The organism is Geothermobacter hydrogeniphilus, from assembly GCF_002898515.1.
Taxonomy (GTDB): domain Bacteria; phylum Desulfobacterota; class Desulfuromonadia; order Desulfuromonadales; family Geothermobacteraceae; genus Geothermobacter_A.
Genome location: NZ_PPFX01000022.1, coordinates 1 through 57,671 on the forward strand (window position 1 = coordinate 1; position 57,671 = coordinate 57,671).

Sequence of the window (57,671 nt, forward strand, 5' to 3'; positions counted from 1 at the left end):
CAATAATGGTAGAAACTTTTTCATGTTCTTTTTCCTTTTTATTAATGGGCTAACGGTCGTGATAAGCGGCGGCGACGGGACGTTACCGTTTACCACCGAGATTATTGATTTTGCTTTTCGGGAAGCACACAGCTATTTCCGTCCGCTTGATTGCATGGTTGTACGGCCATTCTACGGAGACGATCTGACTCAAATCTTACTGGGCCGGTGGCGTTGCTTTTATGCCTTTGACTGCAATTGCTTTTTTCAGTTTTTGACTGATTTGCCTCTTTTGTTTGGCCTGTAAAATTTCAGCTTTCAATCAGGCCTTTTGTGAATTAATTGCCTCAATTTTCTTTATTGATTATCGGAACCGTAGATCGTTTCTTGGTCAGTAAAATCTTCGGCTTTCAAACGCAAATTATTGATTCGTAAATTTCGCTTTTATATTTTCAAGCCGTACAACGGTTAAAGATAACCGGCTGCGACGGGTCGCTGTAATTCGTAGAGACCTTTTCGAGAATCGCACATGTATCAACAGTCCGGTTCATTATTTTGTTATACGTTTTTGATTTCTCACAAGTTATCAATGATTTTTTGTATTTCTTGAATAGATAGGTGCGTGTATTTACAGTAAAAATCTACAGTATTTACGGAGGAATTTGAGTTGTTGTTAATACCTGCAACTGATTTATAGTTGCTAACTTTTGCACTAATATTGCCTGGTTCAAGTCCTGTAATTTTAGACATTTCACGACAATATTCCATTTGTTTTCCACGAGGGAAATTTTCAGTTTCAAGTTTTTTAAATATGATCAAACAGCGAAGCTCATTTTCGTTGTTCCATAGTGAAGTTTCTCTGTAGCTCATATTTTTTCTCCATTATTTATTTTTGCGTATAACGAACTACGATAACCGGATGCGTCAGCATTCCGTGTTGATTGGCTGGTTAGTTTGCGCCGCCGCATAAGAGGGAGGACAACATGGGGAAGAAACCGAGAGTCCGTTTTTGCTGGTTGTGTGGAAGAAAGTTACGCGGAAACCATTATGTTGAGACTGTTATTGACGAGCACCCGCGCATTATGCACAAAGCCTGCGCGAGATACGCAGAACAGGAACAGGCAAAAGATTTAGAAAGGGACCGTGGCTGGATTTAGACATAGCAAACTAACAGGGAATAGGCCGAATCGGTAATTTGTCGATGGGACCGCTTCGGCATTTTCGCGATGGGGCCGAACGACCTATAATTAGGCATAATAAGGCGTTCAAACCGTTGAAAATATGGAGGGATTTCTGGTTTGGTGGGGTCATCATCTCCCCCTCCCCAAAAGATGATGTTCATCTCACCCTAAGGAAAAATATTGGGGTTGTCAATCTTCCATTTAACTGAAATCATGATATTTTATCCACCTGAGGGAACAGGATGTTCCCGGTTTTCCCATGGAGGGTGACAGATGGATTCACGAAAAACGCGCATCAAAAAGTCGTCGGAAGAATTCTGGCGCGGTTACCGAGACCTTCTCTCCCGCAGGGGGGTTGAAAGCACAAGAATCACCCACTACCAACGCTGGGCCGTTGATTTCGCCCGCGCCTTTCCCGGCGTGTCCCTTCGCTCCCGCCAGCCCGAACATGGCAGGGTCTACCTGGAAAATCTCAGGCAACGTGAGAACGTCCATGACTGGCAAGTTGCCCAGGCGCGCGAGGCCGTGGCCATGCTCCTCTATGATTACCTCGGACTCCCTCGACGGCCCGGAGATCATCAGGCAGCGCTCCCGCCCGTCAAACCCTACCGCAGGATGCCCATAGCCGAAGACGCTTCCTGGCTTGTCGCCGTGCGTCAGGAACTGCGCTTGCGACACTACTCGAAAAGAACCGAAGAGGCCTACCTCTCCTGGATGAAGGCCTATCTCGGCCACAGTGGTGATGAAGACCCGGGCAAGCTCGGGGCAGAAGAGGTGCGGGCCTTTCTCACTTACCTTGCCGATAAACGCGAAGTCTCTGCCAATACTCAGAAGCAGGCGCTCAATGCGCTGGTTTTCCTCTATGAGCAGGTCCTCAAGCAGCCCCTTGAGGAGGATCTGGATTTCGCCCGGGCGAAGAGAGCGCGCAAACTGCCGGTGGTGCTCAGCCGCTCCGAGGTTGCGGCCTTGCTGGCGGAGCTGGAAGGGACCACCGGCCTGATCTGTCGCCTCCTCTACGGCGCCGGGCTGCGATTGATGGAGGGGCTGCGACTACGCGTCAAGGATCTCGACTTCGACCAGGGGCAGCTGCATGTGCGTGACGGCAAGGGCGGCAAGGACCGGGTGACAGTGCTGCCGGGGCAGCTGGTCGCTCCCCTGCGCGAGCACCTGGAGCGGGTTCGCAACCTGCACCAGAGGGATCTCGCCGCTGGCCTGGGGGCGGTGTGGATGCCGCCGGCGCTGGCGCGCAAGTACCCGAACGCCTGCCGGGAATGGGGCTGGCAATACGTCTTCCCGGCGCAGGCCCTGTCGGTCGAGCCGCGTAGTCTGGCGACTCGCAGGCACCATGTCCACGAATCGGCGATCCAGAAGGCGCTCAGGCAGGCGGCCCGCCGCGCCGCCATCGCCAAGCCGGTTTCGCCCCACGTGCTGCGCCACTCCTTCGCTACCCACCTGCTCGAGTCCGGCTACGATATCCGCACCGTGCAGGAGCTGCTCGGCCACGCCGACGTCAAGACGACGATGATCTATACCCACGTGCTGAACAAGCCGGGGCTGGCGGTGAAAAGTCCGCTGGATTGAAACGCCGGGCGCTGCGCTGATGGTGGATGGACGCTGGACGATAAAATCCGAGGTTCGAGGTTTGACGATTTAACAGCTCGCGACGCGACCAGGCCATTCCCCGTAACACTGAGTAGCGGCGACCGCGACGCTCTGCCGGAAAAAAGTCCCAACCGCGGTACAGCGGCGAAAGTTTGCAGTGTCCTCATCAGGAGGTACTGACCATGCCCGCCGCCGGCGCCAGCTTTTTTGCTTACTTTTTCAGCACTGGAAAAAGTAAGTCGGCGGCCGGCCGAGACCGGCGAAGTTAGGGTTGTTTCCTGTACAAGGGGGACAGTCCCTTTGACCCAGAGGGACTGTCCCCTTCGGGCCTGAAATCTGAAGACCGTCAACACCGGCGGGGGCGCCCGCCAGCGCCTTACTTTTCTTGCCTGCCCAAGAAAAGTAAGCAAAAGAAGGGCACCCCGACGCAGCCACCCTGGCGGGTCCCTTCACTCCGTTGCGCGCCTGCGGGAGGCAAAAAAACTCGGCTGTTGCCTCAGACAGTTTTTGCCTCTCTTTCCGCAGCCTCTCCACTCCGTTCAGTGGCTTGCTGACGGGGATTAACGTCGCTGGAGGCTGGACGAACGAAGATCGAGGTTCAGACAGGCAAAACCTTCCCGGGGTTTGTGGTCAGGTCTTGAGGGATAAAAGTCACGTGTGCTGCTTTCGCAAGTTTCCATGCCGTGTGCCGGGAGCTGGTAAGAGTTCGCTAAATTGAAAAAGGGCAGGCTCCCGCGGGGCCTGCCCTTGAAATTATTATCGTCTCCCTGCTCCTACCCGCCCAGATACGCCTTCCTCACCTCCGGATTGCCGGCCAGCTCTTCGCTGGTTCCGGACGCGGCGATGGTGCCGGTGTCGAGGACGTAGCCGCGGTGGGCGATGTCGAGGGCGAGCTTGGCGTTCTGCTCGACCAGCAGCAGGGTCATGCCCTCTTTGTTGAGCTTCTTCAGGGTGCGGAACAGTTCGTACTTGAGCACCGGCGCGAGGCCCATGGAGGGTTCGTCGAGCATCAGTGCCCGGCAGCCGGTCATCAGCGCCCGGCCGACGGCGAGCATCTGCTGTTCACCGCCGGAGAGCGATTCGCTGCGCTGTTTGCGGCGCTCGGCGAGGCGCGGGAAGAGGTCGAAGATGCGCTGGTAATCCTTGTCGAGGTCGGCATCCTTGTCGCGCGAGTAGGTCGCCAGTTCAAGGTTCTCCATCACCGTCAGGTTGCCGAAGATGTGGCGCCCCTCGGGAACCAGGGCGAGCTTGAGATTCTTGACCACATCGGAGGGCGCGGTGTCGAGGATCGATTCGCCCATGAAGCGGATGTCACCGCCGACAACTTTGGGAGCTTCGGGCGGCGCCAGGCGGGCGATACTGTAGAGGCTGGTGGTCTTGCCGGCACCGTTGGCGCCGATCAGGGTGACGATTTCCCCTTCCCTGACATCGAAGGAGATGCCGTGAAGCGCCTGGATATTGCCGTACTTGACCTCGAGGTTTTCAACTGAGAGCAGCATCAGATGTTGTCGTCTCCGAGGTAGGCGGTGATGACCGCCGGGTGGTTGCGGACCGTTTCGGGTGTTCCTTCGGCGATGGTCTGGCCGAAGTCGATGACCTTGATCTGTTCGCAGAGTTCCATCATCACGTCCATGTGATGTTCAATCATCCAGATGGTGACGTCGAAGCGGCCGTGAATCCAGCGCACCAGCCGGATCAGGTCCTTGACGTCGGCCGAGTTGAGTCCGGCGGCCGGTTCGTCGAGCAGCAGCAGCTGCGGGTGGCTGGAGAGGGCGCGGGCGATCTCAAGTTTGCGCTGGGTGCCGTAGGGCAGGTTTTTCGGATACTCATCGGCGAAGCGCAACAGGTCGAAGACCTCCAGCAGTTCGCGTGCTTCCCGCTCGACCTCGTCCTCCCGCCGGCGGTAGCGGCCGCTGCGGGCGATGGCGTGGAAGAAACCGTAGCCGAGTCGGCCGTGCTGGGCGACGCGGATATTGTCGAGGACCGACATGTCGTTCCACAGTCGGATGTTCTGAAAGGTGCGGGCGACGCCGAGACCGGTGACCTGGTGCGGCTTCATCCCTTTGGTATTGCTGCCGCAGACCAGGATGTCCCCCTCGCTCGGCTGGTAGAAACCGCTGACCAGGTTGAAGACGGTGGTCTTGCCGGCGCCGTTGGGACCGATCAGGCCGGCCAGCTCACCATGCTTGAGGGTGACGTTGAAGTTGTTGACCGCCGTCAGGCCGCCGAAGCGCTGGGTCAGACCGCGTACTTCGAGTACCGGGGCGGTGTTCGTATGTGTCTGCGTTTGGGTCATAGTGTCTTATTTCACCACAAAGCCACGGAGGGCACATTGCAGGGCAAAGAGAATTTTAACGGAGAGACAGGGCGATGCAGAGGTGGGGAGAACCCTTTGAATTTCAAACGCCCCAAAGCTTTTTTCTTTTCTCCGCGTTTCTTGCCTCTCAGCGACTCTGCGTTAAAAATGGCTTTTTCTTTGTTCTCTGTGCCTTAAGTGGTGAATCCTCTTACTTGAACTTGTAAAACCGCTTCAGCCAGGGGAACATGTCCCCCAGTTCCTTGTTGCCCATGATCCCCTCGGGGCGGAACTGCATGAGAATGATCAGCAGCAGCGGGATGACGACCCACTTGATGATCTGCAGCGGCCGCAGCGCTTCCAGCAGCAGGGTGAACAGCACCGCCGAGAGGATCGAGCCGGAGAGCGAGCCCATGCCGCCGAGATAGACCATCACCAGCGCTTCGGTCGACTTGAGGATGTTGAAGCTGCCGGGGTTGACATAGCCGATGACGTAGGCGAACAGGCCGCCGGCGATGCCGGCGACGCCGGAGGAGACCATGAAGCTGATGGTCTTGATCTTGTTGGTGTTGACGCTCATGATCTCGGCCGCGACCTCGTCCTGGCAGATGGCGGAAACGCCCTTGCCGAAGGTCGAGGAGAGATAGCGGCGCAGCAGCCAGACCGAAAAGACGGTGAAGAGGAAGACCCAGATCGGCATCCACGGCAGGTAGGCGACATCCTCCATGGCGTTGATCACCCGCTTCATGCCCATGAAACCGCGCGAGCCGCCGATCACGCCGAGGTTCTCGATCACGCTGATGATGATGTAGTTGGCGGCGATGGTGATGATCGCCAGGTAGTCGCCGCGGGTCTTGTAGCTCGGGATGGCGACCAGCAGCCCGGCCAGGGCTGCCGCCACGCCGCCGGCAAGGACGATAAACGGAAAGGCGTAGATGGCCAGCGAGGGGTCGAGCAGCGGCGCGCCGAAGACCTTGTCCTTGGCGAACAGCAGCACGCCGAGAATCGAGCTGACGTAGGCGCCGACGCACATGAAGCCGGCGTGGCCGCAGGAGAACTCGCCCATGTAGCCGTTGACCAGGTTGAGGCTGGTCGACATGATGATGTTCACGCCCATGAACATCAGCACCGAGAGGGTGTAGAGGCCGATCATCTCCTCGTAGGCCATCCAGGTGATCAGTCCGCCGGCGAGAATCAGGAGAATATGGAAGGTATAACGGAGCATAAATTCAGATCTTCGTTGTTTTCGCCACCCCGAACAGTCCGGTCGGCTTGAAGGTCAGGATCACCAGCAGCACGGTGAAGCCGATCAGGTCGCGGAAAGTCGAGGGGAAGAAGGCGACCACCATGATTTCCACTGCGCCGAGCAGGAAGCCGCCGATGAAGGCGCCGCGAATATCGCCGATACCGCCGACCACTGCGGCGATAAACGCCTTCCAGCCGATCAGCGCCCCCATGTAGGGCTCCAGTACCGGGTAGCTCATGGCGAACAGGATGCCGGCCAGCCCGGCGAAGGCGGAGCCGAGGACGAAGGTGACGACGATGATGTTGTCCATCGGGATACCCATCAGCGGCACCGCGAACTTGTCATAGGAAATGGCGCGCATCGCCATGCCGACCCTGGTGCGGGTGACCACCCAGTGCAGAAAGGCGAACACCAGGAAGGCGGAGATGATGACGGCGATTTTCAGGTTGGTGAAGCTGACCCCGCCGATGGTGTAGACGGTTTCGTGAATCAGCGGCGGGAAGGCCTTGCGGCTGGCGCCGAGAATCGCCAGGTTGCCGTTTTCGAGGATCAGCCCGGCCATCAGCGCGGTGATGACCACGTACAGGCGGTGAGCGCCCTTGCGTCGCAGCGGTCGGTAGGCGATCCGTTCGAGGGTGACGCCGACCAGCGAGGTCAGCACCATGGTCGCCGGGATGGTCAACGCCAGCGCCGCCCAGCCCGGCAGCCCGAGGGTGGTGAGGGCGAAGCTGGCGACGAAGAAGGCGATGTAGGCGCCGACCATGAAAATATCGCCGTGGGCGAAGTTGATCAGGGTCAGCACCCCGTAGACCAGGGTGTAGCCGAGGGCAATGAGGGCATAGAAGCTGCCCCACTGCAGGGCGTTGATGACGTTTTGGAGTATGGAAGCGAGCATGTTGTCCAGCGGCTGAGGAAAGTGCACCACCTGCTGCGTTACGCTTGCCCGGACCCCTTCGACGTACCCTTGGTAGGCCTCAGGCTTCCGGTTTGCGCAAGCCTTGCATCTGGTACCCTTTACTCAGCCGTTCACCGTTTCGTTGGAAGTCAATACCGATGGCGTCGCAAAAATTCACCAGCAGCTGCGTTGCTGCGTTTATCTCGCTGCTTCAACGTACGCAAGTACGTCTCATTGCTTGGCAAACGCGCGCCTTGTTTTTGCTTAGCCAACATCATTTTTGCTTTCTTGCGAAAGCATCAATGCCACATTTCAAGGAAGCCCGGTGGGTCGGGCAGCCGACCCACCGGGTTGTAACCTCATTTCTGCTGTTTTGTCAAATCAATCGTGGTTTTATTCCGGGCAAACCGATTCCTTGAACTCGAAATCGCCGCTCTGGCTGATCTGCACCACCACGGCGCACTTGACCGGGTCGCCCTGTTCGTCGAATTTCATGTTGCCGGTGATGCCGGCGAAACTCTTGATGGCGGAGATGCCGTCACGCACGGCCTTGCGGTCGCGACGGAGCTTGCCGGTCAGTTTGCCGGCGTTCTGGATGCCCTTGAGGACGACGCGGGTGGCGTCCCAGGTCAGGGCGGCGACGTCATCCGGGGTGTAGCCGTATTTCTTGGTGTAGCGGTCGATGAATTCCTTGGTGGCACCCTTGGCGCCGGCGGCGGCGTAATGGGTCGAGAAGTGCAGGCCCTTGCAGTCGTCGCCGCAGAGGGTCATCAGTTCGGAGGAACCCCAGGCGTCGGAGCCCATGAACTCACCCTTGTAGCCGAGCTTGCGGGCCTGCGGCACGATCAGCGCGACCTGGTTGTAGTTGTCCGGCACGAAGATGAAGTCCGGCTTGGTGGCGATGATCTTGGTCAGCTGGGCGGAGAAATCCTGGTCCTTGGTGCCGTGGGATTCAAAGGCGAGGACGGTGCCCTTGCCCATCTTCTTCTCGAATACGTCGCGGAAGATCTCGGCCAGGCCCTTGGAATAGTCATTGGAGAGATCGTAGAGCACCGCCGCGGTCTTGGCGTGGAAGGTTTTGACGGCGAAGTTCACGGCCACCGGACCCTGGAAGGGATCGAGGAAGGCGGCCCGGAAGACCCAGGGACGATCGTAGGTGGTGTCCGGGTTGGTCGACCAGGGGCTGATCATGACGGTCTGGTTGTCGTCGGCGACCTGGCCGGCGGGAACCGCCTGCTTCGAGGAGTTGGGGCCGATCATCGCCAGCACCTGGTCTTTCTCGATCAGTTTCAGGGCGGTGGTGACGGCCGACTCGGCCTTGGCCTCGTTGTCCTCGTAGATGAATTCGAGCATGTATTTTTTGCCGCCGACGTCGAGGCCGCCGGCGCCATTGATGTCGGCCTTGAGCATTTCAGCGGAGAGTTTCGAGGATTCGCCGACCTTGGGGATGTCTCCGGTCAGCGGAATGTTGAAGCCGATCTTGATGGTGTCGGCGGCCCAGGCCGGAGCGGTCAGCAACAGGGCGAGGGTGGTCAGCAACAGGGCGAAGGTTCCTTTTTTCATCGTCTCCTCCTACAGGTGATGGGGATACAGGCGCCGCGACCATCCGGCCGCGAAACATCTGCGGAAAAAGCACTGAAGCCGTTGCGGCGTTGCCGGTCGAGAAGGGTCCTCTCCCGAGCAACAGTGCATAATGTACACGATTTACCGTGGTTATGGGACACAAAAAAAGGGAATTTTCGTTTTTTAAAAAAATGTTTGATTTCCCGGCCATCGGCAAGGATACCCCCCTCAATCCCCCCTGTTGAACAGGGGGGAAGCAAGCGTAGCGCAGCAGGGGGGTGTGATCCTGTTGTGGGCAATGACTAAATTTTGTTACCCGCTGAGCAGATTCTTGTTGATGAGTTACCGGCTGTGCAAAGCCGGTGGTCGGGACGGATTGATTGCGGTAAGATGACGAACCATGTCCGATTCCCGTCTGATTGCCGAAGTCGCGGTGGCCGCGCCGCTGAAGAAAACCCTGTCCTACCTGGTTCCGCCCGAGCTGGCCGCCGCGGCCCGTATCGGGGTGCGGCTGCGGGTGCCCCTCGGCCGCCGCCGGGCGGTCGGCTTCCTGCTCGAACTGAGCCGCGGCAGCGGCGAAGGTCTCAAGGCGATCGCCGAGGTGCTGGATGACGAGCCGCTTTTCCCGCCCGCGCTGATCCCCCTGTTCCGTCGTGCCGCATGCTATTACCTGCACCCCCTCGGCCAGGTGATCGCCACCGCGCTGCCGGCCGGTCTTTCCGGACGCGGCAGCGCGCCGCCGATTCTGCGCGAGACCCTCTACGCGCCGACCGGGGATGAGAGCGAGCCGCCCGGCCGTCGGCAGCGGCAGATTCTCGACTGCATCCGCCAGGCGAAAGAGGTCAGCCTGACGGAATTGCGCACCCGCTTCGACGCTCCCCACGCGCCGTTGAAACGCCTGCTTGAGTTGGGGCTGATCAGCGCCCGGCAGCAGGAACGGCTGCGTGATCCTTTTCTGTCCTGGCCGCTGCAGCCGGAAACGCCGCCCGAACCGGCTCCGGCCCAGTTGCGGGTGCTGGAACAGTTGCGTCCGCTCCTGGAGCAGGGCGGTTTCCGCTCCGCGCTGCTGCACGGGGTGACCGGCAGCGGCAAGACCGAGGTCTACCTGCGGGCGATCGAAACGGTTCTCGAGCGCGGCCGCCAGGCTCTGGTGCTGGTGCCGGAAATCGCCCTGACCCCGCAGCTGGTGGGTCGTTTCCGCAATCGCTTCGCCGGCCGGGCGAAAATCAGCGTACTGCATTCCGGTCTCTCCGACGGTGAACGCTATGACGCCTGGCGGAACGTGGCCCGCGGTGAGGCCGATATCGTCATCGGCGCGCGCTCGGCGATCTTCGCGCCGCTGCCGGAGCCGGGGCTGATCATCGTCGACGAGGAGCATGAGACGAGTTACAAGCAGTCGGAGGGGTTTCGCTACAACGCCCGCGACCTGGCGCTGCTGCGCGGCCAGCAGCAGGGCGTGCCGGTGCTGCTCGGCAGCGCCACCCCGGCGTTGCCGAGCTATCGCCGCGCTCTCGACGGGGAGGCGTTGCTGCTGCAGCTGCCGGGGCGGGCCGCCGGTCAGCCGCTGCCCGAGGTGGAACTGATCGACATGACCGCCACCCCCTTCAGGACCCTGCTTTCCGATCCCCTGGCCGGTGCCCTGGAAGCCAACCTGCAACGCGGTGAGCAGAGCCTGGTGCTGCTCAACCGGCGCGGCTTCGCTCCCTACCTGCTGTGTGCCGACTGCGGCCGGGATTTCCGTTGTCCGAACTGCGAGATCAGTCTCACCTATCATCGCGGCCGGCTGCTGCTGCGCTGTCATTACTGCGATTACCAGCTGTCGCCGCCGGAATCCTGTCCGCGCTGCGGCGGCAGTCAGCTCGACCCGGAAGGGGCCGGCACCGAGCGCCTCGAACTGGAACTCAAGGAGCGTTTTCCCGAGGCGCGACTGGCGCGCATGGACCGGGATACGACCACCGCCCGGGGGGCGCATCGCCGGTTCATGGAACGGATGCTGGCCGGCGAGATCGATATCCTGGTCGGCACCCAGATGATCGCCAAGGGGCATGATTTCCCCGGGGTGACCCTGGTCGGGGTGGTCAATGCCGACGCGACCCTCAATTTCCCCGATTTCCGCGCCGGAGAGCGGACCTTCGCCCTGCTGTCGCAGGTGGCCGGGCGGGCCGGACGGGGGACGCTGCCCGGGCGGGTGCTGATCCAGACCTACGCGCCGGAACACTATGCCCTGCAGCATGCCGCCAGCCATGATTATGCAGGTTTCTACCGCCAGGAGCTGGCCCTGCGCCGTGAACTCGGCTATCCCCCCTACGGCTTCCTGGTTAACCTGGTGCTCAGCGGCAACGATCCGCAGCGGGTCGAACGGGCGGCACGGGAGCTTGCCGGACGGCTGCTGCCGTTGCCGGCCGGTGCCGAGCTGCTCGGTCCGGTGCCCTGCCTGCTGGCGAAACTGCGCGGCAAGGCGCGGATGCAGATCCTGCTCAAGGCGGCGCAGCGACCCGCGTTGCGCCGCGCCCTCGATCGTTTTGAGCAGCTTGCCCGCCCGGTGCCGAACGGGGTGTCGCTGGCGGTAGATGTCGACCCGGTGGATATGTTTTAAGGCGAGGTTCGAGGCTAAAGGCTAAAGGCTAAAGGCTAAAGGCTGAAAACTGAAAACTGAAAACTGGGACCCGAAGGGGACAGTCCCCCTCCTTTAAGGGGACTGTCCCCTTTGGGATAAGAGATGGTGCGGATGAAAAAAATATCCTGGTTCAGTCTGCTGTTGTCCCTGTTGCTGCCGGCGGCCTGCGTCAAGGCGCCGCCGGAGAAGCCGCCGGTGGCGGCACCGGCGGCGGTGCCGGTCGACTGGTCCGACGTCGAGGGCTGGCTGCGGGACGATCCGCGGCCGGCGCTGGAGGTGTTCAGGCGGGGCTGCGGCGCCCTGCGCTGGCGGAGCGGATGGGAACAGGTCTGTGCCCGCCTGTCCGAGCTGGAGAACCCCACCGAGGTCGATGCCCGGCAGTTCTTCCGGACCTGGTTCCAACCCTGGCGGCTGCAGCAGGAGGACGGCAGCGCGACCGGTCTGCTGACCGGCTATTACGTTCCCGATCTGCGCGGCAGCCGCACGCCGGATGAGCGCTACCGTTATCCCCTCTACGCGGTGCCCGATGACCTGCTGGTGATCGATCTCGGCGATCTCTACCCGGAACTCGGCAGTTACCGTCTGCGCGGCCGGCTCGACGGTCGGCGGGTGGTCCCGTACTGGGACCGGGCGGCGATCGACGCTCATCCCGAGCGGCTGGTCGGCAAGGAACTGTTCTGGGTTGATGACCCGGTTGAACTCTTCTTTCTGCAGATCCAGGGATCGGGTCGGATCCTGCTGCCGGACGGTGAACGGGTGATGGTCAACTATGCCGACCAGAACGGCCATCCCTACCGGTCGATCGGCAAGTTGCTGCTTGAGAAGGGGGCCATGACCCGCGAGCAGATGTCGATGCAGAATATCCGTGCCTGGGCGTGCCGCCATCCCGACCAGGTTGCCGCGCTGCTGGAAGAAAATCCGAGCTATGTTTTTTTCCGGGAACTCGGCCCCGAGTTTCAGAGCCCGCCCGGCGCTCTCGGCATTCCGCTGATGCCCGAACGCAGCCTGGCGGTCGACCCCCGTTTCGTGCCCCTGGGAGCACCGCTGTTTGTCGCCACGACCTGGCCGGTCGGTGATGCCCCGCTGTGGCGGCTGATGGTCGCCCAGGATACCGGCGGCGCCATCAAGGGGCGGGTGCGGGCCGATTTTTTCTGGGGCATGGGGGCCGAAGCCGGCGCCCTGGCCGGCCGCATGAAACAGGATGTCCGCCTCTGGCTGCTGCTGCCGCGAGGCGTGACGCCGCCGTCGGTCAAGGGTGAGATGTGAGATGGGGGAAGTAAGCAAGGGGACAGTCCCCCTCCCTCAAGGGGACTGTCCCCTTTGTCCTGTGAACACCTGTTTTGATATGGACAAAAATCTTTTAAGTTTCTGTTCCGCAGGTCGATATGAGAGATAGACCCTTTTACGAGTGAGGTTTCCACTATGGGTACTGACTTGCAGGCTGTCGTCAATGCCATTGGAGATTTGCCGCCAATGCCGGTGGTTGCGGTCAAGGTTCTTGACTTGCTGCAGAAACCGACCACCACGGCCGACAAACTGGCCGAAACCATATCCAGCGACCAGGCGGTTTCCGCCCGGGTGCTGAAAATCGCCAATTCCTCTTTCTACAGTTTGCGTCGCCAGGTGACGACCCTGGAACACGCGATTGTCATCATGGGGGAAAAAACCCTCAAGAGCCTGGTGCTGGCATCGAGCCTGAAGGGGATCAACAAGTCCTTCGGGCTGATGGAGAAGATGCTCTGGGAGGATTCCCTCGGCTGCGCCATCGGCTCGCGCATGACCGCTCTCTGGTTCAAGTCGGCTGATCCCGAGGAGGCTTTCCTCGCCGGCCTTTTTCGGCATATCGGCAAGATGATGCTGAACAACGTCGATGCTGAAAGTTTCCGTTGCGTTCTCGAGGGGGTCTACAACGGCGAGGGCAGTGAAGACGACCTCGAAGCCCAGTATTTCCCCTTCGGCCACGCGGTGGTCGGCGAGGCGGTGCTGGACAAGTGGAATTTTTCCGCCGACATGACGGAAGTGACCCGTTATCATGACAATATCGAGAAGATTGACGCCGTCGAAGAGCCGGCGCGTTACCGCCTGGCGGCCACCGTCAACCTGGCCGACGCCATGTGCCGCAAGCTCGGCATCGGTCGCCGGGAACCGGAGCCGGACCTGGAACTGGCCCTGACACCGGGGGGCAGGGCCCTGGAGGTCGAGCCGGACCAGGCCGAGCAACTGCTGGAAGAATTCCGCGCCTTCTTCGAAAAGGAACGCGATACCTTTCTTGCCTGACCCGGGATTCCCGGTCGGACAGTCCCTTCTTCGGCACGGTATGGTAAAATCCTGAATCAGTGAATCCCTTGTCGGCGGATAGCACAAGTCATTGATCTGCCTGAGTTTCCCAAAAATCACCAGCGAACCTATGGGTGCGCTTCAGATTTTTGAAAATCTCATTCAGACCAAGCACTTGCACTCTCCATCCAACAGGAACTCACTGATTCAGGAAAGTGAAATCGTTACCTCCGCCCGAGGAGAACCCGCATGTCCGTCCATTACCTGCTCGCCGTGCTGCTGTTGAGTGTCCTGCTCTGTCCAGCCCCGGCGGTTGCCCTCGATCCGGCTCCCGGCCGGTTGCTGGTGGCCCGCCAGGGGCTGAAAGATCCGCGTTTCCAGAAAACCGTTATCCTGCTTCTCAGGCATGATGAGCAGGGCAGCGTCGGCCTGATCCTCAATCGCCCGACCCGCTTCAGCCTGGCCCGGTCCTTCCCCCAGTTCGATAAGGTCTTCAGCGGTCTGCGCGGAGCCCTCTGGCTGGGGGGGCCGGTGTCGTCGCGCTCCGCCCTGGTGTTGCTGGAAAGTGACAGTCCCCCGCCGGGATCGCGGCCGGTTTTCGGTCGGGTCCACGTCACCGGCGTGCGGCAGCTGGTTCTCTGGCTGCAGGCGGACCACCGTCAGGAACGGTTTCGGGTCTATGCCGGTTCGGCCGGATGGGCGCCGGGGCAGTTGGAGGCTGAATTGCGACGGGGAGACTGGGACGTGGCGCCGGCCACCGAGGAGACGATCTTCGGCCGCAATCCGCACCGCCAGTGGCAGCAGGAGCAGGATGTGCGGCCGCTGCTGATCCGCCGGTCGCCGGAACCTGGTTCAGAGGGGAATCCGGCGCTTTTTGGCGTAGGCGCGGACAACCATCGCGGCCTGGTTGAGGCGGGATAGTTTCATGTTCTTCGCCTTGACCGCCGGGACATCCTCCAGGGGAATCTGCTCGGCGCGCAGCTCGCGGGTGACGATGGCGAGATGGGTGAGGATGGTTTTCAGGTCGGCCGGGGTGTATTGTTTGAGGCCGCTCTGGCTCAGGCTGGTGAAGCCGCCGGCGATGTCCTGGGCGAGTTTCTTCGGTGATCCGGAAATAGCCATGTTTCCCCCCTTGAAAAGAAGCGATCGACAGGTGCCGTCAGGCGCCAGGAAAACCTTTTTTAACGGAGAGCCGCTGAGAAGGAGAGAACGCAGAGAAAGTCAAAGCCGGCTTGAGATTTTTAAACCCCAACAGGTTTCTCTCCATCTCTGTCCCTCTCCGCCTCTGCGTTAAATGAATCCATTGAATGAGAAATGAAAATGCAACCGGTCAACTACAAGGTTATCGAGCTTACCACGGTCACCGACGAAAGTCTTGAAGAGGTTCTCAACCAGTGGAGCGGCGAGGGCTGGCAGCTGGAGTCGATCCAGTTCGCCATGCGCGAGTCGAGCCGGCGTCCGGCGATGGCCTTCGTCATCTTTATCCGGAAAGAGGGCTGAAGGGGAAAGACACCAGTTTCCAGTCTTCAGTTTTCAGCCTTGTGCCAACTTCACGGGGACAGTCCCCTTTAAGGAGGGGGACTGTCCCCGTCGGGGATGGGAAGGGGGACGCACCTGCGGAGCCAGTCCCCGGCCAGCCTCGAACCTCGAACCTCGATCCTTGAACCTTGAACCTTGAACCTTGAACCTTGAACCTTGAACCTTGAACCTTGAACCTTGAACCTTGAACCTTGAACCTTGAACCTCTATTAATACACCAGCCCGGTTTTTTTCCGCACCTTGCGCAGGGTCTTCCAGGCGATGGCGCGGGCGCGTTCGGCGCCGGCGGCGAGGATGCTGCGGATCTCGTCCGGGTTGGCGAGCAGCTCTTTGCGCCGCTCCGTATAGGGGGCGAAGGTGTCGCGGATCTTCTCGAACAGTTCCTGCTTAACCTCGCCGAAGCCGAGCCCACCGGCCAGGTAGCGGGCCCGCAAGGCCTCATCCTCCTCTTTGTTCAGGAACAGCCGGTAGACCTTGTAGACGTTGCAGGCGTCCGGGTCTTTCGGCTCCTCCACCGCGATCGGCGCGGTGACGATGCGCATCACCTGCTTGCGCAGCGGCTTGTCGTCGAGGAACAGGTCGATGGTGTTGCCGTAGCTCTTGCTCATCTTGCGCCCGTCGAGGCCGGGGATGGTGGCGACATTGTCGTCGATGTCCGGCTCCGGCACGGTGAAGATATCGCCGTACTCGTTATTGAACTTGATGGCGATGTCGCGGGCGACCTCGAGGTGCTGCTTCTGGTCCTTGCCGACCGGCACCGTCTCGCTCTGGTAGAGCAGGATATCGGCGGTCATCAGCACCGGGTAGGCAAACAGACCGTGATTCGGCTTGATCCCCTGGGCGACCTTGTCCTTGTAGCTGTGGCAGCGCTCCAGCAGCCCCATCGGGGTGAAGTTGGAGAGCAGCCAGGTCAGCTCCTGCACTTCGGGCACATCCGACTGCACCCAGAAAACCGACGTTTCCGGGTCGAGGCCGAGAGCGAGGAAATTGGCCGCCGCCTCCAGGGTGCCGCGGGCCAGAACCTTGCCGTCACTGAGCGAGGTCTGGGCATGGTAGTTGGCGATGAAGCAGAAAAGTTCTTCCTGCCGCTGGTAGGCGATCATTTTCTGCATCATGCCGAAATAGTTGCCGAGGTGCAGTGATCCTGACGGCTGGATGCCGCTTAAAACTCTCATCGGTGTCTCCTCAATCCTGTCCGTTGCCCGGCGCGGTGGCGCCAAGCATGTTGGCCAGCTGCAGCAGCTGTCCGAGATCGATGTCGCTTTCGCGGATCAGGCCGAGGATCACCGGCAGCAGGCGGGGCAGGAACCCGGGATCCTTGATCGCCTCGGTGCCGAGTTCCGGCAGGGCCCTGAGGATGAATTCCTTCTTTTCGTCCGCCGACAGCGTGCTGACGGCGGACATCAACTCTTCGATCGTTTCACTCACAAAAAAACTCCTTGGCGCCTCGCGGCGCTTGCTCGGATAAGGGTTGAAAAAACGGAATCCTAAACCGCGACCGGGTTTTCAGGCAACTTTTTTCATTGGGCAAAGGCGATTGGGCCGCCAAGACGCCAAGAACGCCAAGAAAACCGTTTTCAACGGAGAGTCGCTGAGATGGAGAGGGCGCGGAGAAAGGCATAAGATCTTTTTTGGGGTTTTAAAATCCAGAAAATTTTCTCTCCACCTCTGCCCCTCTCCGTTAAATTTGCCTGTGAACTTTCTTGGGGCCCTTGGCGCCTTGGCGGCAAACCCGCTTTTCAGGTCTTGCTTCTCCCCTTGCCGAATGCGATCCGGAACACCTCCGGGTACTCGCTGACGAAGTGAACTGTGAGTCCTTCCTTCAGGAAGTCGGGCAGCGCGTCGTAATCGTTGCGGTTGGCGGCGGGGAAAATCAGGGTTTTCAGGCCGACGCGGCGGGCGGCGATGGTCTTCTCCTTGACCCCGCCGATCGGCAGCACCTGCCCGGTCAGGGTCAGTTCGCCGGTCATGGCGAGGTCGGCGATGACCGGCTGACCGAGGATCATCGACAGCAGGGCGGTGGTCATGGTGATGCCGGCCGAGGGCCCGTCCTTGGGGGTGGCGCCGGCCGGGACGTGGAGGTGGACGAAGTGCTTGTCGAACCAGCCGTCCTCGGCGCCGAAGCGTTTCAGCTGGCCCATGGTGTAGGAATAGGCGATCTCGGAACTTTCGACCATCACCTTGCCGAGCTGGCCGGTCTGCTTGAAACCCTTGGACTGGCTCTGCACCGCGGTTGCCTCGATCTGCAGGGTGGCTCCGCCCATACTGGTCCAGGCCAGGCCGGTGACCACGCCGGGAACCCCCTTGAAAACCTCGTCCGGGGAGAAGAGCGGTTTGCCGAGGTAGTCGTCGAGGTCACGCACCCCGACGTTGAGCGATCCCTCTTCGCCGCCGGCAAACACCATCGCCGCCTTGCGCATGATCTTCCGAATGCGGTTTTCGAGGTTGCGCACCCCGGCTTCACGAGCGTAGCCGTCGATGATGGCGCGCAGGGTGCGGTTCGGGATCTTGACCTGCCCACGCTTCAGCCCGGTCGCTTCCAGGGCCTTGGGGATCAGGTAACGGCGGGCGATCTCGACCTTTTCTTCGAGGATGTAGCCCGACAGGCGGATCAGTTCCATGCGGTCGAGCAGCGGCGCCGGGATGGTGTCGAGCTGGTTGGCGGTGGCGATGAACAGCACGTTCGACAGGTCGAAGGGGACATCGAGGTAGTGATCGCGGAAGCTGCTGTTCTGCTCCGGATCGAGGACTTCCAGCAGCGCCGAGGCGGGGTCGCCCTGGAAGCTGGCACCGATCTTGTCGATCTCGTCGAGCATCAGCACCGGGTTGGCGGTGCCGGCACTCTTCATCGCCTGGATGAACTTGCCCGGCATGGCGCCGATATAGGTGCGGCGGTGTCCCTTGATTTCCGCCTCGTCGCGCATGCCGCCGAGGGAGAAACGGAAAAATTCGCGCCCCAGGGCGGCGGCAATCGACTTGCCGATCGAGGTCTTGCCGACTCCGGGCGGGCCGACCAGGCAGAGGATCGAGCCGGAGATGTCGCCCTTCATCTTGCCGACGGCGATGAATTCGAGAATCCGCTGCTTGACGTCATCCAGCCCGTAGTGGTCCTTGTCGAGCTGTTTTTTGGCCCGTTTCAGGCTGTAGCGATCCTTGCTGAAACGGCCCCAGGGGAGGATCGTCAGCCAGTCGAGGTAGGTGCGGCTGACGTTGTATTCCGGTGACGAGGGTTCGAGCAGAGAGAATTTTTCCAGCTCGTCCTGAACCGCCCGTTCGGCCTCCTCGTTGAGGGCCAGTTTTTGCAACCGCTGCTGGAATTTTTCGATCTCGCTGGTTTTGCCTTCTTTTTCCAGGCCCAGTTCCTGCTTGATCGCCTTGAGCTGTTCCTTGAGGAAGAACTCCCGCTGCTGGGCCGAGATCTTCTCCTCGATCTGCTTGCTGATGCGGGTCTGCAGGCGGGAGACTTCCAGCTCCTTTTTCAGCAGTACCAGCACCAGGTCAATGCGGCGACGGACGTCGAAGGCGGCGAGGATCTCCTGCAGTTCCTGGCCGTCACCGCTGGTCAGGTTGGCGGAAAAATCGGCCAGCCGCCCCGGGTCGTCCATGCTGGAGCGGCCGAGGAAGAGCTTGATCTCCTCCGAGTAGAGGGGATTGATCTGCACCAGCTCCTTGAGGGTGGTGATGATCGCCATCGAATAGGCCTTCAGCTCCTGGTTGACCGAAAGCTCGGGGGTCGGGTGATAGCTGACCCGGGCGAACAGGCCGTCGGGGGTGGTGGCCGCCTCTTCGATGGTGAACCGTTCCATGCAGTTGATCAGGAACTGGATGCTGTCATTGTCGCGATTGATGACCTTGACGATTTTGCCGGCGACCCCGACCTGGTGCAGGTTGGCCGGCACATCTTCGTCCTCCAGGTCCTGCACCAGCACCAGTCCGAGGGCCTGCGAGGGGGTCTTGAGGGCCCTGTCGACGGTTTTGATCGTCTCTTCACCGGAGATGGAGAGGGGGATCAGCAGCCCCGGGAAGGCCGGTCGCGGCCGCAACGCGATCAGTGGCAGACCGTTGGGCAGCACCTCGCTGGCGAGAATCAGGCCGCTGTCGGCCTCATCGAGCAGTTTTTCCAGCTCCGCCTGATCGTTGTCGACCTCGGGCTGGTCGTCGCTCAATGCGTCTTGCGGACCGACGGGGGGATCCTGGTCAAAAGAATCGGACATGGGAGACGCCTCCAGATGAGAACTTGTTCCGGGCGAAAGTAATCAGTCGCAAGGGGCTTGTCAAGGTTCAGAGCTGATGCTTTCGCAAGAAAGTCAAAATGGTTCCGGCTAAGCAAAAAGCGCTATCAGAAGCGGTGTCGCAGCGCCAGGTGAAAAACAACATCGGGAGCGGTGTCGACCACGACGTCCTCGACCACGGCGGCTTCGAGAACGGTGGCGGGGCCGAGGCCGACACTGCCGCCGATCGCCAGCTGTCCGGCGAACTGGTCCAGTTCCTTGAAGTCGCTCTGTTCGTAGAGGGGGGTATGGCCGTCGAACTGCAGCTGCAGGCCGAAGCGTGACCAGGGCTGCAGACCCAGGCCGAGGGAGACGGTTCCCGCCAGGTTGCGGCGCTGGTCGGGCAACAGGTCGCCGTCGGTGCCGTACAGGACGCCGCTGCCGCCGTAGAGCAGCAGTTCGCCGGCGGCGGTCGCCCAGCGCTGTTCGCCGCTCAGCCAGAGGGCGAGATCCCAGCTGCCGCTGCCGAGCAGTCGGTCGCTGTCGCCGGTCGGGATCTTCAGGCCGGCGCGTAGCGCCAGGCGGCGGTCGGCCCGAATGTCCCGCCAGCACTGCCAGGCCGCCTGCAGCGAGAGATCGCCGATGCCGCTGCTGCTGGTGTCACGGCGGAAACCGGAGCCGTCGAGACGGCTGTAGCTGTAGTCCAGGCGGTTGCGCGGCGCCCGGTCGCGTCCACCCTGGGGCAGTCCGAAGAAGTCGTGCCAGTTCTCGATGAAGCTGTCGAGCGATCCACCCCGGTGGCTGAGCAGGGGCAGGGCGACGCCGATTTCGAAGTCATCGCCGATGCCGTAGACACCGGCCAGTTCCAGGCGGTAGGTTTCGCCGTCGAAGCGCAATGCTTCGTTGCTACGGACACCTTCGGTGAAGTTGCTGACGATATCGACCGTCGCCTGCAGCCGCAGGCTGCCGGTATCGAGAACCCGGGCCGGGGCCAGGGCGGGGAGGCCGAATCCGAGAACCGCCGGTGACAGGTTGCGGGTCTGCAGCGGCTGCAGGGCGAAACCCCAGGTGAGAGTCGGCAACAGCCACAGCAGAGTGGTGATAAAGAAGGCTAACCGCATGTCTACCTCGTTCTGAGTGCGTTCAGTGGACCGCTGAGGCGCAGTCGGTAGCGGCCGTCGCGCCCCGGCTTGCCGAGCAGGTTGAGCAGGTCGCGCAGGGCCGGGTCAAGAGCCGCGGATGGTTTCAGCTGCAGGGTCAGGTTCAGGCGACTTAAGGCCGGAGTGCGGCCGAGGGTCAGGCTGCCGCTGCCGGCCGCTTCGATATCGCCGCCGGAGGCCTCCAGGGTGGTGATTTTCAGGGTCGCGCCACGGCCGCCGGCTTTCAGCCTGATGCGGCCGAGATTGAGCCGGTCCCTGGCGGCGCCGAATGTCTTCAACCCGACCAGGGCGGCGTTGTTCAGGGTCAGTTCGAGGTCGGAACTGTTTCGACCGGCCAGCGGCAGCCGGCCGTTGAACTGCCCGCTTTCGATGACCGCGACCACCTGCAGCGGCAGCCGCGGACCGAGTGATTCGCTTAATTGCAGGCCCTTGAGCCGCAGGGCGATATCCCCCTTGCGGTGGACGGTCGCCCACAGCTTGCCTGACATAACGCCGGTTTCCAGGTCGAGACCCGGGTTGCTGCCGAAGAGGCTGGTCCAGGCCGGGGTCAGGGTCAGCCCGCGCAGCGGGATCGGCGGGTGGGGCAGGTTGGGGATCCTGACCTCCATCCCGGCGGCGTGCAGGCCGAAGGGGAAGGCCAGCGCCGGACGGTCAATCACCATGTGCAGCCCCTGTTTGGCGGCGGACTGGACCAGCCGATCGGCCAGCGGTCTGACCGGCAGGTTGACCCAGAAGGCGACCAATGCCGCCAGCAGACCGCAGAGCACACAGAGCAGAACCTGGCGTTTGTTGTCGGTGCCGATGCGGGGCAGGTTGAATCGGGCCATCAGCTGCTCCTGCCGTAGCTGTTCAGGGTGAGAACCACGTCAAGCCGGCTGGGATCATCGAAACGGGTTTTGATCCGCAACTGGGCGGTCTGCAGCGTGCCCCTGGAATTCTCCACCGCGTACAGCAGCCGGACCAGCTGGTCGAGGGCGAGCCGTTCCAGTTTGACTTCCACCGATTCGCGCAACAAGGTGTCGTCGCCGGTCAGCGGTTGCGGCCGCAGATAGACGAGTCGGTCGCGGGCACCGATGCCGGCGGCGGTGGTTTCGACAAAGGAAATCAGGGAGAAATCACCGGCTTTTCCGGCCTGCCGTTCGATTCGGTCGGCGGCCGATTTGAGCTGACGATATTGCTGCAGCAGCGATTCAATGTCATTCATCTGCCGCTGGCTGGAGGCGATGCGGGTATCGAGCCGCTGCAATGCCTGGCGGTAGGGGACGATGATGCCGAAGGTGACCAGGGTCAGCAGCACGGCCACGCCGCCTATCGCCAGGGCCCAGCGTTCCCTGAGGGTCAGCTCACGGCTCATGAGGCACCTCCGGGGGCGGCGAAGCTGAGCTGCAGGCGGAACTCGACCCGCTCATCACTCGACTTCTGCTTGGTGTCGCTGATCTTGACTTCGCTGAACAGGGGAGACGTCTTGAGGCTGCGGGCGATCTGGGTGACGGCGTCAAAACTGTCGGTCGATCCGCCGAGCCGCAACCCGGTCGGGCTGTAGCTGTATTCGCGGATGTCGAGTTTGAATTTTGTCGGACAGCGGGCCGAGACCTCTTTCAGCACCTGCAGGGCGCTGCTGTTGCCTGTCCCCAGGCGGGATTGTTTCTTCTGCAGTTCGCGGATCTTGGCCTGCAGCTGCAGCGGCACATCGACGATCGCCTTTTCCCCGGGGAAGGTCTGCAGATATTGTTGACGCATCGCCTGTTTGAGTTGAACGAGGCGATTGCTGCGCTGGTGATACTGGACCCCGGCGCCGGCGCCGAGCAGCAGCAGGGTGGCTGTCAGCAGCGCGGCCGCGCCCAGCAGCCGCCGCTTGAGTGCCTGCCACTCGTTTTTCAGGGCGAAGGAACCGCTGCGGAAATTGAGGCCGGCGTTTTTCTGACCGGCGATTCCCAGGGCCAGGGCGGCGGCGGGCAACTGCCCGGCCGGGACCCGGTTGCCGGCACAATCGAGCTGCGGGGTCGCGACCTCCATGCCGGCGGCCCGCAGCGCCGCGGCCAGTTCGCTGTCGGCCTCCTCACCGAGCAGCATGACGTTGCGTTGCCCGGGGCAGTTGCCGAGCAGGATGCGCCCCTGGCGGAGGATGAACTCCACCTGGTCGATGCTGCGCTGATCGCCGAGACGCGGTCTGACGCGCAGATCCTGCAGAACCCCGTCCCTGCTCAATGCCAGGCTGATTTCCGACCCGCTGACGCAGACCAGCAGTCCGTCATTCAGCTGATCGGCCAGCCCGTCGTGCCAGGCGAAAGGCGCCAGGCCGATAAAGCCGAGCGGCTCGCGATCGTCATCGAACGGGTCCAGCAGCTGTTCGATGACGGTGGTCGGCAGGGCGGCGGCGAGAATGGTGTTTTCCGCGGCCGGGGCGGCATTGAGGCGAACCTGGCGAACCTGGTAGTCATCGAGTTCACAGGGCAGCTGACAGGACAGTTCCGCGGGGGTGGCGGCGGCGATTTTGCGGGTATCGTGAAAGGGGAAATCGAGCCAGCGGATCAGGGCGCTGCTCGCCGGCAGGCAGACCGCCAGCCGGTCACCGGCATCGAGGGGACAGCCCAGGGCTTCCCGCAACTGTTCATCGAGCGGTCGTTGCGGGTCGCGGTCAAGCTCGGCGAGCTGGTCAAGCCGCGTTCCACCCCTGACGCTGCCGGCGACGGCCAGCTGCCAGGGGGTGACACTGGTATCCAGGGCGATGATTTTGCGTCGCATGGTCAATCCACTTTCTGCCAGAGCAACTGGTTGCCCTGCTTGTTGACAATCGCCTCCAGGCGACGAATCCCGGAATCGACTTCACCTCTGCTGGCGATGTGGTAGATCCTGCTGGTGACTGTCAGATCGAGGTTGCGGTTAAGGATGCTGAAGGCTTCGACCCCCATGATGTCACGTAACTGGTCCGTGTTTTTGTAGGGAGCGTCGCTGCGTCCGGCCAGCACCGTTTCGGCCAATTCCTCGGTCATTTCCTCATCCCATGCCAGCAGCACCTCGCGCGGAGCCGAGTTGATGTTCAGCTTGTCGCCGCCCCAGACGGTAACAAAGGGTTTCAGGGCGTTGACCGCCTCCCGGTCGAAGCCGCGTACCCGAACCAGCTCGTCGACCGCGGTCAGGGCGCCGTTGGCCGCCGGGTAGGGGGGCTGCAGCTGCTGGTAGTAGTCACTTTCGGCACCCAGTTCCCCGGTGTCGTCATCGGCGTCGAGCCAGTCGATCAGCGCCGCCGACAGGGCTGCCGGATCTTCAAGGCCGAGCAGGTCGCAGAGCCGTTCGAAGCGGCTGCGCATCACCACGTTGGGGTTGCCCTGCGCGTCGATCAGGAGGTTCAGGTCGAGCCGGCCGTCGAGATCGTGGATGCTGATGCTGACCGCGCCGTCGGCCACCGGGAAATTGGTCACCTCCTGGGACCAGAGTTCCTCGGGGGCGCCGGGGGCATCGTAGCTGTTGTGGTCCTGCTGCAACAGCATGCGGCCGACGGTCAGGCCGCCGCGGGCCAGGTAGCCGGCCCGGACGCTGTCGCGAAAGGTTTCCGTGAGCCGCAGATCGACCAGGGTCGAAAAGGCGAACTCGCTCAGCAGCGCGCTCAACAGCGCCACCACCACCAGCACCAGCAGCAGCACCATGCCGCGTTCGTTACCGACGGCCTTCACGGTGTCCCGCCCCGTGGCGGCTGGAAGATGGTGTGCAGCGGCAGGCTGCCGTCCCCCAGCTTCAATCGCAGGCTGACCTCGACCAGTTTCGGGATGCCGTCCCGGCTCGAATCCCAGCTCTGCCGCCAGCCACCGCCGTCGTTGAAGCGCAGACTGAACGCCTCGACCAGGCCGCTGAGGCGGCTGGGAATCATCTCCTCGGCGGGCTGGTAGGCCGCTCCGCTGTCCCGCCAGAGCCCTGCGTCCGGATCCGTATCGTCGCCGGCAACCAGCCGGTAGCGAATCCGCGCCAGCCCCTCCAGCGGCCCCTCTCCGGCATTGCTGAGCATGGCCAGGTAGGGTTCGCCGCGGTCGTTCCTGCCCCCTTCCAGAACCGTCTGTCGTGGATCGGTCGACAGCGACAGACCCAGCAGTTCGCGGTCGATGCGGGAAAAGAGTACCCGGCCGAGGTGGACCGCTGCGGCTTTCTCCTCGACTTTCCGCTTGGCTTCGCTGGTGGTGCTGAAGACGCCGTAGATGGTGCTCAACAGCAGGCTGATGACGGTCACCGCGACCAGGATTTCAATCAGGGTGAAGCCGCGCTGACGCTTCATCCGGCGCCTCCCCGTTGCAGGAAGGAAATCAGGTGCACCGACTCGTTTTTTTCTTCCCGCCCCCAAAAGACCGTCACCTCCACCTGGCGTACGCCTTCAACCGGGGTTTCGCTGCTGCGGACGGTCCAGCTGAAGGCATCGTCGGGGTCGGTGAAGGTTCCTTCGGCATCGCTGCCGTCGCTGCCGATGCCGGTTTCGATCTCCGCCATCTTCGACTGTGCCAGCAGCGTGGCGCGGGTGATCTGCTGCAGCCGCTGGTTGGTGCTGATGCTGCGCTGCGCCAGCCCGAGCAGGGCCACCAGGGCGACGCCGATGATGGCGAGGGCGATCATCACCTCCAGCAAAGTAAAACCGGCTGCCGGGGAGCGGTTCTTTTCGCCCAGCTCGGCGTCAGTGCTCGCTCGCTGCTTCAACGGTTGTGTCATGCTGCCAGGGACTACCTCTCCGTTGGTTGCGGGGACTGGCTCCGCAGGTGCCTGTCCCCCTCGCCCAGCTCCTTCAACGGTCGTGCGTGTGCAGGGACTGGAACACATTCCTTCAACAGATCTCTCCGCTTGCAGTTTACTGCCTGCTGCCTACTGCCCACTGCCTTGAACCTATCGCCCAGCTTCCTCAAACTCCCGATACCCGTCGAAAAACTCCGTCGTTCCGGTCAGCGGCACCAGCCGCAGGGTGAGGTTTTCTCCGTCCGGCATGGCGAGGTGGATGACGGTTTCTTCCAGCCAGCCGCCGGGGAGCAGGGCGGTGGTGACCTCGCCGCTGTTGCGGGTACCGCGGCGCGGCTGGTAGATGTCACGAAAACGGGCGTCGCCGGCCAGACTGTGACGCCCGCCGATGCCGGTCAATTCCTTGATCTCGTCCTTGCGGTCGACCACCTGACCATAATAGCTGCCTTCAGCGAGGTTGAAAACCAGTCGATGTTCGAGGCCGGTCAGGGCAGCCTCATTGTAGAGATACTTGACCGTCCCCGAGAGTCGTCGGGCTGAGGCGCGCAGGTCGTCCTGGCCGAAGTTGAGCAGCATCGGCATGCTCAGGCCGGCGAAGAGGCCGAGCAGCAGCACCACTATCGCCAGTTCGATCAGCGTAAACCCGGCTGCGCGGGAGCGGTTCTTTTCGCCCAGCTCGGTGTCATGCCTTGTTCGCTGCTTGTGCGGGGACGGGCTCCGCAGGTGCCTGTCCCCTTTCTGCGCCCGGCGCCCAGTGCCCGACACCCGGCGCCCGCCTTTATTCAATCTCCCAGCTGTTGATGTCGGCGTTGTCCCCTTCGCCGCCCGGTTCACCGTCGGGACCGTAGGAGATGATGTCGAAGTCACCGTGGATGCCGGGGGAGAGGTAGACGTAGGGATTGCTCCAGGGATCGACCGGCAGCTTCTTGATGTAGCCGCCCTCGCGCCAGCGGGCCGGGATGCGTCCGGTCTGCGGCTTCTCCACCAGTGCCTGCAGCCCCTGCTCGGTACTCGGGTAGAAGCCGTTGTCGAGTTTGAACATCGACACCGACTCCTCCAGGCTCTTGATCTGCACCGCGGCCTTGGTGCGGCGGGCCTTCTCCGGTTCGTCGAGCAGCCGCGGGACGACAATCCCGGCAAGAATGCCGAGAATCACCACCACGACGAGGATTTCAATCAGCGTAAAGCCGCGCTGACCCCTGACCAGCAATTGCGATATCCGTTTCATAAGATTCCTCTTTGATTGAAGTTATTTGCAGCCTACATTCTCCTTGAGCCTTGAGCCTTGAGCCTTGAGCCTTGAGCCTTGAGCCTTGAGCCTTGAGCCTCACCCCAGCCCCTGGCTGGCCTGGAAAATCGGCAGCAGGATGGCGAGGACGATGAAGCCGACCGCGCCGCCCATCAGCAGGATCATGATCGGTTCCAGCAGCGAGAGCAGGCGGCCGATGGCGAGGTCGACCTGGTGCTCGTAGGTGTCGGCGACGCGGAACAGCATCTGTTCCATTTCACCGCTGCGCTCGCCGACCGCGATCATCTGTACCAGCATGGTCGGAAAAACCTTCAGCCGCTGCAGCGGGACCGCCAGTCCTTCTCCTTCCCGCACCTGGGCGGTGGCGATGGTGACGGCCTGCCGCAGCACCCGGTTGCTGAGCAGGTTGCTGGCGATATCGAGGGCGCGCAGCAACGGTACGCCGCTCTGCAGCAGGGTGCCGAGGGTGCGGCTGAAACGGGCGGTGGCGATCAGCAGGTTGAGTCGCCCGACCAGCGGCAGCCGCAGCGCCAGCCGGTCGATTCTGGTCCCGCCCTGTTCGCTTCTGGCCCAGCGCCGCAGCAGCAGGGCCGCGGCGGCCAGCAGCAGCAGCACCAGCCAGCCGTAACTCTGCAGCAGGCCGCTGACGGCGATCAGCAGCCGGGTTGGCAGCGGCAGGACCTGGTCGAGGTCAGTGAGCATCCGCGTCACCTTGGGCAGCACGTAGCTGACCAGGAAGAAAAGCACCCCGCAGCCGACCAGCGCCATCAGCACCGGGTAGGCCAGCGCCGCGCTGATCTTGCCGCGCAGGCGGGCCTGTTCTTCGAGAAAATCGGCCAGCCGCTCCAGCACCTGGTCGAGGGTGCCGCTGTTTTCGCCGACCTGCACCATGTTGATGAAGATCGGTGGAAACAGCCGCTCCTGCATCGCCAGCGCCTGGTGCAGGGTCTCGCCCTGGACGACCTGGTCGCGGGCACGGTTGAAAGCGGTGGCCAGTTGGACTTTTTCCAGCTGTCCGGCGACGCTTCCCAGGGCCTCGTCCAGCGCCAGCCCGGCGCCGAGCAGGGTGGCCAGCTGGCGGGTGGCGATGGCCAGGTCCTCGATTGGCACCCCGGAGCGCAGCTGGAAGCTTCTCTGCCAGATGGGCTTGCGCCTGCTCCCCTCGGGGTGGATCTCGGTCGGGAAAATCCCCTGTTGCCGCAGGGCGGCCATGACCGCTCTCCGGCCGCTGCCCTCGTGGGTGCCGCTGACCTTTTTGCCCCTGGCGTCGAAGCCGCTGTATTCGTAAGTCGGCATGCGGATGCGATCCTAGGTTTCGTCCTGGGTGACGCGCAGCACCTCTTCCAGCGAGGTCTCCCCTGCCAGCACCTTGTTTAAGCCCGAATGCCTGAGACTGAGCATACCGGCCTGCTGGGCGGCATGACGGATGCTGGTCGCGTCCTTGCCCTGCATCAGCAGGTCGCGGATACGGTCATCCATGACCAGCAGTTCGTAGATCCCGGTACGGCCGCGGTAGCCGATCTGCAGGCATTCATCGCAGCCGCGCCCCTGGTAGAATTTCACTTTCGGCGGCAGGCTGATGCCGCTGCCGATCTCGGCCAGCACCTCGGGGGTCGGCGTGTAGGCCTGGCGGCAATGGGGGCAGAGCCGCCGTACCAGGCGCTGGGCGAGGATGCCGCTGATTGAGCTGGCGGCGAGAAACGGTTCGATTCCCATTTCGGTCAGCCGGGTGAGGGCGCCGGCGGCGTCGTTGGTGTGCAGGGTCGAGAAGACCATGTGGCCGGTCAGCGCCGATTGCACGGCTATCTCGGCGGTTTCGCCGTCGCGGATTTCACCGACCATGATGATGTCCGGATCCTGGCGCAGAATCGAGCGCAGCCCGGCGGCGAAGGTCAGGTCGATCTTCGGATTGACCTGGATCTGGCTGATGCCGGTGAGCTGGTACTCGATCGGGTCTTCGACGGTGATAATGTTCTTTTCGCGGTTGTTGAGCCGGGTCAGGGCGGCGTAGAGGGTGGTGGTCTTGCCCGAACCGGTCGGCCCGGTGACCAGGAAGATGCCGTGCGGTTGCGTAATCAGACCGCCGAGCTGCTGCAGCAGTTTCCGGTCCATGCCGATATCGGCCAGGTCGAGGACGCTGGAACTCTTTTCCAGCAGCCGCAGTACCAGCCGTTCGCCGAAGGCGGTCGGCAGGGAGGAGACGCGCACGTCGAGATCCTTGCCGGCGATCCGTACCCGGAAGCGACCGTCCTGGGGCAGGCGTTTTTCGGCGATGTCGAGTCCGGCCATGATCTTCAGTCGCGAGATGATGGCGGCATGCGCCCGCTGCGGCGGTCGCAACACTTCGTAGAGGATACCGTCGATGCGGTAGCGGACCACCAGCTCGGTTTCGAAGGGTTCGAGATGGATGTCGCTGGCGCGCTCGCGGTAGGCCTTGGTCAGCAGGCTGTTGACGAAGCGGATGATCGGCGCCTCGTCGCTGGTGTCGAGCAGGTCGGCCGGCTCCAGTTGCGGTTCCAGGCCGTCGTCGCTGCTGCCGATGTCGGGCGCCAGGTTGTCGGTTTTGTCGGCCTGCTGTTCGTAGGCGCGATTGACGGCGGCGAGGATTTCCTCCTCGGTCGCCAGGCAGATTTCCACCTGGTTGCCGGTCAGGGCGACCAGGTCGTTGACCGCCTTGCCGTTGCCGGGGTCGGCGACGGCGAGCAGCAGTCGACCCTTGTCCTGCTCAAGGGGAAAGATGCGCTGTTCGCGAACATAACCGAGCGGCAGGCGTTCGATCAGTTCCCCGACCCCGGTCGGTTCGGGCAGGGTCTCGAAAAAGGGCAGGTTGAACTGTTTCGCCAGTGCCGCGCCGAGGATCTTTCCCGACAGGCCGAAGCGTTCGCTGAGGATGTCGCCGAGTCGGCCGTTCTGTTCGGCCTGCACCTCCAGGGCGGCGGCGATGGTTTCTGCCTCGATGCCGAACTGCTGCTGCAGCAGTTCGCCGAGTCGCGTCCACTGGATCATGGCCGCGGGGTTTCCTCGTCCGCGTCATCGCTGCCGCGGATGTTGGTGATCAGGGCGTCGCGCGGCACCGATTTGCGCAGCGCCTCGGTCTGGAATCCCTCACCGGTCATCCGCGCCTTGAGGGTGATGTCGGTCAGGTCCTTGGAATTGCGGATGATTTTCGGCGTGATGAAGACCAGCAGGTTGGTCTTCTGTTCCGAGGTGCCTTCGGAACGAAACAGGCGGCCGAGGAAGGGGATATCACCGAGCAGCGGAACCTTGGACTCGGTCGCCTGGATATTGGTGCCGATCAGCCCGCCGAGGACGATGGTCTTGCCGTCTTCGGCCAGTACCGTGTTACGCAGCTGTCGCTTGGTGAAGGTCGGTCCGACCTCGGTCGGGTCGCCGATGGCCGGGTTTGCGGGAGCGATATCGGTAATTTCCTGGAAGACATTGAGCCGCACCAGGTTGCCCTCGGTCACCTGGGGGGTGAAACGCAGCGTCAGGGCGACGTCCTGGCGTTCCACCGCCACCGACTGGGCCAGTCCGGTCCCGCCGGTGTCGGTCAGGCGGCTGGTGATGATCGGAACGTTGGAGCCGACAATGATCTCTGCTTCCTCGTTGTCGGAGGTCAGCAGCCGCGGTGCCGAGAGGATGTTGACATCCGTGCTGGTTTCGGAGAGCCGGATCAGGGCAGAAAAGGCCGGGATGGTGATCTCGTTGCCGTCCGGGCCGGTGGCGGTGATCGGGCTGAACAGCCCGCCGAGCAGCAGGCCGTTGATGGTTTGGGTCAGCAGACTCGGCACCTGGCTGCCGGATGCCGGGGAGAGACTGCCGAAGTTAGCCGTTCCGCTGTTGAGATTGCTGGTGCCGAGGACCACGCTGTTGTTGCCGATCTGGAGCGCGCCCTGCAGCGAGGCGCCGACCTCACGGGTGGCATCCATCGAGAGTTCAAGAATCAGGGCCTCGACGTAGACCTGTTTGCGCTTGATGTCGAGCTGCTTGATGATCCCCTTGATGGTGGTATAGGCCTCGGGACTGGCGTTGATCAGCAGGGCGTTGGTCGGTTTGTCGGCGGTGATCGACACCGGTCCCCTGGCGATCGGGTTGCTCCCTTTGCCGCCCTTGGCCGTCGGCTGGGTGCGGGCCTGGGTGCGCATGCCGGTGATGATTTCATTCAGGGTCTTGGCCAGGGTTTCGGCGTCGGCGTTCTCCAGGTAATAGACATTGATATGAGCCCGCTCGTCACCCGATTCGCCGTCCAGTTGGGCGATCAGGCCGCGCAGGGTTTCCATCTCTTCGGCATCGGCGATGGCGATCAGGGCGTTGGTCCGCGGATAGGCGATCACCCGGCTGGCGACCGCGCTGCCGGCGGTCTTGACATTGCGCGCGGCGCGTGCCCGGCGGCCGGTGGCGCCGCCCGCCTGGCCGATAATGCTGTTGGCGATCTTGGCGACCTCTTCGGCGTCGCCGTTCTTGAGGGTGAAGATCTCCATCTGGCCGAGGTTGCCCGGGACATCGAGCTGCTTGATGATCTTGACCAGCCGTTCGATATTGGTGGCGCTGTCGGTGATGACCAGGGTGTTGGACGGGGCGAAGGCGACGATATTGCTGGTCTTCGGAATCAACGGCGTCAGGATTGTCGAGGCCAGGTCGGAGGCGTTGGCGTAGGTCAGGGTGACCAGTCGGGTGACATAGGCTTCGTCACTGCGGCGGCTGGTGACCGGCAGGTTCTCCTGCCGGGCGGACTTGATCGGGACGATCTTGTTGACCTTGCCGCTCGGCACCACCGTGTAACCCTTGACCTGCAGCACGCTGAGGAAGAGTTGATAAGCGTCTCCCAGCTTCATGCCGCCGGGAGAGACGATGGTGACCTTGCCGCGGACCTTTTCGTCGTAGAGGAAATTGCGACCGGTCAACTCCGACATGGTCTGGATCAGGTCGGTCAGCTCGACATCCTTGAAGTCGAGGGAGATCCGGTCGTCCCTGGGAGCTTTTGTCGGCGCGGCCCACAGGGGCGCGGTCGACAAAAGCAGTGACAGCAGGATCAGCAGGGTCGGGAAAACCACCTGCGCCCGCCATCGGTGATATCGGGAAGCGTTCATCATTATCATCGTCTTCATCGCGTCAATCGATTTCGTAGCTGAAGGTCATGGGATTGCCTCGGCGCTCCAGGGAGACATTGATCTGCCTGGCCTGGCGCAGTTGCTGAAAGACCTGCAGGGCCTTTTCCGGGGATTCGAGGGGAACCCCGTTGATTTCGTGGAGAACATCACCGACCCGCAGTCCGATCTGGTTGAAGAGGCTGCCGGGTTTGATCATCTTGATAACAAAGCCTTCGGTGCTGCCGTTGACGACGTAGGGTTCGACCCGGGCCTGTTTGAGCAGTTCGCCAATGTTGGAGCGGGCCTTTTCCGCAGCGCTGCGGGGGATCTGCCAGCGATTTTTCCCCAGCGAACGCACCGCGTAGTCCTGTTTGCCGACCGGTTTTCTGTTCCCCGCCCGGACGGCCGCGGCCCTGGCCCGGGGGCGGGAGGACGCGTTCTTTTTCGGCAGTTCGAGGATCTGCTGCCGGCCACCCGCCAGGGTCAGGGTGACCTTACTGCGTTCGATCTTCGTCAGCCGCGCCCCCCCCGGCAGCTTGGCGCCGAGCCGGTAGGTTCTGGTCTTGCCGTCGCCGGCCAGGGCCGCCAGTGGCTTGCTGCCGCCGCTGACGGTGCCGATCAGGGTCCAGTTGCCGACGGTGGCCGTCGGCGTGCCGCTGCTGCGGGTCGGGGTCGACGGAGCGAAGCTCAGTTTGCCGCCGGCCGAATTGAAGATATTGCGCTGCAGGATCGCCTGGTAGTCATTCAGGACCGGTTTACGTGCCGGTCGCGTCACGCGGGTCGGCTGCCGAACCGGCTCCGGCGCTCCCGGTTGCAGCAGCAGTCCGAGCAGAACGGCACAGAAATAACCTGTCGCGAGGCCGAGCAGAATGCTCAGCAGCAGAAAGATCCCCCTGGTGTTTTTCTGTAGGAACGTCAATATCATCGGTGTCGCCCGCGGGCCACCTGTCAATGGATCAGGAAAAAAATTTGCCGAATCTGTGAGCTTCAGCGTAAAACTCACTGCTTCAGGGTGTTCTAAGAATAGGCGTAAGATGCTGAAAAGGCAAGCTGCTAAGCGCGGTTTTTGATCTGTGTAAATGACGGGTCGGCACACCGTCACGATGACATCACGCGGGGGTTGGACTGTTGCCGACAATGGTTTACAGTGGACAGTCACCCGGTTTTTTCGATCCCGTCCTGAATCCGTGGGTTCATTGATTCAGGGCCGTTTCAAGGAGGATTCATGTCCATCCCCCGTCTCTACCTGATTGACGGTTCAAGTTACATCTATCGCGCCTATTATGCCATCCGCCACCTGAGCAACTCCAGGGGTATGGCGACCAACGCGGTGTACGGCTTCACCTCGATGCTGCTGAAGATCATTCGTGATGAACAACCCGATTACCTGGCGGTGGTTTTCGACAGCCGGGGACCGACCTTCCGCAAGGACATCTATCCCGAATACAAGGCCAACCGCGCCGCCATGCCGGAGGACCTGGTGCCGCAGATTCCGCTGATCAAGCGGGTGGTGCAGGGTTTCCGCCTGGCCGCCTTCGAAGAGCCCGGTTACGAGGCGGATGATATTATCGCCACCCTGGCGCGCAAAGCCTCGGCGGAGGGCCTGGAGGTGACGGTGGTGACCGGCGACAAGGACCTGATGCAGATCGTCGACGAGCGGGTCAGCCTGCTCGATACCATGAAGGACAAACGTTTCGGTCCGGCGGAGGTGAGCGAGCGTTTCGGCGGCCCGGACAAAGTAGTCGAGGTCCAGGCACTGGCCGGTGACAGCTCTGACAATGTTCCGGGGGTACCGGGCATCGGCGAAAAGACGGCGAAGCTGCTGATCGATCAGTTCGGTGATCTTGAGACCCTGCTCGCCGGACTGGAGCAGATCAAACAGCCGAAGCGGCGCGCCAATCTCGAACAGTTCGCCGACCAGGCGCGGCTTTCGCGGCGACTGGTCACCCTGGTCGATGACCTGCCGCTGGAGCTGGACCGCGAGGTCCTGACCCCCGGCGAGCCCGATCGCGAGCAATTGACCGAGCTGTTCAAGGAATGCGAGTTCCAGCGCCTGCTGGACGAGTTCTCCAGCGACCCGCAGGCGGTTGCCGGCAGTTACCAGGCGGTGCTGACCGAGGCCGATTTCGATCAGCTGCTGCGGCGGCTGGAGGCGGCGGAGCGTTTCTGTTTCGATACCGAGACCACCGGCCTCGATCCGTTGCGTGACGAGCTGGTCGGTCTCTCCTTTTCCGTCGAAGCCGGGCAGGCCTGGTACCTGCCGCTCGGCCATTACTACCTCGGCGCTCCGCCGCAGCTCGACCGGGAACCGGTGCTGAAGCGCCTGGCGCCGCTGTTCGCCGATTCGAACAAGGGCAAGATCGCCCAGAACGCCAAGTTCGACGCGCTGGTGCTGCACCATGCCGGGCTGACTCTCGAAGGGCTGGTCTTCGACCCGATGCTCGCTTCCTACCTGGCCCGTCCGGCCGCCAAGTCCCACGGCATGGACGCCATGGCCGCCGAACTGCTCGGCTACCGGCCGATCAAGTTTGAGGAGGTCTGCGGCAAGGGCAAGAACCGGATCAGTTTCGCCGAGGTCGAAATCGAGCGGGCGGTGACCTATGCCGCCGAGGATGCCGACATCACCCTGCGGCTGGCCGAGACCCTGGCGCCGCTGCTGGAGGAAACCGGGCAGGAAAAGCTCTTTCGCGAGGTCGAACTGCCGCTGGAGCAGCTGCTGACTCGGATGGAGATCACCGGGGTGCGCATCGACGCCGACTTCATGGCCGGGCTGTCGCGGGAGTTCAGCGACAAGCTGCAGGCCCTCGAAAGCGGGATCCACCAGCTGGCCGGCGGCCCTTTCAACGTCGCCTCGCCGAAACAGCTCGGCGAGGTCCTCTTCGAACGCCTCAAGCTGCCGAAGGGGAAAAAGACCAGGACCGGCTGGTCGACCGATGTCGAAGTCCTCAACAAACTCGCCGAAGACCATGAGATCGCCCGGCTGATTCTCGATTACCGCTCGCTGGCCAAGCTGAAAGGGACCTACACCGACGCCCTGCCGAAGCTGATCCATGAGGAAAGCGGGCGCATCCACACCTCCTTCAACCAGGCGGTGACTGCCACCGGGCGGCTCTCCTCCTCCGATCCGAACCTGCAGAATATTCCGATCCGCAGTGAGGAGGGGCGGCGCATCCGCGAGGGATTCATCCCGGAGCCGGGCTGCCTGATGCTGTCGGCCGACTACTCGCAGGTCGAGCTGCGGCTGCTCGCCCACATGGCCGAGGAAACCACCCTCAAGGAACATTTCTGCAGCGGCGAGGATATCCACCGTCGCACCGCCGCCGAGGTGTTCGGAGTTTTTCCCGAGATGGTCAGCGACGAGATGCGCCGCAGCGCCAAGGCGATCAACTTCGGCGTCATCTACGGCATCAGCGCCTTCGGTCTCGCCAAACAGCTCGGCATCGGCCGCAAGGAGGCGCAGGAGTACATCGACGGCTACTTCGCCCGCTACCCGAAGATCCGCGCCTTCATGGACAAGTGCATCGCCGAGGCCAAAGAGTACAAGTACGTGACGACCCTGCTCGGCCGCCGTTGCGCGGTGCCGGAGATCGACAGCAAAAACGGCGCCATCCGCGGCTACGCCGAGCGCAACGCCATCAACTACCCGGTACAGGGTTCGGCCGCCGACCTGATCAAGCTGGCGATGCTCAGGGTGCAGCGGCGCATCGACGCCGAAGGGCTTTCATCCCGCATGGTACTGCAGGTGCATGACGAACTGGTGTTCGAGGTGCCGGAAGCGGAGCTGGATGCCATGCGGTCGCTGGTGAAGGAGGAGATGGAGTCGGCACTGGAGATTGATCTGCCGCTGGTGGTGGATGTGGGGGTAGGAGCCAATTGGCGCGAGGCGCATTGAGGGCTGATGAAAAGCACCCGTCTGCTGCGTTCCCCTTGTCCGCGTCGCTGCGGAGTAGCTGCCGCTACACCTCGCTCCTTGGCCTTCGGGCGCCTTGCATCCAGGCACTTTTGATCAGCCTTGGAACGGTGTATGTGAGATGTGAGATGTGAGAACAAGCTTGTTCGCTCCTCGCACCTCGAGCCTTGAACCTCGAACCCAAGGGGACAGTCCCTTTAAAGAGAGGGACTGTCCCCGTGAACCTCGAAGGAGTTCCCCATGCCCGATCCAACCGCCACCCGCGATAAATACCAGCGCTTTGTCCGCGAATACAATCGGGGCGTCGACCGCTCGGTGCTGGGCGCCAGTTACGGGATTCCCGAGGAGCGGTTTTCGGCCTTCATCGACTTCCTGCGCCGCAAGGGGTTCCATCCCCGGCGACCGGCCCGGGACGGCTTCGCCCCGGCGCACGAGATCGATTTCGAGATTTTCGGTGACGACCTGCAGTTCGTCGAGATTGAACTTGATCCGGGGGAAACCGCCGTCGCCGAGGCCGGGGCGATGATGTACATGGATGGCGCCATCGAGATGGTGACCATCTTCGGTGACGGCAGCCACGAGTCGGGCGGGGTGATGGAGAAAATCTTCGGCGCCGGCAAGCGGGTGTTGACCGGCGAGAGTCTGTTCATGACCGCCTTCAGCAACCGCGGCGTCGGCAAGCAGCGGGTCGCTTTCGGCGCCCCCTATCCGGGCAAGATCGTGCCGCTCGACCTGGGGGAGATGGGCGGCGAGATGCTCTGCCAGAAACAGGCTTTTCTCTGCGCCGCCAAGGGGGTGGCGATCGATATCGCCTTCCAGAAGAAGATCGGCGTCGGCCTGTTCGGCGGCGAGGGTTTCATCCTGCAGCGACTGAAAGGGAACGGACTGGCCTTCGCCCACGCCGGCGGTATGGTGATTCGCCGCGACCTGTCTCCCGGCGAGACCCTCAAGGTCGATACCGGCTGTCTGGTCGCCCTGCAACCGCAGGTCAGCTACGACATCGAGTTCGTCGGCGGCATCCGCAACGCCGTGTTCGGCGGCGAGGGGATCTTCTTTGCTTCCGTCACCGGGCCCGGTACGGTCTGGCTGCAGTCGCTGCCCTTCTCCCGTCTGGCTGACCGGGTGATTGCCAGCGCCCCGGCGATGCGCGGCGGCCGCAAAGGTGAGGGGTCTCTGCTGGGGGCTCTGGGGGATCTTCTGGACGGGGATAATCGGTAGCAAAGGTGGTTTTGTCCGGCGGACTCTTGGGCGGTTGCTTGCGGATTGAGGTTTCCAGGGTCGGCAGGAAAATCTGGAAGGTCGTTCCGACGCCGACCTGGCTGTCGACGGTGATCCAGCCATGATGGTCCTTCACGATGCCGTGTACGATCGACAAGCCGAGCCCCGACCCCTTGCCGATTGTCTTGGTGGTGAAGTAGGGGTCGAAGATTCTGTCGAGGATATCCTCCTCGATGCCGTGGCCGGTATCTCTGACCTGCAGCCGCATATACTGTCCCGTGGGAAAACTGCTGCCCTTGGGTAGGTGATTGCGGGAGACCTCGACGGGAGTGATCTCGATGGACAGGGTTCCTCCTTCGGGCATCGCGTGGCCGGCGTTGATGCAGAGATTCATCAGCACCTGGTGGATCTGGGTTGAGCTGCCGTGGATGATCTTCTCATCCTCATCGATATGCTCTTCGATGGTGATTGTTGCCGGAATGACCTCGCGCAACAGCTCGACAGTTTCCTTCAGCACCGGGGACAGGCTCATGGGGGTCAGTTCGGTTTCCTGATTGTTGCTGAAGGTGGCGATCCGCTTGATAAGATCTGCCGCCCGCTCACCCGCCTTGAGGACTTCTTCGATGCTTTTTTTCGCGGTCGGATTGTCCTGGATACAGGTCAGGGCGACTTCGCTGTAGCCGAGGATGGCGGACAGGATATTGTTGAAATCATGGGCGATGCCGCCCGCCAGCAGGCCGAGGGCTTCCATCTTCTGTCCATGCCGCAGCTGTCTGAGCAGTTCGTTGTTTTCTGCCTCCAGGCGCTTTCTGGCACTTATGTCACGAGCGACGCAAAGTCTGTTCCAGTCGTCACTGAAACCGACCACAGAGGTCGAGAGTTCGACCGGGAAATCTTCGCCGCCCGGCTTTCTGGCGACAGCTTCGACCGTTTTCCAGGTTCCCCCGCTGCTGTCATCGCGCAGGGCTCTAAAGCCCTCAGTGGCTTTCCGATCCTTGCCGGAGGGTGAGAACACCGAGTTGAAGGACAGGGGTTGAGCTGTTCCGTCGTCATGGGTAAACAGCCTGGTCGCGGCCGGGTTGCAGAAGGAAATTTCTCCCCGTCTGCTGATCATGAAGATGGCGTCGTCGATGGACGCGGTGATGGCCTCGGAGAGATTTTCCTGGATCTGCAGTGATTGCCGGGTCTGAAACAGGATCTTGTTCTGCTCGGACAGTTCTCCCCTGAGGTGTTGTCGTTCCTGCAGGATGGGAAGCCATTTCCAGAATCCCCAGGCGAGGAAGAAGTAACCGCATAGATAGGCCGTTTTTTCCAGGAAGGCTTCGCCGGGAGTGTCCCCGGCCACGAGGAGAACGTTCAGGGCCGGGAAACTGTCCGAGACATCCAGCAGCAGCGCCAGCCCGATCAGGATGGTTCCAGTCATCACGGAAGCCAGCCCCGGTTGTCCGCGAAAAGTCGGATTGGCATTGATCTGCAGGATCTTGTACGCCATGAAGGCCACCATCAGCAGGCTTGCGGATTCCAGGGTCACGTCCAGAAGCATCACACTCCCTCCAGGTCACGAAATTATCAGCCTATGCCTGAATCAGTGAATTCATTGCCGGCAAACAGCACAAGTCATTGACCCGCCCGCACTTTCCAAAAATCACATTCAGGTCAAGCACTTGCACTCTTCATCCGGCCTGAACCCACGGATTCAGGTCTGATTCTACCAGACGGTTCTCAAAAAAATCTCAAAATTAGTTTTTGCTTCTGAAATCTGTGTGAGATGTGAGATCCCGTGGTTCTTTTTGCCCTGCGTCCCGTCATGGGGTATCCTGTTCGACGTTATGCGAACGTCTGTCGATAAAAGAATCCGTCCGCTGCGCAACCAGCATGGCATCACCCTGATGATCGTCCTGGTGATGGTGGTGATCATGGGGTTGAGCATGGGGATCGCCGGCTCGACCTGGCGCACCGTGGTGCAGCGGGCCAAAGAGCAGGAGCTGCTGTTTCGCGGGGATCAGTACCGGCGGGCGATCGAGAGCTACTTCAGCGTCAAGCACGGCGGCAAGACCGGGCTGTTGCCCTCCTCCCTCGAAGACCTGCTTAAAGATCCGCGATTTCCCGGCACCGTCAGGCATATCCGCAAGCTGTACAAGGACCCGATGACCGGAGAGGACTTCGTAATCATTAAAGATAAACGTTCCGGCGGCCGGATCAAGGGAGTGCGCAGCGACAGCAAGCAGGTGCCGTTCAAGAAGGACGGGTTTGCCAAGGAATACGAGAAATTCGCCGATGCCGCCAGCTACCGGGAATGGGAGTTCGTCTTCGAACCGCCCCGCGCCGGAAACCGCCGGGTGGCCCCCGGCAGGCCCGGCCAGGCCCGGCCGGGGCAGCCGCGAGGAGTGGTGGTTCCGCCGCCCTCCTCGGGGGCCGGAAGGCCCGGTCTGCCGCCGACCGAGGATAATTGACAGCTCGGGGGGGTGGTGTTAGATTGACACGCTTGCGATTACCATCCTGAGGCTGAGGCCGGGGATCATCCCTTCTTCGAGGAGGCCTTCTTCACATGGAACCGAAACTGCAGCGACTCCTCGAAACCATTCGCCGCCTGCTGCGGCGCGGTGCCACCCAGAACATTTCCCGACTGCTCGGCAAGATCCATCCCGCCGACATCGCCCATCTCTACCGCTATCTCGACCCGAAGGAACAGCAGGAGCTGTTCAACCTGATCCGCGAGCCCGAGGTGGCCGGTGAGGTGCTGGCCGAGCTCGATCACGCCTTCAGCGCCCGGCTGCTGGAGCAGTTGACCGGGGTGCAGATCAGCATCATCCTGCAGAACATGCCCTACGACGATGCCGCCGACATCGTCCAGAACCTGCCGGAGGATCTCGCCGCCGAAGTTCTCAACCTGATGAAGGATGAGGATTCGGAGGAGATCGAGGGCCTGCTGCAGTACGAGGAGGACAGTGCCGGCGGCATCATGTCGACCGAGATCTTCTCGCTGCGCGAGGATCTGACCGTCAAGGAGGCGATCGGATCGATCCAGGAGGCCGAAGATGTCGAGATGGTTTTCTATCTCTATGTCACCGATGAGCACAACCACCTGGTCGGGGTGCTGTCGCTGCGCCAGTTGCTGACCGTCTCGCCCGCGACCGTGTTGCGTGAGGTGATGATTCGCGACGTCATCAGCGTCCGTACCGACATGGACCAGGAGGAGGTCGCGCGGGTGGTCGAGAAATACAACATCCTCGCCGTGCCGGTTGTCGACGAGAGCAACAAGCTGATGGGTCTGATCACCGTTGATGATGTCATCGACGTCATCCGCGAAGAGGCGACCGAGGATATCTACAAGATGGCCGGCGCCAACGAGGAGGAGCTGCTGCTCGGCAACCAGGCCTTCAAGATCGCCCGGCTGCGGCTGCCGTGGCTGATCACCAACCTCTTCGGCGGGGTCGCGACCGGTTACCTGATGTGGCTGTTCAAGGTCACCATCAAGGATGTCATCGCCCTGATCTCTTTCATCCCGGTCATCACCGGCATGGGCGGCAATGTCGGCGGTCAGTCGGCAACCATCGTTGTGCGCGGCTTCGCCACCGGCAAGATCGACATGACCACCCTGCGCAAGGTGTTCTTCAAGGAGATGCGGGTCGGCATGATCATGGGCGTGGTCTGCGGCCTGACCGTCGGCCTGGTCGCCTGGGGATGGCATCACAACCCCTATCTCGGCATGGTGGTCGGCCTGGCGATGACTGTCGCCATCAGTGTCGCCGCCACCATGGGCGTCCTCGCCCCGACCTTTTTCAAGAAAATCGGCGTCGATCCCGCCATCGCCGCCACCCCCTTCGTCCAGACCGCCAACGATATCACCGGCATCCTGATCTATTTCGCCACCGCGACGATGTTTATCCAGTATCTGAAGTAGGGTGGAGGTGTGCTGAACCGATTTCATTGACCAACCCGGATATTTTTCCTATCCTGCACGCTGTTTGATTGTTTTTCCCGGAGGGGTTATGCAGGATGGGATGCTGAAGTTCTGAGAACCGTTTGCCTGTGGCTGTTGCAGCCGGGCAGGCGGTTTTTCTGTTTTGGGGGTGGATTGCCCCCCGTAACGATACCTGAGGCAGATTATGACACCGAACTTTACCCAAACCGCCGCCTTCATCTGGTCGGTTGCCGACCTGCTGCGTGGCGATTTCAAGCAGAGCCAGTACGGCCGCGTCATTCTTCCCTTCACCCTGTTGCGTCGTCTTGAATGCGTGCTCGAAAAAGACAAGGCGGCGGTGCTGCAAAAGCACGCCGAGGTCGGCAGGTTGGAGCTGCCGGAAGAGGCAGCGGAGAAGATGCTGCTGCGGGTCACCGAGGCGAAGTTTTTCAACACCTCGCCGATGGATTTGTCCAGACTGGGTGAGGCCGATATCAAGGACAATCTCGAAAGCTACATCCAGGCCTTCTCCAGAGATGCCCGTGAGATCTTCGAATACTTCAAATTCAGCGAATTCATTGCCCAGCTCAGTGACGCCAACCTGCTCTACAAGGTGGTGCAGAAGTTCGCCAACACCGACCTCAGCCCCGAAAAAATCTCCAACTACGAGATGGGCCTGGTCTTCGAGGAGCTGATCCGGCGCTTTGCCGAGAGTTCCAACGAGACCGCCGGGGAGCATTTCACCCCGCGCGATATCGTGCGCCTGACCACCTCGCTGGTCTTTATGGCCGATGATGAGGTATTGACCCGGGAAGGGATCATCCGCACCATTTATGACCCCACGGCGGGAACCGGCGGCTTCCTCTCTTCGGGCATGGAGTACGTCCACGAACTCAACCCCAACGCAGTGATGCGCGCCTTCGGCCAGGAACTCAACCCCGAGTCCTACGCCATCTGTAAGGCCGACATGCTGATCAAGGGCCAGGATGTCAGCCGCATCAAGCTCGGCAACACCCTCAGCAACGATCAGCTCTATGCCGATCGGTTCGACTACATGCTCTCCAATCCGCCGTTCGGGGTTGACTGGAAGAAGGTCGAGAAAGATATCAAGGAAGAGCATACCCTCAAGGGTTTCGATGGTCGCTTCGGCCCCGGCCTGCCGCGGGTTTCGGACGGCTCGCTGCTCTTTCTGCTGCACCTGATCAGCAAGATGCGGGATACGAAAGAGGGTGGCGGCAGGATCGGTATCATCCTCAACGGTTCACCGCTCTTTACCGGCGGCGCGGGCAGCGGCGAGAGTGAGATCCGTCGTTACATTCTCGAAGCCGATCTGCTCGAGGCGATCGTCGCCCTGCCGACCGACATGTTCTACAACACCGGCATCGCCACCTATGTCTGGATTCTTTCCAACAAGAAGGATACCGAGCGTAAAGGCAAGGTGCAGCTGATCAACGGCGTCAACCTGTGCGGCAAGATGCGCAAGTCGCTTGGTTCTAAGCGGCATGTCATGGGGGATGAGGATATCGCCACCATTACCCGCTGCTTCGGACAGTTTGAGGTTGTCGATACGGTTGAATTAAATAAACCCGCAGAGGTCAAGAGCAACCGGGGCCGCCAGTCCGAAAATCCCAAAGCCGCCGAACCCAAGACCTTTGCCAGCAAGATATTCAACACCACCGATTTCGGCTACCGGCGCATCACTGTCGAGCGTCCCTTACGGCTCTCGGTGCAGTTGACGAACGAGCGGCTGGCCGAACTGCGCTTTGCACCCAAGCCGTTCACTGCGCCGATGAAGTGGGCCTATGCCGAATATGGTCAGGATTGGACCGATGCCGAATATGGCGACCTCCTAGCTGTCGAAACCGAAGTGCGCGCCCATATCAAGGCCAACTTCAAGGAACTGAAAGAGAAGCAGATCAAAGAGTTGCTCGGCAGCAAGCTGTGGCGGGAGCAGAAGCGTCTGCTGGAGGATGGATTGCAGCTGCAAACCGCCCTGTCGCAGCAGATGGGCGCAAGCGCGATTGTCGCTGGACAGTGCGATGACTTCAACCTGTTTGACGCGCAGTTCAAAAAGGCGCTCAAGAGCACCGGTATCAAGCTGGATGCGCGGCAGAAGAAACAGCTTCTTGCTGCGGTGAGCTGGAAAAATCCGGAAGCCGAGCGGGTGGTGAAGAAGGTTCACAACAAAATGGCTGACCCGCTCTACGGCCTGTTTGAGCTGAATGGCAAGGTCGTCGAGTTTCAGCCCGATGGCGACCTGCGCGACAACGAGAATATCCCCCTCGATCCGTCCCGTAGTGTGACCGAGACTGTAGAGGAGTATTTCAAAAAAGAGGTCGCGCCCCATGTACCGGATGCCTGGATTGATGGCAGCAAGCGGGATGATAAGGATGGCGAGTTGGGGATCGTCGGGTACGAAATTCCCTTCAATCGGCATTTCTATGTTTACACGCCGCCGCGCTCGTTGGAGGAGATTGATCGGGAATTGGATCTGGTGAGTGCTGAGATTATGGCGCTTCTGCAAGAGGTGCATTCGTGATGTTGGGCAGGTATCAAACGTACGTAGAGTATAAAGATACACATGCTCAGTGGTTGGGGAAAGTTCCAAAGCACTGGGATGTGTTGCCCAATAAATTTCTTAGTGAAATGTGTAAAGGCAGGAACCCATCAACCCTTGAATCTGAATACTCGAAAGACGCTATTCCTTATTTGAGTATGGGCTACCTTCGAGGCCAAGAATCTCCCAAATATGGCAAAGCAGAAAGCAGCGCTATCAAAGCAAAAGAAGGAGATATCCTGCTGCTTTGGGACGGGTCAAATGCAGGTGAATACATACACGCCAAGAAAGGTCTTGTGTCTTCAACTATGGCGCGAGTTTTGGCAATCCGGGACTGTGATCACAAATATTACTTTTACTGCTGTAAGGCTTTTGAACCAGAGTTAAAGCTGCACACTGTGGGGATGGGAATCCCTCATGTAAATGGCGAACAGGTGCGGACTCAGTGTTTTCCACAGCCGCCGCAAGAAGAACAACAAACCATCGCCAACTTCCTCGACCACGAAACCGCCAAAATCGACACCCTGATCGCCAAGCAACAACAACTTATCAAGCTATTGAAGGAAAAGCGCCAGGCGGTTATCAGCCATGCCGTCACCAAAGGACTGAACCCCGATGCGCCGATGAAAGATTCCGGTGTTGAGTGGTTGGGGGAGGTGCCGGAACATTGGAAGGTGACGCGGGCAAAGTATCTGTTCGATTTCGTGACCAGTGGGTCACGAGGGTGGGCAGAATATTACTCTGACTCGGGAAGCCTATTCTTTCGGATTGCAAACCTCACGAGAGAAACTATTGAACCAAAAATGGACTCAGTTCAATTTGTGGTGCCGCCAGAAGGTAGTGAAGGTGAGCGTTCAAAAATCAAAGTTGAAGATCTCCTGATATCTATCACAGCAGACTTAGGTTCCGTATGCGTTGCTGATAAACATGTTGCTGACGGCTATGTCAGTCAACATGTTTCACTATGTAGACCGAATGGCAAAGTTGCTAACTCCAGGTGGCTTGGATATGTGGTTTTGTCAGACGGAACAAAGGAACAATTTGTCGGCGCAGGTTACGGAGGCACGAAAATTCAACTTAGCCTGGAAGATATACGTGAGTTTTGGGTGGCTCGGCCACCTGCTGAAGAGCAGATCAGATTGACCGAGTATATCGATGAAAAGTTAGAACAGTATGTGACCCTGATTGGCAAAGCGGAACTACAAATAAATCTTTTGCAAGTACGCCGCACCGCCCTCATCTCCGCCGCCGTAACCGGCAAGATCGACGTCCGCAACTGGAAGCCTGAACAATCCGAATCCCGCATGGAGAAAACATATGGATAAGCAACAAAAAGAAGCATTGATGGATGAACTGCTTGTTTTTATGAATGAAGAGATCGAGAGCTCCGGCAATATCATCAATGTTGTTCGGTTTGATTTTAATGACCAGGGAGAAGACGCCATCAATTATATGAATAAGGCTGGGTTGTCGTACGAACAACTCCTCCCAGTTCTGAATACTTGTTTCAGCAGGAAATATATTACTCAGAAGGTGATAGGGGCAGGAAAGTACGGTGCGGCTCAGCTCACTGAAGAAGGTCAGGGGCGTGCGATTTCGGTTGAAGCGGCAAAACATGCTCTTCCCAAACAGCAGGGTTCTAACGGCGTTGTTATTGGTGAGTTACATGCGTACGCTCCTGCTCAGATTGGCAACAACAATACCCAGAATATTGAAAATGTATTCACGACAATTATCGAAAAAATAGATCAGGCAGATGCCTCAGATGCCGAAAAGCAGGAAGCCAAGAGTCGGTTGAGGGCATTTCTGGAGCACCCCTTGACCAACACGGCTCTTGGATTAAGCCCAGCCGTTATTCAGGCCCTTGGCGGTGCGGGATGATGGAAGAAAGCACTCAGTTATCTCTGCAATGCTTCTTCTGTTTTTCAACACAATTTGTGTTGCCAGAAGAGAACTATCAGCCTCGGCAGGGTGAACTCATCCAGTGCGACAACTGTGGCCGTTGGAATGATTATGATTCGTTGATACGTGTTGCTCAGCGAAAAGGGCAGGAATGGGTTGAGGAACAAGCACAAGTATTGATGAATGATTTCGCGAAGCAACTTGGAAAGATGTTTAAGTGAATAAGTAACTGGGGAGTGTCTCTAGTTTTTAAAAACTTGTTAAAAGAACGCAGCACCATTCTCATCTCCGCCGTCACTGGCAAGATCGACGTCCGCAACTGGAAGCCTGAACAATCCGAATCCCGCATGGAGGCCAGCGCATGAGCGCCGACAATGCCCCGGCATCTGTTTTTTGATGACATCATCAACCCGTGGCCTGTTGTCGTTTCCGTCGTGAAAAAATTTCCGAATGTAAATTCACGGCTTACGTTCGGGCACCTTTTCAATGGGGGGTAGGAAGTCCCGTCTTCTGGGTGGGTTTTCTCTGGACTCATTCTGTTATTATGCTATTATTTGTCTGTATCTTGACATAATCAGCACAAATAACAAAAGGCAATACCATGATAGTCGATTTTACGATTTCCAATTTTCGCTCTATTCGTGACGAGCAGACGTTCAGCCTGTATGCGGAAAATCCAGGGACTCATCTGTTGGATAATATTTCCTATCCCGCGGGGTCCAAAATAGGTGTGCTCAACTGTGCCGGTATTTATGGCGCAAATGCTTCCGGTAAATCGAATGTGCTGCTGGCTTTTGAAGCGTTGCAGTTTCTCATCCGTGCCACAGGGCGTTTGCAGGAAGGTGCCCCGATCAAATGCTATGAGCCTTTCCGTTTGTCGGAGCAGGCAAAGTCTGCTCCGGTGCGGTTTGAAATTGAATTTTTTACGCCTGATGGAACCCGGTATCTCTATAAAATCGCATTCACTCGGAAACGGATTGTTGCAGAGCATTTAAGTTTTTATCCCTCAGCAAAGGCGGCACTGATTTTTGAACGAACAGAGGATGACACCTGGGAAACGATCAAGTTCGGCACGTTGTTCAGCGGTGGAAAGAAGCGTTTTCCCTTTTTTGATAATAATGCCTACCTTTCCAAAGCGGGGAGCAGTGCCGATGCGCCGGAACTGATCCGCAACGTCTACAATTATTTTCGTAAAGATATCCTCCGACTTGGTTTGAATGAAGAGGTGCGCGTTGAGGACTGGATTGATAATAAATCGATTTTCAACAAGGTTTCCGCACTCTTGGGATTTGTTGATACCGGTGTAAGTGGAGTTGTGGTACGGGAAAAGGATATTGATCTGAATTCCGTTCAGTTTCCAGATAATATGCCCGAACCCATTCGGGCATCGATCCTGCGTGACATGAAGCGTTCTTTTTTGTTTGTCCATCTTGCTGAAGATGAAGAGACAGAGCTTTTTGATCTTCGTTTGGAATCGGCAGGGACCAGAAAATTATTCCACCTGGCCCCGCTGATTATCAATGCGTTGGAGAGTGGCGGCGTATTGATTGTTGATGAACTGGACAACAGTATGCACCCGTTCATGGCGGAATTGATTATTCGGCTTTTCAACGATCCGGACGTTAATTGCGGAAACGCCCAGCTTATTTTCTCGACTCACAATATCAGCCTGATGTCACCGGATCATTTTCGTCGAGACCAGATCTGGTTGACTGAAAAAATGAAGGGTGCAACCCGCCTCTTTTCGCTGGAGGATTTTGACAAGAAAAAGGTGAAGCCGCAAAGCCCGTTCAATCGCTGGTATGCCGAAGGACGTTTTGGCGCGGTTCCAAAGATCGATTATCAAAGTATCGCAGCTCTGCTGAAAAAGAGTGGGTGCGAAGATGCCTAGAAAGCGCAAGTCCAATCAGAAAAACCTTAAACCGCGGCTGCATATTTTTTGTGAGGGCGAAAAGACCGAGCCGAATTATCTGAAGGGGTATATAGAGCGCAGGTTCCCTGGAACAAGACTCTCCCCGGTGCGTCCGACTCCTAAAAATACTCCGATTCAATTGGTTGAGGAAGCCATCAGGGAGAAAGAGAAAAATCCGTCCGGGGATATATTCTGGGTTGTCTATGACCGGGAAGCTCCAACCAAATATCCCGATGCCCTGCACGCTGAAGCACGTAGTAAAGCCGATGCCCATGGGATTAAAATTGCTTTTTCCAATGTTTGTTTCGAAGTCTGGATATTGTTGCATTTTCAACCGACCGTGGCCGCTTATGCCAATTATGATGACCTGCAAAAAAGAAGCAAACTGAAGACTCACATCAAAAACTATGACAAAGGAACAAAACGCTTATTTTCGGGGGAGGAAATTTCCACTGCTCGAAAGTATGCCGAGGACTTGAACCGAAGAACGATTGCGGGGGCTGATCCGGCATGGACGAAACCATATCAATGGAACCCCTATACGGATGTTTATAAGTTGCTTGATGCTATTGATGTCTTTGGGGAAAAGTATTGTGTCTCCTGAACTGAGATTAAGGCATGATGTTGGAGTTTGTTTCACATCAAGTAATTTTTTCCGGTGGGGGAATGGCTAGCACCTTGAAAAAAATGAAAAATCTTATTTCATCGCAACCGGAAGAAGGCTGCTTTGTTGGGTGATAGTGATTCAAGGGAGGGAATATAAGTGGCAGGCAAAACAAACGAGCAAACTTTCCAAGATGACATCATCGCTCAGATGGTTTCCAGCGGCTGGCTGCTCGGAACACCCGACGGCTACAATCGCGAACTGGCCCTGTACGAAGAAGACGTACTCGGTTTCGTACAGGACACCCAGGACGAGCAATGGCAGAAATACTGCAAGCTCTATCCGCAGAATCCCGAAAAGCATCTCCTCGAAAAAGTTGCCAGCCAGCTCAACAAGGTCGACCCCAACGCCGCCGACCGCGACCTGCGCACCTTCGGCACTCTGGGTGTGTTGCGCCACGAACTGCGTGATCGCGGCACCCGCTTCAAGCTCTGTCAGTTCAAGCCGGAACACGACCTCAACCCCGACACCCTGGCGCGATACAAAAAGAACCGTCTGCGCATTGTGCCGGAGCTGGTCTACAGCCCCTACGCAACAGAGGATTGTCTGGCAGAGACCGGTAAAAAGGCCAAGGCCTGGCGCATCGACCTGGTGCTGTTCGTCAACGGTCTGCCGGTTGCCACCCTGGAGCTGAAGTCGGAGTTCAAGCAGGCGGTCGACAACGCCATCAAGCAGTACAAGCGCACCCGCCTGCCGAAAGATCCGGTGACCAGAAAACCGGAACCGCTGCTGACCTTCAAGCGCGGGGCGCTGGTCCATTTCGCCGTCAGTCAGTACGAGGTCTATATGACGACCCGGCTGGAAGGGGGCGACACCTTCTTTCTGCCCTTCAACAAGGGAACCAAAGAGGGTGGGGCGGGGAACGATGTACCGGAGAACCCGAACGAGTACGCCACCAGCTACCTGTGGAATGAGGTGCTGCTGCCCGACAACCTGCTCAACATCCTTGCCCGCTATGTCCATCTGCAGATCGAAGAGAAGGAGGACTGGCAGGGCAAAAAATACAAGAAAGAGACGCTGATCTTCCCCCGCTACCATCAGTGGGACGTGGTCAACCGCCTGCTGGGCGCTGCCCGCGAAGAAGGGCCGGGGCAGAAATACCTGATTCAGCACAGCGCCGGGTCGGGCAAGTCGAACTCCATCGCCTGGACCGCGCATCAGCTTTCATCCCTCTATACCAGCGAGGGAGACAAGCAGTTCCATTCGGTGATCGTCGTCACCGACCGCACCGTGCTCGACGATCAGTTGCAGGACACCATCTATCAGTTTGAGCACGCTGACGGGGTGGTGGGACGGATCAACCGCGATATCGGTGACGGTTCCAAATCGGAGCAGCTGGCCCTGGCGCTGGAAAGTTCGCAGCCGATCATCATTGTCACCATCCAGACCTTCCCCTTTGTGCTTCAGGCGATCGAAAACAGCGTCAGTCTCAAGGAACGTCGCTACGCGATTATCGCCGATGAAGCACACTCGTCACAGACCGGTGCCACCGCGCGCAAGTTGAAAGAGGTGCTGCTGGCAGAGAACAGTGACGTCGATGTCGAGTTCACCTCCGAAGATATCCTCGATGCGACCATTGCTGCCCGGCGTGACAACCGCAACCTCAGTTACTTCGCCTTCACCGCTACGCCTAAACCGAAGACCCTGGAGCTGTTCGGTCGTCTGCCGAACCCGGCACTGCCGCCATCCAAACAGAACAAGCCCGGGGCCTTTCACGTCTACAGCATGCGTCAGGCGATTGAAGAGGGTTTCATCCTCGATGTGCTGAAGAACTACACCAACTACAAGGTCGCCTACCAACTGGCGCAGAAGATTCAGGCCAGGGACGAAGAGGTCGACAGCAAAAAGGCCCAGGTCAAGCTCAACCAGTGGGTGCGGCTGCACGATTACAACATTGCGCAGAAGGTGCAGGTGATTGTCGAGCACTTCAAGGATAATGTTATGGGCCTGCTCGGTGGTCAGGCCAAGGCGATGGTGGTGACCAGCTCACGTAAAGAGGTGGTGCGCTACAAGAAGGAGTTCGACAAGTACGTCGCCCGCAAGGGTTACAGCTCGATCCGGGCGCTGGTGGCTTTTTCGGGTGAGGTGGAGTTCAGCCACAAGGACCCCAATGCTACGGGCCTGGTCGGTGAGAAGTTCACCGAAAAGAGCATGAACCCCGACCTCAAGGGCCGCGACATGCGCAAGGCCTTCGACTCGGGCGATTACCAGGTGATGCTGGTGGCCAACAAGTTTCAGACCGGCTTCGATCAGCCGAAGCTCTGCGCCATGTACGTCGACAAGAAGCTGCACGGCGTCGAGTGCGTGCAGACCCTCTCGCGGCTGAACCGCACCTATCCGGGTAAGGCCGAAAGCGGCACCTTTGTCCTCGACTTCTTCAACGATCCGCAGGAGATCCTTGATTCCTTTCAGCCTTACTACCAGACCGCCGAGCTGGCGGATGTTTCTGATCCCGACCTGGTCTTCGACCTGTTTGACAAGCTGCGTGCCGAAGGGATCTTCACCTGGCAGGAGGTGGAGCAGTTCGCTGTCGCCTTCTTCGTCAAGAACAAGAGCAACGCCGCGATCAGCAATATCTGTAAACCCGCCGTTGAGCGTTGGCAGAAACGCTACAAACTGGCTGTCGAGGCCTACCATACTGCCAAAGAAATGTTCGAGCGCACCAGGCAGACCGCTGATGCAGTGTTGATCGCCAATGCCGAGAAGAGCTTCAAGGAGTGCAGGAAGGAAAAAGATCGGCTGGAGATTTTCAAGAAGGACCTCGGCAGTTTTACCCGTTTCTACGAGTTCATGTCGCAGATTGTCGACTACGACAGCAAGGATCTGGAGAAGCTTGCACTCTACGCCAGGCACCTGCGACCGCTGCTGCGCGAGAAAATGGACGAAGATGACGACATCGACCTGAGCAACGTGGCCCTGAGTCATTACCGGCTGTCGAAGATCCGGCATCAGGATCTGGTCATGGAAACCGAAGGGGACTACGGATTGAAGTCGGCCGGCGATATCGGCACCGCCAGGGCCCGGGACAAAAAGGAAGAATTCCTGTCGCAGATTCTGGCGCGCTTGAACGAACTGTTCATCACCGACGGCCTCACCGATAAGGACCTGGTCAACTACGCCTACACCATCCGCGACAAGGTTCGGGAAAATCGGAAGGTGATGGACCAGATTCACAATAACTCCCCGGAACAGGCCATGCTGGGAGATTTTCCCAAGGCCCTGGACGACGCGGTGCTCGACAGTAGCGAGGCACATCAGAAGCAGATGCTGCAGATCCTTGCCAATCGTGAGGTGGCTGAAGGGTTTGCGCGGGTAGTGTTCGATCTGATCCGGCAGGGAGGATAATGTCGCGACAAAAGAGACACTCTGAATTCTATCGGCAGCAACTGGACAGCTTTCTCACCTATTCCGGTACCACCGATACGGAATCGATAGCCCTGTGGGTCGGCTGTCCCGACTGCGGCTGGATCGACGCCCGGCTGGTGATCGGTGACGACAGCTTCTTTATCAATTTCTCCGATGCCTATCCCCCCTTTCTCGACCTGGTCGACTGGATCACGCGGATCACAAAAGGCGAAGACGTCGGCCCGGTTTGGGTGTATGACGAAATCCGCGATCATTTTTTCAATGTGAACTGCACGGAAAAGGAAAATGTACTGCGCTTCGAATATGCCCGGTTCTACTTTCCGGGGGTCGGTGTTTTTCGCAAGTCCTTCGTGAAAAGAACCGAGCTTGTTTCAGCCTTCTACCTGGCGTTCAAATATCTGATGGCCATCGACTTCGAGGCGGCGGAAGAGCGGGACGACAGCTCGGTCTGGTTCCATTTCGACGACGATTCGGATGATCTCGTGAAATTTGACCTGTCTGAAATCGAAGCCTACCTGCAAGATTCCCATTAGGGAACGTGACAATAAGGAGACCGCCGTATGATGAACCCTGAAATCTATGAACTTCACATCGCCCTGGTCGAAAATAAACCGGAAATCTGGCGGCTATTCCAAGTGCCGGCTTCAATCCCCCTGCGCAAGCTGCACAAGGTCATCCAACGGGTCATGGGCTGGGAGGACTACCATCTCTATTCCTTTGAAAAGGGCGGCATTGTCTTCGGTCGGCCCGATCCCGATTTTATCTGCGATACCGTCAACGATCATGGGGTTTCGCTCTACTGCCTGCTCAAGCGGGAAGGCGATCAGCTCACCTATACCTACGACTTCGGTGACAACTGGCAGCACCAGGTAACGCTGCAACGGATACTCCCCGACAACCCTGAGATGAAACATCCCCTCTGTCTTGATGGAGCCAATGCCTGCCCGCCCGAAGACTGCGGCGGTCACCACGGCTATAGCGAATATCTCGAAGCATTGCTTGTTCCGAGCCATGAACAACATGAAGAATATCTTGCCTGGCGTGGACCTTTCGACCCTGCGGCCTTCGACTTGCCGGCGGTGAACCGGGCGTTGCGGCGGTTGAAGGTATAGATTGCGCAGGATGTTGGTAGCATCTGATGAGGTGGTTGTTAAGAAAGTTTGAGGAGAATTTGAAATGACAATCGAAACGGCACTGGAGTCCTTGAAGCCCTTTTGTTCCAAAATTCCGACGGACGCGCTCAACTTTATCCGCAGCAACTGGAGTGAGGCCGAACCGCTGTTGTTGGCGGAACTGGATCATTGTATTGACGACCCTTCGCGGACCGAACAGTCGGCCCTGTTTTTCTACGCGCTTTTTCTGTGTGCGCAACAGCGTTGCGAGGCCGCCTTTGAGCGTTACCTTCGAATTCTGCGACTACCGAACCTGCTGCTCGATAACCTGATCGGCGATGTCCTGACCGAGAACATGAAAGGGATGCTGGCCCGCACCTGTGGTGATCGGGTCGATTCGCTGAAGGCGTTGGTGGAAGACGAAACTGTCAATGAATTCGCTCGCTCAGCGGCCCTGAGAGCCTTGCTGGATCTGGTGCTTATCGGCTCGCTGGCGCACAGTGAGATGGCGGAATATTGTACCGAACTACTGACCGGACGCCTGGAAAAATGTCCGTCCCATATCTGGGATGCTGCCGTATTCATGGCCGAACAACTTCACCTTGTCGAGACCCTGCCATTGATTGAGACAGCTTTTCAGCAGGGGTTGATGGAGCCAGGTTTCCAGAGCCTTGCCGAGATTAAGCGTGTTCTGAGCAGGCCGCAAGATGAGAAAGGACTCGCGGCCCGGCGGGAAACGGCCGCGTCTTTTGACATGGTCCGGGAAATGTCTTTATTTGCCCGAAACTGGGAGGACGGTGCGGGTTTGGCCCCGGAGGATCCGGCCGAATTGCTGGCCGAGCCTCGCGCGGCGCGGTTGCGGCAGTTTTTGCCCAAGACGGGCAAAGTCGGACGCAACGAGCCCTGTCCCTGCGGCAGCGGCAAAAAATACAAGAAATGTTGCATTGATCAGAAAACCGTTCCGATTCCGCAGGATGCGATACCCGCTTCTGCACATTTGACTCCGGCCGATGAATGGATCGGTGCCGGATATTACTATCTCGAAGAGCATTGGCCCCGTAACGCGTTGAGTTGTTGGCAAAACGCCTGGCCGGAGGTCAAGAAAATTCTTCCCGAAACAGTGGATGATCCTGACAGCGATGAGTGCAATCGTCTGTTCACCAGTTGTGATTTTTTCAGCAACTGGCTGCAGGATTGTTTACATCTGATTGAAGAGCGGATGACAGTGGATCTTGGAGCCGTTCAGTTCGGACTGCAGTTCTGCAGGGAGGTTGCCGAACGCTTTTCCGGGATGCGTCAACTGGCGAAGAATAATCTGCAGGAACTGACCGCCCACCTGCTACTCACGCTTGGCGATCGAACTCCGGCGTTTTCCCTGTTGGAGCGGATGATTGAAGAGCAGCCGAATACCGCCCAGGGCTATGTGGTCATGGCTGATCTGTTTAGTGTAGACGCACAGCGTTTTAACCTGCGCGTCGATTTTGCTCGTGCCCGGCAACTTCTACTTCAGGCGCTGGATAAGGCAACGGACTGTGAGGGCTGGGATGTCGAAGCTCGGCTGGAATACTTGACCGAGTCAGTTTGTGTCGGATCGTGATCGTATTTGGCGGTTTTTGTTCTCAATAACGTAACATTTGTTGCAAAATTGAGAACAGCGAGACCGGTTCCCCATGCACCCGCAAAAAAGCGAAGCCATCATCCTGCAGCATATCGACTACGGTGAGAGTGACCGTATCGTCACCTTCTTCACCCCGGAGCAGGGACTGCTGAAGGGGTTCGCGCGCGGGGCGCGCAAGAGCCGCAAGCGTTTCGGGGCTGCGCTGGAGCCTTTTTCCGGCGTGCGGCTGATCTGGCGGCAGCGGCCCAATTCCTCCCTGCTCAACCTGCAGGAGGCCGAACTGCTCGACCTGCGGGACGGGCTGCGGCGTGATCTGAAGGCGCTGGCGCTGGCCGCCTATGGCTGTGAACTGGTGGCGGCACTGTTCGGCGAGGGGGGCGCGCATCCGGAGGTCTATGCCATGCTGAAGTCTCTGCTCGACCAGCTCAATGTCGACGGCGGCTGCGCCGAGTACCGGCTGCTGTTGGAGCTGCGGCTGCTGCGGCTCTCGGGGCACGAGCCGCACCTGCTGCACTGCGCGGTCTGCGGCGGAGCGCTGCCGGAACAGGTGCATTTCAGCGTCGAGCAGGACGGCAGCCTCTGCCCGGCCTGCCGGGTGCCGGGCGCGCGGCCGGTCTCGCTGGCGACCCTCGGCAGCCTGGCCCGCTGCCGGGAGACACCCGCCGACCGTTTCGCCGGTTTCCATCTCGGCGCCACCACCCTCGGCGAGGGGGCGCCGCTCTGTACCGCGGCCCTCGATGCGCAGTTGCCGCGGCGGATCAAAAGCCGGGAATTCCTCGACCGCCTGGAACCCCTGCCGCCGGCCCCCGGCGGAGCCGGTCATTCTTGACACCCCCGGGGGCGCGGGTTAGAATGATGCCCCCTTGAAAAACTGTATACAGTATACTATCCGGCGGTCCCGCCGCCGGCAGCACTCGGAGGAGTCGTGACCTTTCAGAATCTGATCCTCGCCCTGCAGAACTACTGGGCGGAACAGGGCTGCATCATCCAGCAGCCCTATGATATGGAAAAGGGCGCCGGAACCTTTCATCCGGCGACCTTTTTGCGTTCCCTGGGCCCCGAACCGTGGAAGGTCGCCTATGTCGAGCCGTCCCGGCGGCCGACCGACGGTCGTTACGGTGAAAACCCGAACCGGTTGCAGCACTACTACCAGTTCCAGGTGGTTCTCAAGCCGGCACCGGAGGATATCCAGGAGCTCTACCTCAATTCGCTCAAAAGCTTCGGCCTCAACCCGGCCCAGCATGACATCCGCTTTGTCGAGGATGACTGGGAGTCGCCGACCCTCGGCGCCTGGGGGCTCGGCTGGGAGGTCTGGCTGGACGGCATGGAGATCACCCAGTTCACCTACTTCCAGCAGGTCGGCGGCATCGACCTGAAGCCGGTTTCGGGTGAAATCACCTACGGTATCGAGCGGATCGCCATGTACCTGCAGGGGGTCGACAACGTCTACGACCTCGACTGGGGCGGCGGCCTGAAATACGGTGATGTCCACCACCAGACCGAGGTGGAGTTTTCCCACTACAATTTCGAGCAGGCCGATACGGCGATGCTCTTCACGCTGTTCGACATGTACGAAAAGGAGTGCCTGCGGCTGGCCGAGGCGGAGCTGGTCTTCCCGGCCTACGACTTCGTCCTCAAGTCGTCGCATGCCTTCAACCTGCTCGACGCCCGCGGGGCGATCTCGGTGACCGAGCGCGCCCACTACATCGGCCGGGTGCGCAACCTCTCCCGGGCCTGCGCCGAGTGCTACGTCAAGCAGCGTGAAAAGATGGGTTATCCCCTGCTGAAAAAATAAGTTGGTCGGCATCCAGGGCTCAAGCTGCCGGTCTTCCGGTTTCAGCTCCTGGTTCCTGACTCCTGACTCCCGGAGTTTTCATACATGTCCTCTGAACTTTTTCTTGAAATCGGTACCGAAGAGATCCCGGCCGGATTTCTGAACCCCGCCCGGCGTGATCTTGAACGGCTGTTACGTAAGGAGTTCGCTGCCGCCGGGCTGGCCTGTGGTGCCATCCGCACCTTTGCCACGCCGCGGCGCATCGCCATCGCCGTTGCCGACCTGGCCGCCGAAACCCCACGCCAGGAGCTGAAGCTGACCGGCCCCTCGCTGAAGGTCGCCTTCGATGCCGACGGCAAGCCGACCAGGGCCGCGCTCGGCTTCGCCCGCAGCAACGGGGTCGATGTCTCTGACCTCGGCACCATCGAGACCGATAAGGGCGCCTACGTCGCCATCGACAAGGTGATCGAGGGCAAACCGACCCGCGACCTGCTGCCGGAGATTCTCGAACGCACGGTGACCGGCCTGCCGTTTCGCAAGTCGATGCGCTGGAAGGATCTCGACGTCCGTTTCGCCCGCCCGGTACACTGGATCGTCGCCCTCTACGACGGCCGGGTGGTGCCTTTCGGTTTCGGCAACCTGACCAGCGGCGACCAGTCGCGCGGTCACCGTTTCATGGCCCCGGAGAGTTTCACCGTCAGCGGCTGTGAGCAGTGGCTGGCCGAACTGGAAAAACGGTTCGTCATCGCCGACCCGGAGAAACGCCGGGCGCTGATTGCCGACGGCGTGAAAAAGGCTGCCGAGGCGATCGGCGGCGTGGTCAATCTCGATGAGAAACTGCTCGACGAGATCACCTACCTGGTCGAGGATCCGACCCCGGTGGCCGGCGGCTTCGAAGCGGACTACCTGCAGCTGCCGCGAGAACTGCTGGTGACCAGCATGCGCGAGCACCAGCGTTACTTCACCGTCAGCGACGCCGACGGCAGGCTGCTGCCGAATTTCATCACCGTCTCCAACACCCGCGCCGAAGATCTCTCGGTGGTCGCCCGGGGGAACGAGCGGGTGCTGCGCGCGCGGCTCTCGGATGCCATGTTTTTCTGGACCGAGGATCAGAAGGTCAAGCTGGAAACCCGCCTCGAAGCACTGAAGAAGGTGGTCTACCAGCAGAAGCTCGGCACCAGTTACGAGAAGGTGATGCGTTTCACCGCCCTCGCCAGAAGCCTCGCCGAGCAGTTCGAGCCGGAGGCGGTGGCGCAGACCGAACGCGCCGCGCTGCTGGCCAAGTGTGACCTCGAAACCGGCATGGTCTACGAGTTCCCCGAACTGCAGGGAGTCATGGGCCGCGAATATGCCCGGCTTGAGGGGGAGGATATGCGGGTCGCGACGGCCATCTACGAGCATTACCTGCCGATCGAGGCGGGCGGCGATCTGCCCACGGACTCTGTCGGCGCCTTCGTCTCCATCGCCGACAAGATCGACACCATCTGCGGCTGTTTCGGCGTCGGCCTGATCCCGACCGGCAGCGCCGACCCCTATGCCCTGCGGCGCAGCGCCATCGGGGTGCTCAATATCCTGCAGGACCGGGGTTATCGCCTGTCCCTCGCCGAGCTGATCGGCCGGGGCGTCGGGCTGCTCGGCGAGAAACTGACCCGTCCCGCGGACGAGGTCGTGAAAGATGTGCTGGCGTTCTTCCGCGGCCGCTTCCAGAATATGCAGGGAGAGGTTCCGGCCGACGTGGTTGACGCGGTGCTGGCCGCCGGTTTCGATGATCCGCTCGATGCCCGGGCGCGGATCGAGGCACTTGCCGCCCTGAAGGGACAGGCTGATTTCGAGCCGCTGGCGGTCGCCTTCAAGCGGGTGGTCAATATCATCAAGGGCGGGACCGAGGCGGCTGTCGATCCGGCCCTGTTCGAGGCGCAGTGCGAAGGAGATCTGCTGGCGGCCCAGCAACTGGCGGCGCAGCGGGTGGCGGAGCAGGTCGCGAATGGGGATTACGCGGCCGCCCTGCAGACCATCGCCGGGTTGCGGCCGGCGGTCGACGCCTTCTTCGACGGGGTCATGGTCATGGCCGAGAACGCGGCGGTCAAGACCAATCGCCTCGCCCTGCTGACCAGGG

At 60.0% G+C, this 57,671-nt stretch carries 47 protein-coding genes and 1 pseudogene (1 of these 48 running past the window's edge); 24 read left to right on the plus strand and 24 right to left on the minus strand.

Annotated features, from left to right (window positions below; genetic code table 11):
- The coding region (locus C2E25_RS17870; RefSeq protein WP_233189400.1) for a hypothetical protein at window positions 1-286 on the plus strand (286 nt) is incomplete at its 5' end.
- 269 nt (window positions 287-555) lie between these two features.
- Here the strand turns inward: C2E25_RS17870 and C2E25_RS17315 are convergent.
- Window positions 556-849: a hypothetical protein gene (locus C2E25_RS17315; RefSeq protein ID WP_146032944.1), complete on the minus strand. Its 294-nt coding sequence runs from the start codon at window positions 847-849 to the stop codon at window positions 556-558.
- Between the two features lie 584 nt (window positions 850-1,433).
- Here C2E25_RS17315 and C2E25_RS10295 point away from each other — a divergent pair.
- Window positions 1,434-2,741: an integron integrase gene (locus C2E25_RS10295; RefSeq protein WP_420094628.1), complete on the plus strand. Its 1,308-nt coding sequence runs from the start codon at window positions 1,434-1,436 to the stop codon at window positions 2,739-2,741.
- Between the two features lie 794 nt (window positions 2,742-3,535).
- Here C2E25_RS10295 and C2E25_RS10300 read toward each other — a convergent pair.
- The 5 genes from C2E25_RS10300 to C2E25_RS10320 form a co-directional block, all read right to left on the minus strand.
- A complete protein-coding gene (locus C2E25_RS10300) occupies window positions 3,536-4,261 on the minus strand; it encodes an ABC transporter ATP-binding protein (RefSeq protein ID WP_103115661.1) in 726 nt (241 codons plus the stop codon).
- On the minus strand, window positions 4,261-5,058 hold the full coding sequence (locus C2E25_RS10305; RefSeq protein ID WP_103115662.1) for an ABC transporter ATP-binding protein: 798 nt from the start codon (window positions 5,056-5,058) through the stop codon (window positions 4,261-4,263). The genes C2E25_RS10300 and C2E25_RS10305 overlap by 1 nt, the downstream gene beginning before the upstream one ends.
- A 211-nt stretch (window positions 5,059-5,269) precedes the next feature.
- On the minus strand, window positions 5,270-6,283 hold the full coding sequence (locus C2E25_RS10310; RefSeq protein ID WP_103115663.1) for a branched-chain amino acid ABC transporter permease: 1,014 nt from the start codon (window positions 6,281-6,283) through the stop codon (window positions 5,270-5,272).
- 4 nt (window positions 6,284-6,287) lie between these two features.
- Window positions 6,288-7,199, minus strand: coding sequence for a branched-chain amino acid ABC transporter permease (locus tag C2E25_RS10315; protein WP_103115711.1), 912 nt, complete (start codon window positions 7,197-7,199; stop codon window positions 6,288-6,290).
- 393 nt (window positions 7,200-7,592) lie between these two features.
- Window positions 7,593-8,762 carry an ABC transporter substrate-binding protein gene (locus C2E25_RS10320; protein ID WP_103115664.1) on the minus strand — a complete coding sequence of 390 codons (1,170 nt, stop codon included), beginning with the start codon at window positions 8,760-8,762 and terminating at the stop codon, window positions 7,593-7,595.
- A gap of 400 nt (window positions 8,763-9,162) precedes the next feature.
- Here C2E25_RS10320 and priA point away from each other — a divergent pair, with 400 nt between their 5' ends.
- The 4 genes from priA (at window position 9,163) to C2E25_RS10340 (ending at window position 14,577) form a co-directional block, all read left to right on the plus strand.
- Entirely contained in the window at window positions 9,163-11,358 is a 2,196-nt protein-coding gene (gene priA, locus C2E25_RS10325; RefSeq protein ID WP_103115665.1) for a replication restart helicase PriA, read from the plus strand.
- Between the two features lie 132 nt (window positions 11,359-11,490).
- A complete protein-coding gene (locus tag C2E25_RS10330; protein ID WP_199177408.1) occupies window positions 11,491-12,645 on the plus strand; it encodes a murein transglycosylase A in 1,155 nt (384 codons plus the stop codon).
- A 156-nt stretch (window positions 12,646-12,801) separates the two neighbouring features.
- Window positions 12,802-13,656 carry an HDOD domain-containing protein gene (locus C2E25_RS10335; protein WP_103115667.1) on the plus strand — a complete coding sequence of 285 codons (855 nt, stop codon included), beginning with the start codon at window positions 12,802-12,804 and terminating at the stop codon, window positions 13,654-13,656.
- Window positions 13,657-13,905: 249 nt separating this feature from the next.
- Complete coding sequence (locus tag C2E25_RS10340; RefSeq protein ID WP_103115668.1) at window positions 13,906-14,577, plus strand: YqgE/AlgH family protein; 672 nt, start codon at window positions 13,906-13,908, stop codon at window positions 14,575-14,577.
- Here the strand turns inward: C2E25_RS10340 and C2E25_RS10345 are convergent.
- Entirely contained in the window at window positions 14,509-14,778 is a 270-nt protein-coding gene (locus tag C2E25_RS10345; RefSeq protein WP_103115669.1) for a hypothetical protein, read from the minus strand. The two genes, C2E25_RS10340 and C2E25_RS10345, sit on opposite strands and share 69 nt — an antisense overlap.
- Before the next feature lie 192 nt (window positions 14,779-14,970).
- On the opposite strand from C2E25_RS10345, the gene C2E25_RS10350 reads away from it, so the two are divergent.
- The gene (locus tag C2E25_RS10350) at window positions 14,971-15,156 is read left to right on the plus strand and encodes a DUF4177 domain-containing protein (RefSeq protein ID WP_233189401.1); all 186 of its coding nucleotides are present in this window, start codon (window positions 14,971-14,973) and stop codon (window positions 15,154-15,156) included.
- Window positions 15,157-15,404: 248 nt separating this feature from the next.
- Here C2E25_RS10350 and trpS read toward each other — a convergent pair whose 3' ends face one another.
- The 16 genes from trpS to gspC all read right to left on the minus strand — a co-directional run bounded on the left by trpS (window position 15,405) and on the right by gspC (window position 32,543).
- Complete coding sequence (gene trpS, locus C2E25_RS10355; protein WP_103115671.1) at window positions 15,405-16,370, minus strand: tryptophan--tRNA ligase; 966 nt, start codon at window positions 16,368-16,370, stop codon at window positions 15,405-15,407.
- 10 nt (window positions 16,371-16,380) lie between these two features.
- Window positions 16,381-16,623, minus strand: a complete 243-nt coding sequence (locus tag C2E25_RS10360) for a hypothetical protein (protein WP_233189402.1) — start codon at window positions 16,621-16,623, stop codon at window positions 16,381-16,383.
- A gap of 311 nt (window positions 16,624-16,934) precedes the next feature.
- Window positions 16,935-19,409: an endopeptidase La gene (gene lon / locus C2E25_RS10365; protein ID WP_103115672.1), complete on the minus strand. Its 2,475-nt coding sequence runs from the start codon at window positions 19,407-19,409 to the stop codon at window positions 16,935-16,937.
- A gap of 125 nt (window positions 19,410-19,534) precedes the next feature.
- The gene (locus C2E25_RS10370) at window positions 19,535-20,527 is read right to left on the minus strand and encodes a DUF3187 family protein (protein ID WP_103115673.1); all 993 of its coding nucleotides are present in this window, start codon (window positions 20,525-20,527) and stop codon (window positions 19,535-19,537) included.
- Window positions 20,528-20,529: 2 nt separating this feature from the next.
- Entirely contained in the window at window positions 20,530-21,393 is an 864-nt protein-coding gene (gspN, locus tag C2E25_RS10375) for a type II secretion system protein GspN (RefSeq protein WP_103115674.1), read from the minus strand.
- Complete coding sequence (gene gspM / locus C2E25_RS10380; RefSeq protein WP_103115675.1) at window positions 21,393-21,920, minus strand: type II secretion system protein GspM; 528 nt, start codon at window positions 21,918-21,920, stop codon at window positions 21,393-21,395. The genes gspN and gspM overlap by 1 nt, the downstream gene beginning before the upstream one ends.
- Window positions 21,917-23,311, minus strand: a complete 1,395-nt coding sequence (gene gspL / locus C2E25_RS10385; protein WP_103115676.1) for a type II secretion system protein GspL — start codon at window positions 23,309-23,311, stop codon at window positions 21,917-21,919. The genes gspM and gspL overlap by 4 nt, the downstream gene beginning before the upstream one ends.
- Before the next feature lie 2 nt (window positions 23,312-23,313).
- The gene (gene gspK, locus C2E25_RS10390; RefSeq protein WP_103115677.1) at window positions 23,314-24,240 is read right to left on the minus strand and encodes a type II secretion system minor pseudopilin GspK; all 927 of its coding nucleotides are present in this window, start codon (window positions 24,238-24,240) and stop codon (window positions 23,314-23,316) included.
- Window positions 24,237-24,833, minus strand: coding sequence for a prepilin-type N-terminal cleavage/methylation domain-containing protein (locus C2E25_RS10395; protein WP_103115678.1), 597 nt, complete (start codon window positions 24,831-24,833; stop codon window positions 24,237-24,239). Before C2E25_RS10395 ends, gspK begins: the two co-directional genes overlap by 4 nt.
- Window positions 24,830-25,258 carry a type II secretion system minor pseudopilin GspI gene (gene gspI, locus C2E25_RS10400; RefSeq protein WP_158247215.1) on the minus strand — a complete coding sequence of 143 codons (429 nt, stop codon included), beginning with the start codon at window positions 25,256-25,258 and terminating at the stop codon, window positions 24,830-24,832. Before gspI ends, C2E25_RS10395 begins: the two co-directional genes overlap by 4 nt.
- Before the next feature lie 171 nt (window positions 25,259-25,429).
- Window positions 25,430-26,044, minus strand: a complete 615-nt coding sequence (locus C2E25_RS10405) for a prepilin-type N-terminal cleavage/methylation domain-containing protein (protein ID WP_103115680.1) — start codon at window positions 26,042-26,044, stop codon at window positions 25,430-25,432.
- A 13-nt stretch (window positions 26,045-26,057) separates the two neighbouring features.
- Window positions 26,058-26,507 (minus strand): type II secretion system major pseudopilin GspG, encoded by a 450-nt coding sequence (gene gspG, locus C2E25_RS10410; RefSeq protein WP_103115681.1) that lies wholly within the window; start codon window positions 26,505-26,507, stop codon window positions 26,058-26,060.
- Between the two features lie 99 nt (window positions 26,508-26,606).
- Window positions 26,607-27,824: a type II secretion system inner membrane protein GspF gene (gspF, locus tag C2E25_RS10415; RefSeq protein WP_103115682.1), complete on the minus strand. Its 1,218-nt coding sequence runs from the start codon at window positions 27,822-27,824 to the stop codon at window positions 26,607-26,609.
- A 12-nt stretch (window positions 27,825-27,836) separates the two neighbouring features.
- The gene (gspE, locus tag C2E25_RS10420) at window positions 27,837-29,534 is read right to left on the minus strand and encodes a type II secretion system ATPase GspE (protein ID WP_103115683.1); all 1,698 of its coding nucleotides are present in this window, start codon (window positions 29,532-29,534) and stop codon (window positions 27,837-27,839) included.
- Window positions 29,531-31,618, minus strand: coding sequence for a type II secretion system secretin GspD (gene gspD, locus C2E25_RS10425; protein ID WP_158247216.1), 2,088 nt, complete (start codon window positions 31,616-31,618; stop codon window positions 29,531-29,533). Before gspD ends, gspE begins: the two co-directional genes overlap by 4 nt.
- A gap of 22 nt (window positions 31,619-31,640) precedes the next feature.
- Window positions 31,641-32,543, minus strand: a complete 903-nt coding sequence (gene gspC / locus C2E25_RS10430) for a type II secretion system protein GspC (RefSeq protein ID WP_103115685.1) — start codon at window positions 32,541-32,543, stop codon at window positions 31,641-31,643.
- 300 nt (window positions 32,544-32,843) lie between these two features.
- Here gspC and polA point away from each other — a divergent pair, with 300 nt between their 5' ends.
- Both polA and C2E25_RS17875 read left to right on the plus strand, forming a co-directional pair.
- The gene (gene polA / locus C2E25_RS10435) at window positions 32,844-35,510 is read left to right on the plus strand and encodes a DNA polymerase I (protein WP_103115686.1); all 2,667 of its coding nucleotides are present in this window, start codon (window positions 32,844-32,846) and stop codon (window positions 35,508-35,510) included.
- Window positions 35,511-35,768: 258 nt separating this feature from the next.
- The gene (locus C2E25_RS17875; protein WP_103115687.1) at window positions 35,769-36,746 is read left to right on the plus strand and encodes a TIGR00266 family protein; all 978 of its coding nucleotides are present in this window, start codon (window positions 35,769-35,771) and stop codon (window positions 36,744-36,746) included.
- A 70-nt stretch (window positions 36,747-36,816) separates the two neighbouring features.
- Here C2E25_RS17875 and C2E25_RS17880 read toward each other — a convergent pair.
- Window positions 36,817-38,289 (minus strand): annotated as a pseudogene (locus C2E25_RS17880) (two-component system sensor histidine kinase NtrB); the annotation flags it as partial.
- 286 nt (window positions 38,290-38,575) lie between these two features.
- Between C2E25_RS17880 and C2E25_RS10450 the strand changes: the two are divergent.
- From C2E25_RS10450 to glyS, 15 genes are all read left to right on the plus strand, one after another.
- Window positions 38,576-39,199 (plus strand): type II secretion system protein, encoded by a 624-nt coding sequence (locus C2E25_RS10450; protein WP_103115689.1) that lies wholly within the window; start codon window positions 38,576-38,578, stop codon window positions 39,197-39,199.
- A 95-nt stretch (window positions 39,200-39,294) separates the two neighbouring features.
- Entirely contained in the window at window positions 39,295-40,650 is a 1,356-nt protein-coding gene (mgtE, locus tag C2E25_RS10455) for a magnesium transporter (RefSeq protein WP_103115690.1), read from the plus strand.
- 202 nt (window positions 40,651-40,852) lie between these two features.
- Complete coding sequence (locus tag C2E25_RS10460) at window positions 40,853-43,189, plus strand: type I restriction-modification system subunit M (protein ID WP_420094629.1); 2,337 nt, start codon at window positions 40,853-40,855, stop codon at window positions 43,187-43,189.
- A complete protein-coding gene (locus C2E25_RS10465; protein WP_233189403.1) occupies window positions 43,189-44,532 on the plus strand; it encodes a restriction endonuclease subunit S in 1,344 nt (447 codons plus the stop codon). Before C2E25_RS10460 ends, C2E25_RS10465 begins: the two co-directional genes overlap by 1 nt.
- Window positions 44,525-45,088: a hypothetical protein gene (locus C2E25_RS10470; protein ID WP_103115692.1), complete on the plus strand. Its 564-nt coding sequence runs from the start codon at window positions 44,525-44,527 to the stop codon at window positions 45,086-45,088. Before C2E25_RS10465 ends, C2E25_RS10470 begins: the two co-directional genes overlap by 8 nt.
- A complete protein-coding gene (locus tag C2E25_RS10475) occupies window positions 45,085-45,330 on the plus strand; it encodes a hypothetical protein (RefSeq protein ID WP_146032946.1) in 246 nt (81 codons plus the stop codon). Before C2E25_RS10470 ends, C2E25_RS10475 begins: the two co-directional genes overlap by 4 nt.
- 380 nt (window positions 45,331-45,710) lie before the next feature.
- Window positions 45,711-47,000 (plus strand): AAA family ATPase, encoded by a 1,290-nt coding sequence (locus tag C2E25_RS10480; RefSeq protein WP_103115694.1) that lies wholly within the window; start codon window positions 45,711-45,713, stop codon window positions 46,998-47,000.
- Window positions 46,993-47,625, plus strand: coding sequence for an RloB family protein (locus tag C2E25_RS10485; protein WP_103115695.1), 633 nt, complete (start codon window positions 46,993-46,995; stop codon window positions 47,623-47,625). The genes C2E25_RS10480 and C2E25_RS10485 overlap by 8 nt, the downstream gene beginning before the upstream one ends.
- Window positions 47,626-47,835: 210 nt before the next feature.
- Entirely contained in the window at window positions 47,836-51,030 is a 3,195-nt protein-coding gene (locus C2E25_RS10490; protein ID WP_420094630.1) for a type I restriction endonuclease subunit R, read from the plus strand.
- Window positions 51,030-51,584 carry a hypothetical protein gene (locus C2E25_RS10495; protein ID WP_103115697.1) on the plus strand — a complete coding sequence of 185 codons (555 nt, stop codon included), beginning with the start codon at window positions 51,030-51,032 and terminating at the stop codon, window positions 51,582-51,584. Before C2E25_RS10490 ends, C2E25_RS10495 begins: the two co-directional genes overlap by 1 nt.
- A gap of 27 nt (window positions 51,585-51,611) precedes the next feature.
- On the plus strand, window positions 51,612-52,163 hold the full coding sequence (locus C2E25_RS10500; protein WP_103115698.1) for a plasmid pRiA4b ORF-3 family protein: 552 nt from the start codon (window positions 51,612-51,614) through the stop codon (window positions 52,161-52,163).
- A 64-nt stretch (window positions 52,164-52,227) separates the two neighbouring features.
- The gene (locus C2E25_RS10505) at window positions 52,228-53,760 is read left to right on the plus strand and encodes a DUF1186 domain-containing protein (protein WP_103115699.1); all 1,533 of its coding nucleotides are present in this window, start codon (window positions 52,228-52,230) and stop codon (window positions 53,758-53,760) included.
- A gap of 73 nt (window positions 53,761-53,833) precedes the next feature.
- A complete protein-coding gene (gene recO, locus C2E25_RS10510; protein WP_103115700.1) occupies window positions 53,834-54,610 on the plus strand; it encodes a DNA repair protein RecO in 777 nt (258 codons plus the stop codon).
- 96 nt (window positions 54,611-54,706) lie between these two features.
- On the plus strand, window positions 54,707-55,576 hold the full coding sequence (gene glyQ, locus C2E25_RS10515) for a glycine--tRNA ligase subunit alpha (protein WP_103115701.1): 870 nt from the start codon (window positions 54,707-54,709) through the stop codon (window positions 55,574-55,576).
- Window positions 55,577-55,660: 84 nt separating this feature from the next.
- Window positions 55,661-57,671: the 5' portion of a glycine--tRNA ligase subunit beta gene (gene glyS, locus C2E25_RS10520; protein WP_103115702.1), read on the plus strand. It continues 47 nt past the right edge of the window; 2,011 of the gene's 2,058 nt are visible here — the first part of the coding sequence; it begins with the start codon at window positions 55,661-55,663; the stop codon falls past the right edge of the window.

Excerpts from the sequence above, each read along its gene's own strand:
- C2E25_RS17315 (WP_146032944.1), bottom strand. The coding sequence starts at position 849 with ATGAGCTACAGAGAAACTTCACTATGGAACAACGAAAATGAGCTTCGC.
- C2E25_RS10295 (WP_420094628.1), top strand. The coding sequence starts at position 1,434 with ATGGATTCACGAAAAACGCGCATCAAAAAGTCGTCGGAAGAATTCTGG.
- C2E25_RS10300 (WP_103115661.1), bottom strand. The coding sequence starts at position 4,261 with ATGCTGCTCTCAGTTGAAAACCTCGAGGTCAAGTACGGCAATATCCAG.
- C2E25_RS10305 (WP_103115662.1), bottom strand. The coding sequence starts at position 5,058 with ATGACCCAAACGCAGACACATACGAACACCGCCCCGGTACTCGAAGTA.
- C2E25_RS10310 (WP_103115663.1), bottom strand. The coding sequence starts at position 6,283 with ATGCTCCGTTATACCTTCCATATTCTCCTGATTCTCGCCGGCGGACTG.
- C2E25_RS10315 (WP_103115711.1), bottom strand. The coding sequence starts at position 7,199 with ATGCTCGCTTCCATACTCCAAAACGTCATCAACGCCCTGCAGTGGGGC.
- C2E25_RS10320 (WP_103115664.1), bottom strand. The coding sequence starts at position 8,762 with ATGAAAAAAGGAACCTTCGCCCTGTTGCTGACCACCCTCGCCCTGTTG.
- priA (WP_103115665.1), top strand. The coding sequence starts at position 9,163 with ATGTCCGATTCCCGTCTGATTGCCGAAGTCGCGGTGGCCGCGCCGCTG.
- C2E25_RS10330 (WP_199177408.1), top strand. The coding sequence starts at position 11,491 with ATGAAAAAAATATCCTGGTTCAGTCTGCTGTTGTCCCTGTTGCTGCCG.
- C2E25_RS10335 (WP_103115667.1), top strand. The coding sequence starts at position 12,802 with ATGGGTACTGACTTGCAGGCTGTCGTCAATGCCATTGGAGATTTGCCG.
- C2E25_RS10340 (WP_103115668.1), top strand. The coding sequence starts at position 13,906 with ATGTCCGTCCATTACCTGCTCGCCGTGCTGCTGTTGAGTGTCCTGCTC.
- C2E25_RS10345 (WP_103115669.1), bottom strand. The coding sequence starts at position 14,778 with ATGGCTATTTCCGGATCACCGAAGAAACTCGCCCAGGACATCGCCGGC.
- C2E25_RS10350 (WP_233189401.1), top strand. The coding sequence starts at position 14,971 with ATGAAAATGCAACCGGTCAACTACAAGGTTATCGAGCTTACCACGGTC.
- trpS (WP_103115671.1), bottom strand. The coding sequence starts at position 16,370 with ATGAGAGTTTTAAGCGGCATCCAGCCGTCAGGATCACTGCACCTCGGC.
- lon (WP_103115672.1), bottom strand. The coding sequence starts at position 19,409 with ATGTCCGATTCTTTTGACCAGGATCCCCCCGTCGGTCCGCAAGACGCA.
- C2E25_RS10370 (WP_103115673.1), bottom strand. The coding sequence starts at position 20,527 with ATGCGGTTAGCCTTCTTTATCACCACTCTGCTGTGGCTGTTGCCGACT.
- gspN (WP_103115674.1), bottom strand. The coding sequence starts at position 21,393 with ATGGCCCGATTCAACCTGCCCCGCATCGGCACCGACAACAAACGCCAG.
- gspM (WP_103115675.1), bottom strand. The coding sequence starts at position 21,920 with ATGAGCCGTGAGCTGACCCTCAGGGAACGCTGGGCCCTGGCGATAGGC.
- gspL (WP_103115676.1), bottom strand. The coding sequence starts at position 23,311 with ATGCGACGCAAAATCATCGCCCTGGATACCAGTGTCACCCCCTGGCAG.
- C2E25_RS10395 (WP_103115678.1), bottom strand. The coding sequence starts at position 24,833 with ATGAAGCGTCAGCGCGGCTTCACCCTGATTGAAATCCTGGTCGCGGTG.
- gspI (WP_158247215.1), bottom strand. The coding sequence starts at position 25,258 with ATGACACAACCGTTGAAGCAGCGAGCGAGCACTGACGCCGAGCTGGGC.
- gspG (WP_103115681.1), bottom strand. The coding sequence starts at position 26,507 with ATGAAACGGATATCGCAATTGCTGGTCAGGGGTCAGCGCGGCTTTACG.
- gspF (WP_103115682.1), bottom strand. The coding sequence starts at position 27,824 with ATGCCGACTTACGAATACAGCGGCTTCGACGCCAGGGGCAAAAAGGTC.
- gspE (WP_103115683.1), bottom strand. The coding sequence starts at position 29,534 with ATGATCCAGTGGACGCGACTCGGCGAACTGCTGCAGCAGCAGTTCGGC.
- gspD (WP_158247216.1), bottom strand. The coding sequence starts at position 31,618 with ATGAACGCTTCCCGATATCACCGATGGCGGGCGCAGGTGGTTTTCCCG.
- gspC (WP_103115685.1), bottom strand. The coding sequence starts at position 32,543 with ATGATATTGACGTTCCTACAGAAAAACACCAGGGGGATCTTTCTGCTG.
- polA (WP_103115686.1), top strand. The coding sequence starts at position 32,844 with ATGTCCATCCCCCGTCTCTACCTGATTGACGGTTCAAGTTACATCTAT.
- C2E25_RS17875 (WP_103115687.1), top strand. The coding sequence starts at position 35,769 with ATGCCCGATCCAACCGCCACCCGCGATAAATACCAGCGCTTTGTCCGC.
- C2E25_RS10450 (WP_103115689.1), top strand. The coding sequence starts at position 38,576 with ATGCGAACGTCTGTCGATAAAAGAATCCGTCCGCTGCGCAACCAGCAT.
- mgtE (WP_103115690.1), top strand. The coding sequence starts at position 39,295 with ATGGAACCGAAACTGCAGCGACTCCTCGAAACCATTCGCCGCCTGCTG.
- C2E25_RS10465 (WP_233189403.1), top strand. The coding sequence starts at position 43,189 with ATGTTGGGCAGGTATCAAACGTACGTAGAGTATAAAGATACACATGCT.
- C2E25_RS10470 (WP_103115692.1), top strand. The coding sequence starts at position 44,525 with ATGGATAAGCAACAAAAAGAAGCATTGATGGATGAACTGCTTGTTTTT.
- C2E25_RS10475 (WP_146032946.1), top strand. The coding sequence starts at position 45,085 with ATGATGGAAGAAAGCACTCAGTTATCTCTGCAATGCTTCTTCTGTTTT.
- C2E25_RS10480 (WP_103115694.1), top strand. The coding sequence starts at position 45,711 with ATGATAGTCGATTTTACGATTTCCAATTTTCGCTCTATTCGTGACGAG.
- C2E25_RS10485 (WP_103115695.1), top strand. The coding sequence starts at position 46,993 with ATGCCTAGAAAGCGCAAGTCCAATCAGAAAAACCTTAAACCGCGGCTG.
- C2E25_RS10490 (WP_420094630.1), top strand. The coding sequence starts at position 47,836 with ATGGTTTCCAGCGGCTGGCTGCTCGGAACACCCGACGGCTACAATCGC.
- C2E25_RS10495 (WP_103115697.1), top strand. The coding sequence starts at position 51,030 with ATGTCGCGACAAAAGAGACACTCTGAATTCTATCGGCAGCAACTGGAC.
- C2E25_RS10500 (WP_103115698.1), top strand. The coding sequence starts at position 51,612 with ATGATGAACCCTGAAATCTATGAACTTCACATCGCCCTGGTCGAAAAT.
- C2E25_RS10505 (WP_103115699.1), top strand. The coding sequence starts at position 52,228 with ATGACAATCGAAACGGCACTGGAGTCCTTGAAGCCCTTTTGTTCCAAA.
- recO (WP_103115700.1), top strand. The coding sequence starts at position 53,834 with ATGCACCCGCAAAAAAGCGAAGCCATCATCCTGCAGCATATCGACTAC.